The sequence below is a fragment of the Streptomyces amakusaensis genome, assembly GCF_039532665.1.
In the GTDB taxonomy this organism is placed as follows: Bacteria; Actinomycetota; Actinomycetes; order Streptomycetales; family Streptomycetaceae; genus Streptomyces; species Streptomyces amakusaensis.
In genome coordinates this window covers 55,706-112,744 of record NZ_BAAASB010000020.1, presented here as the reverse complement: position 1 = coordinate 112,744, position 57,039 = coordinate 55,706, and the positions used below count along the sequence as shown (strand labels likewise).

The following is a 57,039-nucleotide window of genomic DNA, read 5'->3' as shown; positions in this document are numbered from 1 at the left end:
CGTCCACCGGGGTGCGATCACTCAACAACAGGCGGACGAACGAGCCGACTTCCTCGCAGGGCGACAAGCCGCGCTGGTACGGCCGCAGCCCCCCATGGTGATCGTGGTGATAGACGAAAGCTGTATCCGCCGCCCCGTCGGTGGGGCCGATGTGATGAACGCGCAGCTTGACCGCTTGGTGGAGTTCGCAGCGCTCCCCAACACCGCGCTGCATGTCGCCCCCTATGCGATAGGGGAACGCAGGGCATTTGACCGGCCGGTCAACCTGCTGACGCTGCCCGATTGCTCCGTGGTCTCGTATGTCGAGTCTCAGACCCAGGGACATCTGGAGCGCGAAACAGCATCGGTCCGGCCCCTGTTGAAGGCCTACCATCAACTGTTGGCCGTATCAGCCTCTCAAGCGGAATCCGTGGCTATGATCCGCGAGTTACGAAAGGGCACCCCGTGACGACCACCGAACCCACCCACTGGGTCAAATCTTCCTACAGCAGCAACGGCGGGACTTGCGTGGAGTGGGCCCCCTCGAACGTGCCCGCCACTCAGCTCGTCCCGATCCGGGACAGCAAGAACCCGAGTGGCCCGTCCCTGATGGTCAGCACCTCCGCCTGGGCCGGGCTGATCGCACTCGCCCGGACCGCCGACGTCTAGGAGACCCCATGGCAACGGAATCTCCCTCCCTCCGCTGGGTCAAGTCGAGCTACAGCAACAACGGCGGCACCTGCGTCGAATGGGCTCCCGACCACGTGCCCGCCACCCAGGTCGTCCCAATCCGGGACAGCAAGAACCCGACCGGCCCGACCCTGACGGTTTCCCCCTCAGCCTTCGCCGGCCTGGTCGCCCTCGCCCGGTCCAGCAAGGTCTAGGCACCCGTACAACACCATCTCCGAGCCCCGCCGTTCCCGTCTTCCGGAACGGCGGGGCTCGGTCGTGTGGTCGTCAGTGTCGGGGATAGCTCGTTGGAGTGACCTGCCTCTTGCTCAGCAGCCTGTCCAGCCGCCTGCCCGTAGAACGTGGTGGCATGGGACTCGGTGACCGGCATCAGAAGAAGGACGTTGAAGCGGCTCTCAAGAGGGCGGAAGCGGCGGGCCTCAAGGTGACGCACGACAAGAATCGCCACCGATGGGGCTGGGTGATCTGCTGTCCGTGCAGTAAGAACATCACGGTGTACTGCACGCCCAGCAGCCAGGGAGAAGAGGCGAACAAGATTGACCAATTCACAGGGAAGCACCGGAACTGTGCGTAGCTGGTACTTCAACCTCGTGCTGGACGCCCCGCTCACCGACGGGCAGAAGGACTTCCTGGATGGCCTCGACCGCTTCGCGGAGGGCGGCATCGGGCTGGAAGAGGGGCCGGGGTACTCGGGGTTCCTCTGCGTCGTCCGGGCCAAAACCCTCACCGCCGCCATCGCGGATACCCTGGGCCGTTTCGAGGACTTCCCCGGTGTGCTGGTGCGGAGTGTGGTGCTGGACCACTTCGACCTTGCCGCGAACGGCATGGCGACCGCCGCCGTGGTGCCCACGCCGTCCCCCTCGTCGGCATCGTGATGTCCTCGCGACCAATGCGGTGAAGCATGCCCGCCCTGCGACAAGGTCGGCCACAGCTTCCCGCTGCGACGCCGGAATGGTCTCCCTCAGGCTCCACCTGATCGGATCGAGTGTGCTCATTGCTCGTCAGGGACGGGGATCCCCGCCCTCCGGTGGGGTGCTCACGGTACCCACTCGGTGGCCGGTCGGCTCGGAGGGACGGCCGGAGCGTCGCCTTCGCCCGGCTCCTGACGGAAGGACCCCGCCCATGACCAGCACCGACGAAACCGAGCGTGCGCGGCAGCTCAGGAGCGAGCTGGCCGCTGCCGTGGTGCGCGGCGAACGGGCTGACGGCTGGCGGGCGGCGGTGGAGACGGTCCCCCGGCACCGGTTCGCCCCGGGGTTCTGTCTGCCGGCCGAGAAGCCCTCGCCGCAGGGGTTCACGCGGTGGGAGCCGGTCACCGCCAAGCTTGATCCCGAACGGTGGCTCGCCGCCGTCTACACCAACCAGAGCCTTGTCACCCAGCTCGACGGCGACGAGCCCGACTGGGACCGCCCCGAGCCGCACGGCGGCGGCTCTCCCACGTCCTCGTCCACCCTGCCGTCGCTGGTCCTACGGATGTGGGAGGACGCGGATCTGGCCGAGGGCCAGGACATCCTGGAGATCGGAACGGGCAGCGGATACTCCACCGCGCTGGCCTGCGAACGGTACGGCTCCGACGCGATCACCTCCCTCGAAGTCGACGATCACCGGCTCGAACAGGCGGCCACCGCTCTCTACGGCCTCGGGTACACCCCCGATCTCGCCGTCGCGGACGGCCTGTACGGCTACTGGCCGTCGGCCCCGTTCGACCGGATCGTCGCCGCCTGCTCCGTCCTTACCGTCCCCCGGTCGTGGATCGCCCAGACCCGGCCTGGAGGGAAGATCCTCACCACCCTCGGCGGCTGGCAGTTCGGCTTCGGTCGCACCCTGCTCACCGTCCACGAGGACGGCACCGCCAGCGGCCCGCTTCTCCCAGGAACCGTGTCCTTCATGCTCGCCCGCCCCCACCAGGCCCCCGGCTTCGGGAACCCCGCCCACTGGAACTCGCTCCTGACCGACGTGCCTCCCACCACCGCCCGTCACACCGTCGACTGGCTCACCGCCGCCACTGAGAAAGCTTTCTTCACCCGCTTCCTGGTCCAGTCGGCCCTGCCGAACAGCCAGATCACCACAGTCGACGGCACGACCTTTCTGATCGATGTCACCACCGGCTCCGTCGCCGCCCTCGCTCCCGAGGGCGATCTGCTGCGCGTCCGGCAGGCCGGGCCCCTCCGCCTCTGGGACCGCGTCGAAGAAATCCTCGGCGCGCACACGGCAGCGGGTCACCCCGGCCCGGAAACCTTCCGCCTCACCGTCGACGCGGCGGGACAGCACCTCCAGCACCCCGAGATGCCCGTCATCTCGCTGGAGTGAACATCGACGTTCTCCAGGTCAGCGCGGCTCGGCCGCGCCGCGCCACCCCGTTGTCAGTGGCTCACGGCAGAGTGTTCGTATGGCACTTCACTGGAAACTGACGATCGACGCCGCCGACCCCGCCGCGCAGGCGGACTTCTGGGGCGAGGCGCTCGGCTACACGGTCGAGGACCACAGCGCACTGATCGAACGACTGAGGGAGAACGGGCAGCTGCCCGAGGACTCCACGATCCGGCATCACGATCGCGATGCCTGGCGGGATTTCGCCGCCGTCCGCCATCCGGACGACCCGTTCGAGGAAGGGACGGGCGTGGGGCTCGGCCGTCGGCTGCTCTTTCAGCGGGTGGCGGAGGGCAAGACGGTCAAGAACCGGCTGCACATCGATGTTCATACGGAAGCGGGCCGGCGGGAGGCGGAGGTCGCGCGGCTGGAGGGGCTGGGGGCGACGGTGCTGTATGAGCAGAGGCAGCCGATGGGCAGTTGGACGACGATGGCGGACCCGGAGGGCAACGAGTACTGCGTGGAGTGAGCCGGGCGGGTCCCGGGGGCCCGGGGGGCAGGGCGGCACAGGGAGGAATCAGAGGTTCCCTAGGCATTTCACAGCACAAAGTGTTCGTTAAGTGAACACAACTGACCGGTTTCCGCCCTTGACGGTAGGACGAACTGTCGCTGAACTCTTCGAACGCACAAGCACAGCACACCCGTGCATCAGCTGTTCGACAGAGCGCGCCGCCAAGCGCTCGGATGCTCAGAGCCATCGCTCCAGCGCCCTGGAATGTGCGTTCCGGGGCGTCTCGCACGTTCCGTCCTGTCCCCACACGGAATACCGGAGCCGTCGTATGAAGCTCTCCGCACCAAGGCGCACCGCAGCGGCCGCCGTCATCGCCCTGGCAGGGCTGCTGGGTACGGCCGCACCGGCGGCCACCGCGTCCACGGCCGCGCCCGCCCCGGCTGCCGCCGCCGCCGTGCAGGCGCTGGCCGCGCCGGACATACCGCTCGCCAACGTCAAGGCGCATCTGACGCAGTTCCAGTCGATAGCCACCGCCAACGGCGGCAACCGGGCCCATGGCCGTCCCGGCTACAAGGCGTCCATCGACTTCGTGAAGGCCAAGCTGGACGCCGCCGGGTTCGTGACGACCGTGCAGCAGTTCACCTCCGGCGGTCAGATCGGCTACAACCTGATCGCCGACTGGCCGGGCGGCGACGCCAACCAGGTGCTGTTCGCGGGGGCGCATCTCGACTCCGTCACCTCGGGCGCGGGCATCAACGACAACGCGACCGGGTCGGCGGCGGTGCTGGAGACGGCGTTGGCGGTCTCGCGGGCGCAGCTCCAGCCCACAAAGCATCTGCGGTTCGGGTGGTGGGGGGCGGAGGAGCTGGGGCTGATCGGGTCGCGGCACTACGTCGCGAATCTCCCGGCCGCCGAGCGCGCGAAGATCTCGGGGTATCTCAACTTCGACATGATCGGTTCGCCGAACCCGGGCTACTTCGTCTATGACGACAACCCGACCCTGGAGGGCGTCTTCAAGAGCTACTTCTCGAGCCTGGGGGTCGCCACGGAGATCGAGACCGAGGGCGACGGCCGCTCCGACCACGCGTCCTTCAAGAATGTGGGGATAGCGGTCGGCGGGCTCTTCACCGGAGCCAGCAGGACCAAGACGGCGGCGCAGGCGCAGAAGTGGGGCGGCACGGCCGGCCAGGCCTTCGACCGCTGCTACCACTCCTCGTGCGACAACACGTCGAACGTGAACGACACGGCGCTGGACCGCAACAGCGACGCGATCGCGCACGCCATCTGGACGCTGGGCACCGGTGGCACCACGCCGCCCGGCGACACCTACGAGAACACCGCCGATGTCGCCATCCCGGACAACGGCGCGGCCGTGACCTCGACGGTGACCGTCTCGGGCCGTACCGGAAACGCCCCGGCGGCCCTCTCCGTCGGCGTGGACATCAAGCACACCTGGCGCGGCGACGTGGTGGTGGACCTGGTGGCTCCGGACGGGACCGCGTACCGGCTGAAGAACTCCAGCGCCAACGACTCGGCCGACAACGTCATCGAGACGTACACGGTGGACGCGTCCAGCGAGCCCGCCAACGGTGACTGGAAGCTGCGCGTCCAGGATGTGGCCTCACAGGACAGCGGCCGGATCGACAGCTGGAAGCTCGTGTTCTGAGCCTGAAAGGCAGAAAGACAGAGAGACCGCAGGACCGCCACCCCCCACCCGGCCGCATGCGCGTGCGCTCCCCGCACGCGCATGCGGTCGTTCTCCTGCTCCTGGAGCTGCCGGCCGGCCGCGGCGGGCGATCCGGACACCTGTGTCGGCTTTCCGGCCATGTCCGGTGTTTCCGGCAGCAGGCCCGATACCCGCTCCATGACGATTGCCCTGGTTCCCGCCGTACCTGCCGGGCTCGTTTGCCGTCGGGACGGGCGGGGGCCGTACGGGACCGCTCCGGTGGTCGTCGGGGGCCGTCGTGCCCCGCCGCCGGGTCGCGGGACCGTGGGGAGAGGGGACCAACCATGCAGCCGACCATACGGCCGAGACCCCCGCACACCCGGTGGCGTCGCCGGATCTCGGCAGGTGCCGCGGTCATGCTCGCCGCGACGGGCCTGGTCGCTCTGACCGGACCGTCCGCACAGGCGGTGCAGCCCGGCCGCACCACCGCCTATGTCAGCGATTTCAACGGCAAGGCCGTCTCTGTGATCGACACCGCCACCGGAGCCGTGACCGCCTCGGTCCCGGTCGGCGGCTTCGCCCAGGACGTGGCGATCAACACCGCGGGTACCACCGTGTACGCCGCGACCGCGCTCGCCAACACCGTCGCGGTCGTCGACACCGCCACCAACACCGTCACCGCCACCGTCCCGCTCGCGGGCATCCCCACGGCACTCACCCTGAACCCCGCGGGCACCGCCCTGTACGTCGCCGACACCACCGCGCACACCGTGGAGGTCATCGACACCGCCACCAACACCCTCACCGCGACCATCCCCGTCACGGGCAGCCTCCAGGGCATCACTCTCAACCCGGCCGGGACCACCGCTTATGTCGCTGCCACCGGGCCGAACCGGCTGGTCGTCATCGACACCGCGACCGCGGCGGTGACCACGAGCATCCCCATGTCTGCCGCCGCCTTCGGCTCCGTCGTCAACCCGGCGGGCACCGCCGTCTACGTCGCCACCGCCGGCGCGGGCATCACCAAGGTCAACACCGCCACCAACACCGTCACCGCGACCATCTCCACCGCCGTCAACACCACCAGCGTGGACATCACCCCCGACGGCAGCACCGTCTACGGCGGCAGCCCCCTCAGCAGCGGCGTCCATGTCGTCGACACCGCCACCGACACCCTCACCACGACCGTCGGCGGCTTCAGCATCCCTCAGGACGTCGAGGTCAACTCCGCCGGAACCACCGTCTACGTCCCCGACCCGGTCAGCGGGACCTCCAACGTCCCCGGGTACCTCTACGCCATCGACACCGCCACCAACACCGTCACCACCGTGGCGAGCGGGCTGAGCAGCCCCAGGGAAGTAGCCCTCCACACGATTCCCGCGCCCGAGATCACCGGCCTCTCCCCGACCAGCGGGACCACCGCCGGCGGAACCCCCGTGACCATCACCGGAACGGATCTGAACGGCGCGACCGCCATCACCTTCGGCGGGACCCCCGCCACCGGTGTGACCTGCTCGGCCACCTCCTGCACCGCCACCGCGCCCGCGCACGCGGCGGGCACGGTCGATGTCCGGGTCACCACCCCCGGCGGCACCAGCTCCATCACACCGGCCGGTGAGTTCACCTACATCGCCCCGACCGCCGACATCGACGTCGACCTCTCCGCACAGCCCCACCTGGGCATCCTGGTGCCCTATCTCAGCTACACGCTCACCGCCCGCGACACCGGACCCGACGCGGTCGACTCGGCCACCGTCACCGCGTCCCTGCCGCCCGGTGCGACCGCGACGAACCTCTCCCCCGGCTGCACCGTCTCGTCCTCCACCGTCACCTGCGTCTACGGGGCGATCGCCAACGGCACGGCCGTGGACAAGAAGTTCCGCGTCCCGCTCCATCTGCTCTCGCTCGGCAAGGTCACGGTCACCGGAAACCGGACCGCGTCCGCCCCGGCCGACCCGAACCCGGCCAACGACAGCGCGTCGGTCACCTGCACCGTCGTCTCCGTCATCCTGACCACCTGCCCCTGAGCCACCGCGCCCTGCGGCCGGCCGGCCGGAAACACCGGTCGGCCGGCCGCAGGGCCCCGCTCACGCGGTGATGTCCTTCGTCGTGAACCGCGCCCAGGCCGCTGCCCCGAACACCCCTGCGTACACCGCCTGGAGTCCGAGGTTCCGGTGGATCTCCTCCCAGTGGAACGGCTCTCGCAGCAAATCGGAGAAGGACATCCAGTAGCGCGGGAAGAGATAGGGGTGGATCGCGTCCAGCTGGGGCACCGACCCCAGGATCTGCACCGTGATCAGGAGTCCGACCGTGGTCGCCATGGCGGTGACACCGCTGTCGGTGAGCGTGGAGACGAACAGGCCGAGCGCCGCGAGCCCCGCGAGGGAGGCCGCCACGACCACGGCGACGAGCGCGGCGCGCAGCACCCCCGACCCGAAGGAGATGGTGGTGCCGGAGATGGTGGTGACCTCGCCGAGCGGGAAGAGCACCGCCCCGACGGCGAGGGCGGAGAGGGCCACCACCAGGGTGGCGATCAGACAGAAGACGAGGACGGTGGCGTACTTGACGAGCAGCAGCCGGGTGCGGCCGGCCGGGGCGACCAGCAGATAGCGCAGGGTGCCGGCGCCCGCCTCGCCCGCGATCGCGTCGCCCGCGACGACTCCGACCGTCATGGGGAGGAAGACGGGCAGGGTCACCGCGAGGGAGGCGAAGACCAGGAAGAGCCCATTGTTGGTGATCTGGGCGATGAAGGCGGGCCCACCGCCGCCGGATCCGACCGTTCCACCGTCGCCGGTCTCGATCCGCACGGCCGCGCCGATCAGCACGGGTACGGCGGCCAGCACCGCCAGCAGGGCGAGCGTCCGCCGCCTGCGCAGGGTGACGCCCAGCTCGGAGCGGAGCAGCCCGAGGGACCACACCGGCCGGATCCCCGGTTCCACCGACTTCACCGACTTCACCGACTCAGCCCGCGACATCGAAGCCCTCCCCCGTCAGCGCGACGAACGCGTCCTCCAGCGACGCCTTCTCGACGCCGAATCCCCTCACCCGTACGCCGCCCCGCACCAGGGCCGCGTTGAGATCGGCCGGCTCGGTGTCCGCCCCCGGCGGCTCGGCGGTCACCCGGCCGTCGTCCCCGACGCTCACCCCGGCCACGCCCAGCTCGGTGAGGATCCGGGCCGCGTCCCCGGGGTCGGGGGTGACGACGGTCAGCCGGCCCCGGGTCCCGGCGGCCAGCTCGGCCACCGGGCCCTGGACGAGCAGCCGGCCCCGCGCCATCACCGCCGTGTGGGTGCAGACCTGCTCGATCTCGTCGAGGAGGTGGGAGGAGAGGAAGACGGTGGTGCCGTCCGCCGCCAGCTCGCGCACCAGGGCGCGGATCTCCCGCATGCCCTGGGGGTCGAGGCCGTTGGTGGGCTCGTCCAGTACGAGGAGTCCGCGCGGCTGGAGCAGCGCGGCGGCGAGCCCGAGGCGCTGCTTCATCCCCAGGGAGTACGTCTTGGCCCCCCGGTCCGCCGCCGGGGTCAGCCCCACCCGGTCGAGGGCGGCGGCGACCCTGGCCCGGCGGGTGCGGGGGTCGGCGGTCGGGTCGGCCCGGTCGTACCGGGTGAGGTTGTCCCGGCCGCTGAGATACCCGTACAGCGCGGGCCCCTCGATCAGCGCCCCGACCCGGGGCAGGACCGAGCGCTCGGAGCCCGGGATCGTGCCGCCGAGAACCCGGGCGGTCCCGGCGGTGGGCTCGATGAGGCCCATGAGCATGCGGATGGTGGTGGTCTTCCCGGAGCCGTTGGGGCCGAGGAAGCCGAAGACCGAGCCCTCCGGCACGGTGAGATCGAGCCGGTCGACGGCGAGCCGGCCGCCTCGGTAGCGCTTGGTGAGACCGTGGGTCTCGATCACCGCTGTCATGTCCGCTCCACTCTCCCTCTCTCCCGGCCCGGCCATCCGCGTACTCCGCGCACTCCGCGTACACAGCGACGCCACGAGACCGGAAGAGACCGGCCTCGTGGCGTCGTGGCGTTTCGTGGCTCAGCTGTCCGCGTTGGCGGCCTTCACCAGCGCGTCGGGGGTGACCGCGCCGACGTAGACCGTGCCGTCGTCCGTCATCAGGGCGTTGATCAGGCGGGTCTTGAAGACCGTGCCCTTGCCGAAGTCCCCGCTGACCTGGTCGCCGAGCGAGTCCAGGAAGTTCTGGGCCTCGGCCGGCACCTCGCCGTCGGCGGGCTGCTCCGCCTTGTCGCCGCCCGTGCCGCCGAACTTGGCGATGGAGGTCCAGTCCTTGCCGATGACGTCCATGCCGCCGCTCGGGAGGCCGCCGGGCAGACCGCCGCCGAGCCCTTCGAGGGCCTTGTCCAGCTCCTCCTGGTGGGCGGAGCCGCCCTTTCCGGACTTGCCCTCGGCCTCCCGCGGCTCGTCGGCCTCGGTGACCTTCGCGCCCTTCGGCGGGGTGAAGTCGAAGGTGGAGGCGGCGGGCCGGGAGAAGTCGACCTTGGTGAAGCCGATGTCGACCACGGCCTTGCCGCCCGCGCTCGAATTGATCGAGAACTTCAGCGGCGTACCCGTCTTCGCGTCCACCGCGATCTTGATCGAGGAGATCGTCGAACCGCTCTGCCGGGGCTTGACCGCCAGCTGATAGGCGTCCCGCCCGGCGATCTGCGCGGTGCCGTCGACGGTCACCGAGGTGGAGGGGCCGACCGCCTTCAGGACCTGGTCGGCGAAGTCCTTGGGCGTGCCGGGCAGCTCCTCGGCGGCCTTCTCGCCGGAGGCCCCGCCGCGCGCGCCCGGGGTCCCGCCGTCCTTCGCGTGGTAGACCTCGTTGGAGGCGCTGTCGTACGCCCAGACCTCGCCCGCGTTGTGGATCAGGCTGTACTCGGAGCTGTCCTCCAGGATCGAGACCTTCTGCCGGTCGGGGCCGTCGACCGCGACGCGCAGCGTGTGCGAGCCGGTGGCCAGCTGCGCCAGCCTCTCCTCGGGGGCCGCGCCGGAGCCAGAGCCAGAGCCCGCGCCCTCGGGCAGGAAGTCCTCGGCGAGCCCGGCTATCGACGGCAGACCGAGATCCGTACTGATCTTGACCATGCCGGAGAGCCGCTCGGTGTCCGAGGCCGCGATCTTCTCGATCAGCTCCTGGGCGCTGATCCTCGGCAGGTCGGGGTCCCCCGACGCGGCCAGCGCCGGGACGAGCCCGATGGTCGCCGCCGCCACGCCGGCCACGGCGACCGGGACGAAGTAGCGCGTCGCTCTGCGTCGGACCGGCACGGTGTCCTGGTCCTGATCGATGTTCTGAGCGCTGTCGTTCGGTGCCATGGTGTGGCCTACCTCCGTGGGTCCGAAACCGTTTCCTCGGTTCTGGTGCTCTCCATCTGACCAAATCGGCCGAGCGGGGGCGTCACCCCCCGGGAGCAACTTGCCCTACTGCTATGGGATGAGGGAACCACCGCGGCGCCTCCCCCTTCCCGTAGGGGAGACGCCGAAACGGAGCGGTTGGTCGCACGGACCGGGAATCGGATACCGGGGCCAGGCGGTCGGGGATCAGCCCGCGCGGTGCACCACCGCGTCGCACAGCTCCTCCAGAGCCGACTTCGCGTAGCAGTCGGGGAGCGGGGTGAGCGCCGCCCGCGCCTCCTGGGCGTACCGCACGGTGTCCCGCCGGGCCTGCTCCAGCGAGGGGTGCTCGCGCAGCCGGCGCAGCACCTCCGCGAGCCGGGCGTCGTCCGAGAGGTCCCCGTCGAGCAGGGCGACCAGCTCCAGGTCCTCCGGCAGGCCGAGTGCCTCGGCGCGCGCCCGCAGCAGGAGGACCGGCAGGGTCGGAATGCCCTCCCGCAGGTCGGTGCCGGGGGTCTTGCCGGACTCGTGCGAGTCGCTGGCGATGTCGAGTACGTCGTCGGCGAGCTGGAAGGCGACGCCGAGCCGCTCCCCGTACTGGGTCAGGATGTCCACGACGCGCTCGTCCGCGCCGGACATCATCGCCCCGAAGCGGCCCGAGACGGCGATCAGGGAGCCCGTCTTGCCGCCGATGACATCGAGGTAGTGCTCCACCGGCTCGCGTCCGTCGCGCGGCCCGGCGGTCTCCAGGATCTGGCCGGTGACCAGCCGCTCGAACGCCTCGGCCTGGATGCGCACGGCCTCGGGTCCGAGGTCGGCCAGTATGTGGGAGGCCCGGGCGAAGAGGAAGTCGCCGGTCAGCACGGCCACCGAGTTGCCCCAGCGGGTGTTGGCGCTGTCCACACCGCGCCGCACCTCGGCCTCGTCCATCACATCGTCGTGGTAGAGGGTCGCGAGGTGGGTCAGCTCCACCACGACGGCCGACGGCACCACTCCGGGTGCGTGCGGGTCGCCGAACTGGGCCGCCAGCATCACCAGCAGGGGCCGGAACCGCTTGCCCCCGGCCCGTACGAGGTGCTGTGCGGCCTCCGTGATGAAGGGCACCTCGCTCTTGGTGGCATCGAGCAGGCCCGCCTCCACGGCGGACAGTCCGTTCTGGACATCGGCCTCAAGAGCCTGGTCCCGCACGCTCAGCCCGAACGGCCCGACGACGGTCACGAGGTGGTCTCCTGTCTGCTGATAATCACACGGATTGTCGATGTGTCGGTGGATTCACTCAAGTCAGCGTATCCGGTCGCGTTTCGATCACCATGAGCGCCTTCCCGCCACCGCCGGTATGTTCGTGATCAGCACATACGACCCGAAGTAGCCCTTTTCACCGCGATCAGTGTCCAGTCGGGAAAACCGCCCGGACGACCGCTCCGGCGACGGGGGCGCACCCCCTGCATCGAGGCTCAGCCATGCGCCACAGCCCGCAGAACCGCACAGAAGCATATGAATCCCCCGACATCCGACGGGACGACATCCGCATTCCCGTGCGTCACGGGACCCTCCTGTACGCACGCGTCTGGCGGCCGGTCGCCCCCGATCCCGTCCCCGCGCTGCTGGAGTATTCGCCGGAAAGGCTGACGGACTCAACCGCCCCACGCGACGAACAGCGCCACCCCTGGTACGCGGGCCACGGTTACGCCTCCGTACGAGTGGACGCGCGCGACCACGGCAACAGCGGCGGCGGCCCCCGGAGGGCCACGGACCCGGGCGGCCGGGGCGACCCGCGTGACCCGGACGCGGAACCGGACCCGGACGCCGCCGACGCCGCCGAGGTGATCGACTGGCTGGCCACCCGGCCCTGGTGCACCGGCCGGACCGGGATGTTCGGCATCGGCGCGGGCGCGGACCACGCCCTGCGGACGGCGGCGCTCGCCCCCGAGCCACTGGCGGCGGTGGTACTCGTGGGAGCCGAGGCCGACCCGTACCGCGACGGCGGCCGGTACCCCGGCGGCTCGCCGTCGGCGGAGGGCCTGCACGCCCGCTCGGCCGCGCTGCTCAGCGCCGACTGCCTCCCGCCGGACCCCGCCTTCGCCGGGCCCGGCTGGCGCGAGCTGTGGCTCGCGCGGCTCGCGGCCGTCGAACCCGCCGCGCACACCTGGCTCGCCCATCAGATCCGCGACGACTTCTGGGACCGGCGGGCGGTCCCCCTCACCGCCGTACGGGCGGCGGTGCTGGCCGTCGCCGGGGCGCACGGCCCGCACCGCGAGACGGTGCTGCGGCTTCTCGAAACCCTGCCGCCGGACCGGGTGCGCGGGGTGCTCGGCCCCTGGGCGGCCGGCCGGTACCCGGACCACGGGCGGCCGGGGCCCGCCGTCGGCTTCCTCCACGAGACGCTGCGCTGGTGGGACGAGCACCTCAAGGGCGTCGACAGCGGGGCGGCGGCCGGGCCCGCGCTGCGCGTCCTGGACGCCGGGGCGGGCGACCGCTGGGACGGCAGAGACGGCTGGGACGGCACCCCCTTGCCGTACGCGCTCCGGGGCGCGCCCCGGCCCGTCGACTCGCCCCAGTGCACCGGGGCGGAGGCGGGCGACCCGGCCGACGGCGGGGAGGGGATCCCGGGGGACCAGCGGGCCGACGACGCGTACTCGGCGTGCTTCGACTTCCCGGTGACCGGGGAGCCGGTCACGGTCCTGGGCCGGCCCCGGGTCACGCTGCGGCTGCGGATGGACGTCCCGCACGGGCAGGCCGTCGCCCGGCTCTGCGACGTCGCGCCCGACGGCTCGTCCGTACGGATCGCCCTCGGTGTGCTCAACCTCGCCGCCCGGCACGGCACCGAGCGCGCCCACGCCTGGCCGGCCGGGACGGCGGAGGAGGTGACCCTCGCGCTGAGCCCCGTCGCGCACACCTTCGCGCCCGGACACCGGATCCGGCTCGCCGTCTCCTCCGCGTACTGGCCCCGGGTCTGGCCGCAGTCGGGCACGGCGGACCCGGCGGACCCGGCAAGCCAGGCCGGCTTCGTCCTGGAACCCGAGGGCTCGCTGCTCGAACTCCCGGCCGCCGAGGGACCGGGCGAGGAGGTCCGCTTCGCGGAGCCGGAGCACTCGGAGCCGCTCGGGGTCAGCTCGCCCGCGACCCTGGACCCGCCGCCGCCCGCCCGGCTGCTGGTCCGGGACCTCGCGGCGGGCGAGTGGCGGCTGGAGACGCGCCCCGGCCCCACCGGCGTGCGACGGTATCCGGACGGCCTCGAACTGACCGGGGAGACCGAGGAGATCCGAACGATCCGGGAGCGCGACCCGCACTCGGCCCGCGCGCGGACGGCGCGGACCGTCCGGCTGCACCGGCCCGAACTGTCCTGGGACGTGACCGTCGAGACCCGCTCCGAGACCGCCTGCGACGCGGCCGACTTCCTCCTCCGGGACGAGGCGGTCTGCCGGGACGGGCGGGAGATCGTCTTCCATCGGACCTGGGAGCGGCGGATCCCGAGGCTGGCCGGATGATCGTGCTCTGCCGGACGGGTGCCTCGTCCACGTAACGTGTCCCCACAACGTGGAAAGCGAGGCAGGCACCGATGTCCGAGCAGAGCCCGCTCGATCCGGCCGAGGGTGATCCCTTCGGCCCGCACAACCTCCCGTACGGCGTCTTCACCACGGCCGGTGAACCCGGGCGCCCCCGAGTCGGCGTCCGCCTCGGGAATCATGTGCTCGACGCCGGAGCGGCGGCCCGCGCCCTCGGCTCCCCGTACGCCGCCCTGTTGGACCGGCCGGGCCTCGACGCGCTGCTGGCCGCCGGGCGGACCGCCTGGCGCGATGTACGGCGGGCCCTGACCGCCTGGGTGACGGTCCCCGCCCACCGGGAGACGATCGAGCCGCTGCTGCACCCGCTCGACGCGGTCACCATGCTGCTGCCGTACCAGGTCGCCGACTACGTCGACTTCTACGCGAGCGAGCACCACGCCACCAATGTGGGCCGGATCTTCCGCCCGGACGGCGAGGCGCTGACCCCCAACTGGAAGCATCTCCCGATCGGTTACCACGGGCGCTCCGGCACGGTCGTCGTCTCCGGCACCGAGGTCGTACGGCCGAGCGGACAGCGGAAGACGCCCGCCGACACGGCCCCCGTCTTCGGCCCCTCGGTGAAGCTCGACATCGAGGCGGAGGTCGGCTTCCTCGTCGGCGTCCCCTCCCCGCAGGGCCGCCCGGTCGCCCTCGGCGACTTCCGGGACCATGTCTTCGGGCTCTCGCTCCTCAACGACTGGTCGGCGCGGGACCTCCAGGCCTGGGAGTACGTGCCGCTCGGGCCGTTCCTCGGCAAGTCCTTCGCCACCTCCGTCTCCGCCTGGGTGACCCCGCTGGAGGCGCTGGAGGCCGCCAGGACCGCCCCGCCCGCGCGGGACGTCCCGCTGCTGCCGTATCTCGACGACTCCGCCGAGGAGGAGCCGGGCGGCCTCGACATCCGGATCACGGTGACGGTCAACGGGCACGTGATCGCCGAGCCCCCGTTCGCCACGATGTACTGGACGGCGGCCCAGCAGCTGGCCCATATGACGGTGAACGGCGCGTCCCTGCGCACCGGCGATCTGTACGGCTCCGGCACGGTCAGCGGCCCCGAGGTCCATCAGCGCGGCTCCCTGCTCGAACTGACCTGGAACGGCCGCGACCGGATCGATCTCCCCGACGGCGGCCGGACCTTCCTCGCCGACGGCGACGAGGTGACGATGACCGCGTGGGCCCCGGGCCCGGACGGCGTCCGGGTCGGTCTGGGCGAGGTCAGCGGCAGGATCACGGCCGCCCCCGCCGGCTGAGCACGAAGCACTGAGCCACGGAGCGTGGGGAAGGACCCGGCCCCCCGGGTCCTTCCCCACGCCGCTGCCCCGAGGAGCTAACGGGCGAAGACCGAGGCCTGGCCCGCCAGATCCAGGAAGTACTGCGGGGCGAGCCCCAGCACCAGGGTCACCAGCACACCGGCCGCGATGGCCGTGCTGGTCATCGCCGAGGGGACGGCGACCGTGGGCCCGTCGGCCTTGGGCTCGCTGAAGAACATCAGCACGATGACCCGGATGTAGAAGAACGCGGCGATCGCCGACGAGAGAACACCGACCACCACCAGCGCCCCCGCGCCGCCCTCGGCCGCGGCCTTGAAGACCGCGAACTTCCCCGAGAAGCCGGAGGTCAGCGGAATCCCGGCGAAGGACAGCAGAAACACCGCGAACACCGCCGCCACCAGCGGAGAACGCCTGCCGAGCCCGGCCCACTTGGAGAGATGGGTCGCCTCGCCGCCCGCGTCCCGCACCAGGGTGACCACCGCGAAGGCCCCGATGGTCACGAACGAGTACGCGCCCAGATAGAAGAGGACCGACGAGACGCCGTCCGGGGTGAACGCGATGACACCCGCGAGGATGAACCCGGCGTGCGCGATGGACGAGTACGCCAGGAGACGCTTGATGTCCGTCTGGGTGATGGCCACGATCGCACCGGCCAGCATGGTGACGATCGCGATCGCCCACATCACCGGCCGCCAGTCCCAGCGCAGCCCCGGCAGCACCACATAGAGCAGCCGCAGCAGCGCGCCGAACGCGGCCACCTTGGTCGCCGCCGCCATGAAGCCGGTCACCGGGGTCGGCGCGCCCTGATAGACGTCCGGGGTCCACATGTGGAACGGCACCGCGCCGACCTTGAAGAGCAGACCCATCAGGATCAGCGCGCCGCCGATGAGCAGCAGCGCGTCATTGCCCATGGTGTCGGCGAGCGCCGGGTCGATGGTGCGGACGCTGCCGTCGACGACCTCCGCGATCCGGGCGTAGGAGACCGAGCCCGCGTATCCGTACAGCAGCGCGATGCCGAAGAGCATGAACGCCGAGGAGAACGCGCCCAGCAGGAAGTACTTCACCGCGGCCTCCTGCGACAGCAGCCGCTTGCGGCGGGCGAGGGCGCAGAGGAGATAGAGCGGGAGCGAGAAGACTTCCAGCGCGACGAAGAGCGTCAGCAGATCGTTGGCGGCGGGGAAGACCAGCATGCCGGCGATCGCGAAGAGCGCCAGCGGATAGACCTCGGTGGTGGTGAACCCGGCCCTGACCGCGGCCTTCTCGCTGTCGCTGCCGGGCACGGAGGCGGCCTGGGCGACGAAGGAGTCGATACGGTTCCCATGGGTCTCGGGATCGAGCCTGCGCTCGGCGAAGGTGAGCACGGCCACCACCGAGGCCAGCAGGATCGTGCCCTGGAGGAAGAGCGTCGGCCCGTCGATCGCGATCGCGCCCATGGCCGCGACATTGGCCTTCGCGGTGCCGTAACCGGCCTGCGCGAGGGCGATGATGGCGGCGAAGGAGGCGGCGAGCGCGACCACGGTCAGGGTGACCTGGGCCTGGTAGCGCGCCTTCCGCGGCAGGAACGCCTCCAGCAGGAGGCCCACGATCGCGGCTCCGACGACGATCAGGATCGGCGCCAGCTGGCCGTACTCGATGTCCGGGGCCTGGATCTTGTCCAGGGGCTCGGCGGCGGTCGTCCACAGACTGTGGACAGCGGTGGGGCTCACTTGGCGGCCTCCACTTCGGGCCGGGGGTCCTTCTGCTGTACGTCGGACATCGTGTGCTCCACTGCCGGGTTGACGATCTCCGTCAGCGGCTTCGGGAAGACGCCGAGGAAGATCAGGAGCGCGATCAGCGGCAGGACCACCGCCAGTTCACGGGGCTTGAGGTCGGGCATGGTCTTGACCTCGGCCTTCACCGGACCGGTCATGGTCCGCTGATAGAGGACGAGGGTGTAGAGGGCGGCCAGCACGATGCCCGAGGTCGCGATGATCCCCGCGACCGGATAGCGCGCGAAGGTGCCGACCAGGACCAGGAACTCACTGACGAAGGGCGCGAGCCCCGGCAGGGAGAGGGTGGCCAGACCGCCGATCAGGAAGGTGCCCGCGAGCACCGGGGCGACCTTCTGCACTCCGCCGTAGTCCGCGATGAGCCGGGAGCCGCGGCGGGTGATCAGGAACCCGGCCACCAGCATCAGCGCGGCGGTCGAGAGCCCGTGGTTGACCATGTACAGCGTCGCGCCGGACTGGCCCTGCGAGGTCATCGCGAAGATGCCGAGCACGATGAAACCGAAGTGCGAGATCGAGGCATAGGCGATCAGCCGCTTGATGTCGCGCTGGCCGACCGCGAGCAGCGCCCCGTAGACGATGCTGATCAGCGCCAGGACCAGGATCACGGGGGTGGCCCACTTCGAGGCCTCCGGGAAGAGCTGGAGGCAGAACCGCAGCATCGCGAAGGTGCCGACCTTGTCGACCACGGCGGTGATCAGCACCGCGACCGGGGTGGTGGCCTCCCCCATCGCGTTGGGCAGCCAGGTGTGCAGCGGCCAGAGCGGGGCCTTGATCGCGAAGGCGAAGAAGAAGCCGAGGAAGAGCAGCCGCTCGGTGTTGGTCGCCATCTCCAGCTGACCGCTCGCCCGCGCCTCGGCGATCTCGGTGAGCGAGAAGCTCCCCGCGACCACATAGAGCCCGATGACGGCGGCCAGCATGACCAGCCCGCCGACCAGGTTGTAGAGGAGGAACTTGACCGCCGCGTACGACCGCTGGGCCGCCGCCTTCTGGTCGCTGCCCGCGTGGGCGCGGTCGCCGAAGCCGCCGATGAGGAAGTACATCGGGATCAGCATGGCTTCGAAGAGGATGTAGAAGAGGAAGACGTCGGTGGCCTCGAAGGAGAGGATCACCATCGCCTCGACCATCAGGATCAGGGCGAAGAAGCCCTGCGTCGGCCGCCATCTGCTGTTGCCGGTCTCCTGGGGGTCGGCGTCGTTCCAGCCGGCCAGGACGACGAAGGGGATCAGCAGCGCGGTCAGCGCGATCAGCGCCACCCCGATGCCGTCCACGCCCAGTTCGTAGCGGACGCCGAACTCCGCGATCCAGGCGTGGGACTCGGTGAGCTGGTAGCGGTCGCCGCCCGGGTCGAACCGGAAGAAGACCACGGCGGCCAGCGCCAGGGTGATCAGCGAGAAGGCCAGCGCCAGCACTTTGGCCGCCGAGCGTCGCCCGGCGGGCACGGCGGCGACGACGATCGCGCCGACCGCCGGGACCACCGCCGTCGCCGTAAGGAGCGGGAAGGACATCGCGATTACACCGCCCTCATCAGCAGGGTCGCGGCGATCAGCACCGCCGTACCTCCGAACATCGAGACGGCGTACGAGCGGGCGTAGCCGTTCTGCATTTTGCGCATCCGGCCCGAGAGCCCGCCGACCGAGGCGGCCGTGCCGTTGACCACGCCGTCGACCAGGGTGTGGTCGACATAGACCAGGGAGCGGGTGAGGTGCTCGCCGCCGCGGACCAGGACCACATGGTTGATGTCGTCCTGGTAGAGATCGCGGCGGGCGGCCCGGGTGAGCAGCGAACCGCGCGGCGCGAGGACCGGGACCGGCCGCCTGCCGTACATCAGCCAGGCGACGCCGACTCCGATCAGCAGCACCACGACGGTGGCCGTGGTGACGGTGGCCGCGCTGATGGGAGCGTGGCCGTGGTCGTAACCGGTGACGGGCTCCAGCCAGTTGAGGAAGCGGTCGCCGATGCCGAAGAAGCCGCCCGCGAAGACCGAGCCGAAGGCCAGCACGATCATGGGGATCGTCATGGACCTGGGCGACTCGTGCGGATGGGGCTCACGGCCCTCGGCGTCGGGCTGCCAGCGCTTCTCGCCGAAGAAGGTCATCAGCATCACTCGGGTCATGTAGAACGCGGTGATGGCCGCGCCCAGCAGGGTGATCCCGCCGAGGATCCAGCCCTCCGCGCCGCCCTTGGCGAACGCGGACTCGATGATCTTGTCCTTGGAGAAGAAGCCGGAGAGGCCGGGGAAGCCGATGATGGCGAGATAGCCGAGGCCGAAGGTGACGAAGGTGATCGGCATGTGCTTGCGCAGACCGCCGTACTTCCGCATGTCGACCTCGTCGTTCATGCCGTGCATGACCGAGCCCGCCCCGAGGAAGAGCCCGGCCTTGAAGAAGCCGTGCGTCACCAGGTGCATGATCGCGAAGACATAGCCGATGGGGCCGAGCCCGGCCGCCAGGATCATGTAGCCGATCTGCGACATGGTCGAGCCGGCCAGCGCCTTCTTGATGTCGTCCTTCGCGCAACCGACGACGGCACCGAAGAGGAGGGTGACCGCGCCGACCACCACGACCACCAGCTGTGCCTCCGGGGCGGCGTTGAAGATCGCGCCGGAGCGGACGATGAGATAGACGCCGGCGGTCACCATCGTGGCCGCGTGGATCAGGGCCGAGACCGGGGTCGGGCCCTCCATCGCGTCCCCGAGCCAGGACTGGAGCGGCACCTGCGCGGACTTGCCGCAGGCCGCGAGGAGAAGCATCAGGCCGATCGCGGTCAGCGTGCCCTCGCCGGTCTCGCCGACGGAGCCGAGGACCGGTCCGAAGGCGAAGGTCCCGAAGGTGGTGAACATCAGCATGATGGCGATCGAGAGCCCGATGTCACCGACGCGGTTGACCAGGAAGGCCTTCTTCGCCGCCGTCGCGGCGCTGGGCTTGTGCTGCCAGAAGCCGATGAGGAGGTACGAGGCGAGGCCGACGCCCTCCCAGCCGAAGTACAGCAGCAGATAGTTGTCGGCGAGGACCAGCAGCAGCATCGCCGAGAGGAACAGGTTCAGATAGCCGAAGAAGCGCCGGCGGCGCTCGTCGTGCTCCATGTACCCGATGGAGTAGATGTGGATCAGGGTGCCCACACCGGTGATCAGCAGGACGAAGGTCATCGACAGCTGGTCCAGCTGGAAGGCGATGTCCGCCTGGAAGCCCTCGACGGGGATCCAGCTGAACAGCCTCTGGTGCAGGGTGCGCTCGTCGGCGCTCTCGCCCAGCATCCCGGCGAAGAGCACCACGCCGATGAGGAAGGACGCGCCGGCGAGCACGGTGCCCAGCCAGTGTCCGGTGCGGTCGAGCCGTCGCCCGCCGCACAGCAGCACCACCGCTCCGAGCAGGGGCGCCGCAATGAGCAGCGCAATCAGGTTCTCCACGATTCAGCCCCTCACAGCTTCATCAGGCTGGCGTCGTCGACCGAGGCCGAGTGGCGGGAACGGAACAGGGACACGATGATCGCGAGCCCGACCACGACTTCGGCGGCGGCGACCACCATCACGAAGAAGGCGATGATCTGGCCGTCGAGGTTTCCGTGCATCCGGGAGAAGGCGACGAGCGTCAGATTGCAGGCGTTGAGCATCAGCTCGATGCACATGAACACGACGATCGCGTTCCGCCGGATCAGTACTCCGGCCGCGCCGATGGTGAAGAGCAGCGCCGCCAGATACAGGTAGTTGACCGGATTCACCGGGTGGCCTCCTCTTCGTCCCGGTCCCGGTCCGCACGGTCGCCGGTGGAGCCGGTGGTGGAGCCGGTGACGGGGCCGGTGGTGGAGCTGGTGGAGCCGTGGCGTCCGAGCCGGTCCTCCGAGCGCTGCTCCAGCGCCTTGAGATCGCTCAGCGCCTTGGCCGACACATCGCGGATCTGGCCGCGCTCCCGCAGGGTGCTGATCACGGTCAGCTCGGAGGGGGTGCCGTCCGGCAGCAGACCGGGGATGTCCACCGCGTTGTGCCGGGCGTAGACGCCGGGGGCGGGCAGCGGCGGGAGCTGCTTGCCCTCACGGACCCGCCGCTCGGCCATCTCCCGCTGGGTCAGGGACCGCTCGGTGCGCTCCTTGTGGGTGAGGACCATCGCGCCGACGGCCGCCGTGATCAGCAGCGCGCCGGTGATCTCGAAGGCGAAGACGTACTTGGTGAAGAGGAGGGCGGCGAGCCCTTCGACATTGCCGCCGTGGGCGGTGTTCGCGGCCCCAAGACCGTTGAAGGTCGACAGCGACGCATGCCCGATGCCGGTGATCAGCAGCACGCCGAAGCCGAGTCCGCAGAGCGCCGCGAGCCAGCGCTGCCCCTTGAGCGTCTCCTTCAGGGAGTCGGCGGCGGTGACGCCGACGAGCATGACCACGAAGAGGAACAGCATCATGATCGCGCCGGTGTAGACGACGATCTGGACGACGCCGAGGAAGTACGCGCCGTTGGCGAGGTAGAAGACCGCCAGGATGATCATGGTTCCGGCGAGGCAGAGGGCGCTGTGCACGGCCCGCCTCATCAGAATCGTACAGAGCGCGCCGATCACGGCGACGGTGCCGAGCACCCAGAACTGGACGGCCTCACCGGTCGAAGTGGTGGTCGCCGCCAGGGTGTTCAGCCCGCTCAGGCCGGTCATGCGTCCACCTCCTCGTCCTTCTCCTCCTTGGAGCGGGGGGTCTGCTGGACGGTGCCGGGCGCGGCCTCGGTGACCAGCCCCCGGTAGTAGTCGGACTCGTCCATGCCGGGGTAGATGGCGTGCGGCGAGTCGACCATGGTCTCTTCCAGACCGGCGAGCAGCTGCTCCTTGGTGTAGATGAGGTTCTCGCGGGAGCTGTCGGCCAGCTCGAACTCATTGGTCATCGTCAGCGCCCGGGTGGGGCAGGCCTCGATGCAGAGTCCGCAGAGGATGCAGCGCGCGTAATTGATCTGGTAGACGCGGCCGTACCGCTCGCCCGGGGAGTACCGCTCTTCCTCGGTGTTGTCCGCGCCCTCGACATAAATGGCGTCGGCCGGGCAGGCCCAGGCGCACAGCTCGCACCCCACGCACTTCTCCAGCCCGTCCGGATGACGGTTGAGCTGGTGGCGGCCGTGAAAGCGCGGCGCTGTGACCTTCTCCTGCTCGGGGTACTGCTCGGTCAGCCGCTTCTTGAACATGGCCTTGAAGGTCACGCCGAAGCCTGCGACCGGGTTCTGGAACGTGCTTTCCGAATCCTCAGACACCGTCAGCCTCCTTTCCGTCACGAGGGCCATCACTCACAGTGTCGGACCCACCACTGACAATCAGCTCGCGCTCACGGCGCGGACGCCTGCGCGGCACGGGTGGCAGGGTCTGTCCGGGCAGCGGTGGCACCGGGAATCCGCCCGCCATCGGGTCGAAGGCGGGGGGCGGCGGTTTCGCCGCCTCGGCCGCCTGTTCCTTCTTGCCGCGGAACATGTCCGCGACGAAGGTCAAGAGCAGTACGGCGATGACCGCGCCGCCGACATAGAGCAGGATCGACTGGAAGTCGTAGTTCTCGTTCCGCAGCGCCCGCACGGTCGCGACCAGCATCAGCCAGACCAGCGAGACCGGGATGAGCACCTTCCAGCCGAGCTTCATCAGCTGGTCGTAGCGGACCCGGGGCAGGGTGCCGCGCAGCCAGATGAAGAAGAACAGCAGCAGCTGGACCTTGATGACGAACCAGAGCATCGGCCACCAGCCCTGGTTGGCGCCCTCCCAGAAGGTGGAGATGGGGTACGGGGCCCGCCAGCCGCCCAGGAAGAGGGTGACCGAGACGGCGGAGACGGTGACCATGTTGACGTACTCGGCCAGCATGAACAGCGCGAACTTGATCGAGCTGTACTCGGTGTTGAAGCCGCCGACCAGGTCGCCCTCGGACTCCGGCATGTCGAACGGGGCCCGGTTGGTCTCTCCGACCATCGTGATGATGTAGATGATGAAGGAGACCGGCAGCAGGACGATGTACCAGCGGTCCGCCTGCGCCTCCACGATCGCCGAGGTCGACATCGAGCCCGCGTAGAGGAAGACGGAGGCGAAGGCCGCGCCCATGGCGATCTCGTACGAGATCATCTGCGCCGCCGAGCGCAATCCGCCGAGCAGCGGGTACGTCGAGCCCGAGGACCAGCCCGCGAGCACCAGGCCGTAGATGCCGACCGAGGCGACCGCGAGGACGTAGAGCATCGCGATCGGCAGATCGGTGAGCTGCATCGTGGTGCGCTGGCCGAAGATCGAGACCTGGTTGTCCGAAGGGCCGAAGGGGATGACGGCGATCGCCATGAAGGCGGGGATCGCGGCGATGATCGGGGCGAGGATGTAGACGACCTTGTCCGCCCGCTTGACGATCACATCCTCCTTCAGCATCAGCTTGACGCCGTCCGCGAGGGACTGGAGGAGGCCCCAGGGGCCGTGCCGGTTCGGGCCGATGCGCAGCTGCATCCAGGCGACGACCTTGCGCTCCCAGACGATGGAGAAGAGCACCGTCACCATCAGGAAGGCGAAGCAGAACACGGCCTTGAGGGCGACGAGCCACCAGGGGTCGCGCCCGAAGAGCGAGAGGTCCTCGGCGGCGAGGAGCTGCATCTCGGCGAGGGGGGCCGCGGCGATCATGCGCCCACCTCCGGCGACTCGATCGCGTCCGGGGCGGCGGGGGTCGCGCCGATGCGGACCAGCCGGCCGGGGCGGGCCCCGGTGTCGTCGCCGACGCCGCCGCCGGTGGAGTTGAGCGGCAGCCAGACGACCCGGTCGGGCATCTCGGTGACCTTCAGGGGGAGTCGTACGGTCCCGGCGGGGCCGGTGACGGAGAGTTCGTCGCCGTCCTTGACGCCGGTCTCGGCGGCCGTGGCGGGCGACAGCCGGGCGACGGCCTCGTGACGGGTGCCCGCCAGAGCCGCGTCACCGCGCTGGAGCAGCCCCTGGTCGAGCAGGAGCCGGTGTCCGGCGAGGACCGCCTCGCCCTCGCCCGCGGACGGCAGCGGTTCGGCGGACTCCATCGGTCCGCCGGCCCGGGGGCCGCGCCAGACGCCGAGCCGGTCCAGCTCACGCCGTACGGAGGTGAGATCGGGCAGTCCGAAGGGGATGTCCATCTCGTCCGCGATCATGTGCAGGACGCGGGCGTCGGCCGGGGCGAGCGTACGGGTCATCTGCTCGGGCTTGAGCGCGGCCTCGAACATCCGCGCGCGGCCCTCCCAGTTGAGGAAGGTGCCGGGTTTCTCGGCGACGGCCGCCACCGGGAAGACGACGTCGGCGCGGTCGGTGACCTCGCTGGGCCGCAGCTCCAGGGAGACCAGGAAGCCGACCTCGTCCAGCGCCTCGCGGGCGCGGGCCGGGTCGGGCAGATCCGCGATCTCGACGCCCGCGACGAGCAGTGCGGCGAGTTCGCCGGTGGCCGCCGCGTCGATGATCCGGTCGGTGTCGCGGCCGTAGCGGTGCGGGAGTTCCCGTACGCGCCAGGCCTCGGCGGTCTCCTCGCGGGCGCGGGGGTCGGTGGCGGGCCGGCCGCCGGGCAGCAGCGAGGGGATCGCGCCGGCCTCGACCGCGCCGCGCTCCCCGGCCCGGCGCGGGATCCACACCAGCCGGGCGCCGGTGGCGGTCGCGGTGCGGACGGCGGCGGTGAGCCCGCCGGGGACGCCCGCGAGCCGTTCGCCGACGACGATGACCGCGCCCTCGGTGCGCAGCGCGGTCGCGGCGTCCGCTCCGTCGCCGTCGAGTCCGTCGTCGGCGGCGAGCGCGTCCAGCCACTCGGTCTCGGTGCCGGGCGCGGTGGGGAGCAGGGTGCCGCCCGCCTTGGCCAGGCCCCGGGTGGCGTGGGTGGCGAGCGCGAAGGTGCGCTGGCCGTGCTTGCGGTGGGCCTTGCGGAGCCGGAGGAAGACCCCGGGGGCCTCCTCCTCGGCCTCGAAGCCGGCCAGGAGCACGGCGGGGGCCCGCTCCAGCACCGCGTTGGTGACGCCGTCCCCGGACAGGTCCCGGCCCCGGCCCGCGACCTCGGCGGCCAGGAAGTCGGCCTCCTCGGAGGAGTGGACGCGGGCGCGGAAGTCGACGTCGTTGGTGTCGAGGGCGACCCGGGCGAACTTGGCGTACGCGTAGGAGTCCTCGACGGTGAGCCGGCCGCCCGCGAGGACCCCGGCCCGGCCGCGCGCCGCGCCGAGTCCGGCCGCGGCGGCGGCGAGCGCCTCGGGCCAGCCGGCGGGCTGGAGCACCCCGTCCGCGTCACGGATCAGCGGGGTGGTCAGCCGGTCGCGCTGCTGGGCGTAGCGGAATCCGAACCGCCCCTTGTCGCAGATCCACTCCTCGTTGACCTCGGGGTCGTCGGCGGCGAGCCGCCGCATGACCTTGCCGCGCCGGTGGTCGGTGCGGGTGGCGCAGCCGCCGGAGCAGTGCTCGCAGACGCTGGGCGTGGAGACCAGGTCGAAGGGGCGGGAGCGGAAGCGGTACGCGGCCGAGGTCAGCGCGCCGACCGGGCAGATCTGGATGGTGTTTCCGGAGAAGTACGACTCGAAGGGGTCGCCCTCGCCGGTGCCGACCTGCTGGAGCGCGCCCCGCTCGACCAGTTCGATCATCGGGTCGCCCGCGACCTGGTTGGAGAAGCGGGTGCAGCGGGCGCAGAGCACGCACCGCTCGCGGTCGAGCAGCACCTGGGTGGAGATCGGCACCGGCTTCTCGTAGGTGCGCTTCTTCCCTTCGAAGCGGGAGTCGGCGTCGCCGTGGGACATCGCCTGGTTCTGGAGCGGGCACTCGCCGCCCTTGTCGCAGACGGGACAGTCGAGCGGATGGTTGATCAGCAGCAGCTCCATCACGCCCTTCTGCGCCTTCTCGGCGACGGGCGAGCTGAGCTGCGACTTGACGACCATGCCGTCGGTGCAGGTGATGGTGCAGGAGGCCATCGGCTTGCGCTGGCCCTCGACCTCCACGATGCACTGCCGGCACGCGCCGACGGGATCGAGGAGGGGGTGGTCGCAGAACCGGGGGATCTCGATGCCGAGGAGTTCGGCGGCGCGGATGACGAGGGTCCCCTTGGGGACGCTGATCTCGGCGCCGTCGATGGTCAGTGTGACGAGGTCCTCGGGCGGCAGCGCCGCCTCCCCGCCCCCGGAGGGAGCGCTCGTGGTCACAGTCATGCGTTCACCTCCGTACGGTGATCGGCCCAAGCGGTCGACTTGGCCGGGTCGAAGGGGCAGCCGGAGCCGGTGATGTGCTGTTCGTACTCCTCGCGGAAGTACTGGAGCGAGGAGAAGATGGGGGATGCCGCGCCGTCGCCGAGGGCGCAGAACGACTTGCCGTTGATGTTGTCGGCGATGTCGTTCAGCTTGTCGAGGTCGGACATGACGCCGTTGCCGGCCTCGATGTCGCGGAGCAGCTGGACCAGCCAGTACGTGCCCTCGCGGCAGGGGGTGCACTTGCCGCAGGACTCATGGGCGTAGAACTCGGTCCAGCGGGTGACGGCCCGCACCACGCAGGTGGTCTCGTCGAAGCACTGGAGCGCCTTGGTGCCGAGCATGGAGCCGGCGGCGGCGACGCCCTCGTAGTCGAGGGGCACATCGAGGTGTTCCTCGGTGAGCAGCGGGGTGGAGGAGCCGCCGGGGGTCCAGAACTTGAGGCGGTGGCCGGGTCGCATGCCGCCGCTCATGTCGAGGAGCTGGCGCAGGGTGATCCCGAGGGGGGCCTCGTACTGGCCGGGGCCGGCGACATGGCCGCTGAGCGAGTAGAGCGTGAAGCCCGCGGACTTCTCGCTGCCCATGGATGTGAACCAGTCTTTCCCGCGGTTGAGGATCGCGGGAACCGAGGCGATGGACTCGACGTTGTTCACGACAGTGGGGCACGCGTACAGACCGGCGACCGCGGGGAAGGGGGGTCGCAGCCGGGGCTGGCCGCGCCGTCCTTCCAGTGAGTCCAGCAGTGCGGTCTCCTCGCCGCAGATGTACGCGCCCGCGCCCGCGTGCACCGTGATGTCGAGGTCGATTCCGCTGCCGAGGACGTCCTTGCCGAGGTATCCCGCCTCGTACGCCTCCCGCACGGCTTCGTGGAGCCTGCGCAGTACGGGGACGACCTCACCGCGGAGATAGATGAAGGCGTGGTTCGAGCGGATCGCGTAGCAGGCGATGATCATCCCCTCGATGAGGGAATGCGGGTTGGCGAAGAGGAGCGGGATGTCCTTGCAGGTCCCGGGCTCCGACTCGTCGGCGTTGACAACAAGATAGTGCGGCTTGCCGTCTCCCTGCGGGATGAACTGCCATTTCATCCCGGTGGGGAAGCCCGCGCCGCCCCGGCCGCGGAGGCCCGAGTCCTTGACGTAGGCGATGAGGTCGTCCGGGGACATGGCGAGCGCCTTGCGCAGGCCCTGGTAGCCCTCGTGGCGCTGATAGGTCTTCAGCGTCCAGGACTCCTCCTCGTCCCAGAAGGCGGAGAGGACCGGTGTGAGGAGTTTCTCGGGGCTGTTCTCCCCGCCGGACCCGGGCCGGGCGGTGCCTCCGTATTCGGTGGACACGGCCATCACTCCCCCTCCTCGGTGACCGGTCCGGACGGGTGCCGGGGGCCGGAGTCCGATGTCGACTGCGTGGTGTCCGCGGTCCCGGCGGGGTTCGCCGGGCGGCGGTCCTCGGGGGTCCCGGCGCGGGGGGAGACCACCCGGGCGGGGACGGACTCGCCCTTGGCCAGGCGCAGTCCGATCAGCGAGGCGTGGCCCGCGCCGCCGGTGGCCGCGACCGCGCCGGGGCGCTCGTCGGGGAAGCCGGCGAGGATGCGCGCGGTCTCCTTGTAGGTGCACAGGGGCGCGCCCCTGGTGGGCTCCACCGGCCGGCCGGCGCGCAGGTCGTCGACGAGCCGGCGGGCGCTCTCGGGTGTCTGGTTGTCGAAGAACTCCCAGTTCACCATCACCACCGGGGCGAAGTCGCAGGCCGCGTTGCACTCGATGTGCTCCAGCGTGACCTTGCCGTCCTCGGTGGTCTCGTTGTTGCCGACGCCGAGGTGTTCCTTGAGGTCCTCGAAGATGGCGTCGCCGCCCATCACCGCGCAGAGGGTGTTGGTGCAGACGCCGACCTGGTAGTCCCCGGAGGGTTTGCGGCGGTACATGGTGTAGAAGGTGGCGACCGCGGTGACCTCGGCGGTGGTGAGTTCGAGGATCTCCGCGCAGAAGCGCATGCCGGTGCGGGAGACATGGCCCTCGTGCGACTGCACCAGGTGGAGCAGCGGGAGCAGCGCGGAGCGCGAGTCGGGGTAGCGGGAGATGATCTCCTTGGCGTCCGCCTCCAGCGCGGCGCGCACATCGGCCGGGTAGTCGGGGGCGGGCAGCTGGGGCATCCCCAGCTGTACCTCCTGGTTGGGCGACTGGGCCGTCATCGGTCGACGCCTCCCATCACGGGGTCGATGGACGCGACGGCGACGATGACGTCGGCGACCTGGCCGCCTTCGCACATGGCCGCCATGGCCTGAAGGTTGGTGAAGGACGGGTCCCGGAAATGGACCCGGTAGGGGCGGGTGGAGCCGTCGGAGACGATGTGCGCGCCGAGTTCGCCCTTGGGGGACTCGACGGCCGCGTAGACCTGTCCGGCGGGGACCCGGAAGCCCTCGGTGACGAGTTTGAAGTGGTGGATCAGGGCCTCCATGGAGGTGCCCATGATCTTCTTGATGTGGTCGAGGGAGTTGCCGAGTCCGTCCGGGCCGAGCGCGAGCTGGGCGGGCCAGGCGATCTTCTTGTCGCCGACCATGACCGGGCCGGGCTCCAGGCGCTCGATGCACTGCTCGATGATCCGCAGCGACTGCCGCATCTCTTCCAGCCGGATCAGGAAGCGGCCGTAGGAGTCGCAGGTGTCGGCGGTCGGGACGTCGAAGTCGTAGGTCTCGTAGCCGCAGTACGGGTCGGTCTTGCGCAGGTCGTGGGCGAGTCCGGCGGAGCGCAGGACGGGGCCGGTGGCTCCCAGCGCCATGCAGCCGGCCAGGTCGAGATAGCCGATGTCCTGCATACGGGCCTTGAAGATGGGGTTGCCGGTGGCGAGCTTGTCGTACTCCGGCAGGTTCTGCTTCATCGTCCTGAGGAACTCGCGGAGCCGGTCCACCGCGCCGGGGGGCAGGTCCTGGGCGAGGCCGCCGGGGCGGATGTACGCGTGGTTCATCCGCAGGCCGGTGATGAGTTCGTAGAGGTCGAGGACGAGTTCCCGGTCGCGGAAGCCGTAGATCATGATCGTGGTCGCGCCGAGTTCCATCCCGCCGGTGGCGATGCACACCAGATGGGAGGAGAGCCGGTTGAGCTCCATCAGCAGGACGCGGATGACGGTCGCGCGGTCGGGGATCTGGTCCTCGATGCCGAGGAGTTTCTCGACGCCCAGACAGTAGGCCGCCTCGTTGAAGAAGGGCGTGAGGTAGTCCATGCGCGTGACGAAGGTGGTGCCCTGGGTCCAGGTGCGGTATTCGAGGTTCTTCTCGATGCCGGTGTGGAGGTAGCCGATGCCGCAGCGGGCCTCGGTGACCGTCTCGCCGTCGATCTCCAGGATCAGCCGGAGCACCCCGTGGGTGGAGGGGTGCTGGGGGCCCATGTTGACGACGATGCGCTCGTCGTCGGTCTTGGCCGCCGCCTGGACGACCTCGTCCCAGTCGCCGCCGGTGACCGTGTAGACGGGTCCTTCGGTGGTTTCGCGGGGGGCGCCCGGGGTGGCGGCGGGGCTCGCCGGGGGGTGGGCGTGGGATGTGGTCATCAGCTGTACGACCTCCGCTGGTCCGGAGCCGGGATCTGGGCGCCCTTGTACTCGACGGCGATGCCGCCGAGCGGATAGTCCTTGCGCTGCGGGAAGCCCTGCCAGTCGTCCGGCATCATGATCCGGGTGAGGGCGGGGTGGCCGTCGAAGATCAGGCCGAAGAAGTCGTAGGCCTCGCGCTCGTGCCAGTCGTTGGTCGGGTAGACGGTGACCAGCGAGGGGATGTGCGGGTCGCGGTCCGGGGCGGACACCTCGACGCGGATCAGCCGGCCGTGGGTGAGCGAGCGCAGATGGTAGACGGCGTGCAGCTCGCGGCCCTTGTCCTCGGGGTAGTGGACGGCGCTGACCCCGGTGCAGAGTTCGAAGCGCAGGGCGGGGTCGTCGCGCAGGGTGCGGGCGACCTGGAGCAGATGCTCGCGCTCGATGTGGAAGGTCAGTTCCGCCCGGTCGACGACCGTCTTCTCGATGGCGTGCTCGGGGACGAGTCCCTGCTCCTCCAGAGCGCCTTCGAGTTCGTCGGCGACCTCGTCGAAGTAGCCGCCGTAGGGCCGGGACGCCGCGCCGGGGAGCCGCACCGAGCGGACCAGTCCGCCGTAACCGGAGGTGTCGCCGCCGTTGTTGGCGCCGAACATGCCGCGCTGGACGCGGATCTCCTCACCGTGGTCGCCGCGCTGTCCGGGGAGGTTCTGCTCGCTCAGTTCCCTCTCGGGGTTGGGCCGGTCGTCCGGCGGGGAGCCGGGCCGACGGTCCTGTGGCCGGTCGCTCATCGCAGCAGCCCCTTCATCTCGATCAGCGGGAGCGCCTTGAGCGCCGCTTCCTCCGCCTCACGGGCCGCCTCCTCCGCGTTGACGCCGAGCTTGGAGGACTGGATCTTCTGGTGGAGCTTGAGGATCGCGTCCAGCAGCATCTCGGGGCGCGGCGGGCAGCCGGGCAGATAGATGTCCACGGGGACGATGTGGTCGACGCCCTGGACGATCGCGTAGTTGTTGAACATGCCGCCCGAGGAGGCGCAAACCCCCATGGAGATCACCCACTTGGGGCTGGGCATCTGGTCGTAGACCTGCCGCAGCACCGGGGCCATCTTCTGGCTCACCCGGCCGGCCACGATCATCAGGTCGGCCTGGCGCGGCGAGCCGCGGAACACTTCCATGCCGAAGCGGGCCAGGTCGTAGCGGCCCGCGCCGGTCGTCATCATCTCGATGGCGCAGCACGCCAGCCCGAACGTGGCCGGGAAGACGGACGACTTGCGCACCCAGCCCGCGGCCTGCTCGACCGTGGTCAGCAGGAAACCGCTCGGCAGCTTCTCTTCGAGTCCCATTGGCCCTCAGCCCCTCAGTCCCATTCCAGCCCGCCGCGACGCCACACATAGGCGTAGGCGACGAAGACGGTGAGCACGAAGAGCAGCATCTCCACGAGCCCGAAAAGCCCGAGGGCGTCGAAGCTGACCGCCCAGGGGTAAAGGAAGACGATCTCGATGTCGAAGACGATGAAGAGCATCGCCGTCAGGTAGTACTTGATGGGAAAGCGGCCGCCTCCGGCCGGCGTGGGAGTGGGCTCGATGCCGCACTCGTAGGCCTCCAGCTTTGCCCGGTTGTACCGTTTGGGGCCGATCAGCGTGGCCATGACCACGGAGAAGATCGCAAACCCTGCCCCGAGGGCGCCGAGTACAAGGATGGGCGCGTAGGCATTCACCCTCCTCGCTCCTTCCAGTCGTCCTTGACCGAGTGGACCGCACCGGGCGTCTGCCGTACCGCCTCGAAGATCGTGTTCATGTGAGGCAGTTCACAAGCCCGACTGCCCCGCATCCTATGCCTGCCGGTCTGTGATCTGCGACACGGGGTCGGTAACCGTTCTTGTGATCTCCACCACCCGTCAGAGGATCATGAAGGCGGATGAGAGGTGATCTTCGTACGTGAAGCGCACACATGGCTACCAGAAGTGACATTCTTCGACGTTTTCGCTGGTCGAAGGGGCTGTGCACTATCAAGAACATGGCCCATGAAGCAAATTCGCGATGGACGGGAGCGGATGATAGTAAGCCTTGCCTCACCTCATCTGAGCCTCCCTCAGGAGCCCGCCGGGGAGGCCCGGGGGAAGCCGGGGAGGCTCCGGGGGCGGACGGGCGGGACTCCGCCATCGCTCCGGGGCGACGGCGCGAAGAGGGGCGCGCGTGCATCCGTTCACGATCTTGCGACGGCCCGTCACTCTCGCGGCACGGTCCGGCACCCAGCGCGGCCGGGGCACGGCCGGGCACGGCGGACCACGACCGGCCGGCGGGCCATCAGCCGGTAGCACCCCGAGCACCGCCCGTGACCGTCGAGGATCAGCCAGATGTGACCTGTGTCACCACCCCGTATCGCCATCGAAGACGGGCTTGGCCAACGACCCGAGACGGTGGTAGGCGTTGGGCAATTCGGACCTTTTCCCAAAAGACCGTGATCACGACCATGATCACTACTGCCCGAAATGCCCGTTAGGGCGTCAATAAAGCCCCACAATAAGCGGATTGATAAATTCCGATCGTAACTGTGGCGCAACACACGTTTCTTGTCGGGAACCGGGTGTGGCTGATAGCGGTTGTCCCATGTCCCACACCGCTCACATACCCAGCCACCGGAAGCCCCGGACTCGCAGCGCCTCCGGCATGGCAATCCGGGCCGGAGTCGCCGGGAGCGTTCTCAGCACGATCGCGGTGGCCGGAGCCGCCGGGCCGGCGAACGCCGAGCCGGTGACCGAGACCATCGAGATGCCCGCGTTCACCCCCGCCGGTCTCTCGGACGCGGTCGCCGCGTCCGCCCAGACCCAGCAGCAGGCCGCCTTCGACCTGGAGTTCCAGGCCCAGGAGGATGCCGCCGCGAAGAAGGCCGCCAAGGCCGCCAAGACGGCCAAGGCCGAAGCGGTGCGCAAGGCCGAGGCGGAGAAGGCGGAGAAGAAGGCCGCCGAGGAGCGGGCGCAGAAGCAGGAGCGCGAGGCCGCCGCCGAGCGCGAGCGCGCCTCCCGCACCGCCGAGCGCACCACGCTCGCCACGACCGCGACCTCCGCCTCCACGGCCGACGCGCCCAGCACCGCCTCCTCCGGCGGCACTTCGAGCGCGAACACCCCCGCGCCCTCCTCCAACGCGTCCGGCTCGGTCGGCACCGTCATCGCCTTCCTCAAGGCGCAGGTCGGCGACGCCTATGTGATGGGCGCCACCGGCCCCAACTCGTGGGACTGCTCCAGCCTGGTCCAGGCGGCCTTCCGCCAGGTCAACATCGACCTCCCCCGCGTCTCGCAGGACCAGTCGACGGCGGGCACCCAGGTCGGCACCTCCAACCTCCAGGTCGGGGACATCCTCTACTGGGGCGCGGCGGGCAGCGCGTACCACACGGGCGTCTACATCGGTAACGGCCAGTACCTCGACGCGGCCAACCCCGCGAAGGGCGTCGTCATCCAGGATCTGTCGGGCTACCCGGCGACGGGTGCGGTGCGCGTTCTCTGAACGTGACCGTTCCGTCCGGTGAGTCGGCCGAGGGGCCGGCGGGAGCACTCCTCCCGCCGGCCCCTCGGCCGTTTCCCCGAAGGCCCGAAGAGACGTCCTAGCCGTCGGGATTGACCTCCAGCCGGGTCAGATCCATGTCGTCCAGGAGGGCTTCGTGGGTGCGGCCACTCATGTGGGCGTCCTTCTCGATCTCCACGGCGGCCCAGCCGGTGAGGCTCATGACGAGGACTCTGAGGCCGTCCGTGCCGTAGTTCTCCAGGACTTCGTCGGCGGTGCGGAGGGCCTCTTCGGGGATGCGCTCCTCGGGATAGGCCCCGACCACTCTGCGCAGCAGGCTCACGGAGATGTGCGAGATGTCCGGGGCGATGGCTCGCAGCCGTCGGTCCTCAGCTTCGTCCACGGGTTTCCCCCTCTGTCGAGTGCGCGGGAGCCGCTCCGTCACCCCCGTGTCCGCTTCCCTTCGCACCCAACCAGTTTCCACCCATGCCGCCGCGCACACGGGCGGTTCGTGTGAATCCGGCCGGTTCCGCTCAGAGCATGAACTCGTAGAGACGGAAGAGCCGGGGGCCCTGCCGCTCGGGGTCGCGGGCGCGTGCGGCGCGCTCCCGGCGGCGGAGCTGGGCCCAGCAGCCGGCGACCAGGGCGCGGGCCTCGACGCCGGGCCAGGGCTCGGGCAGAAGTTCGGGCGGCAGGAGCGGATCGGGCTCCATCGCCTGGGTGAACTCGGTGGCGAGTTCCACCGCGAGGGCCACCGTCTCCGCGCCGGACAGCTCCGGGTGGGAGCGGATCCACTCCAGCCGGGGGCGGGCGACCGCTTCGAGACGGCGGTGGCGGTCGGCGATCTCCTCCAGCGGCCACAGCTCGCGGGCGAGGGCCGCCGGGTCGCTCTCGCCGCCCCGGCGGAGGTCGGTGGTGGTGAGAAAGGTGAGATGGCCGAGGAGTCCCAGCGAGTCGGCGTATTCCTCGACATAGGGCTCCCAGGCGTGGGGGCTGACATAGAGCCCGCCCTGGAGGGGCGCGCCGCCGAGCCGGACGAGCGCGGTGCGCAGCGCGTCGCGGGCCGCCCGGGAGGTCTCGGGCACGGCGAAGGCGACCAGGTGCCAATGGCCGTCCCAGGGCTCCAGTCCGGCGTCCTGCCGGATCGCGTGGGCGACGAACTTCACATCGGGTTCGAGCCGGCGCTCGGTCTCGCCGATCGCGCGCAGGGTCGCCCGGCGCCCCCGGCCCTCGTGGCTGAAGCGCCCCTCGGCGACGAGCCGTTTGACGCACAGCCGCACCTGCTGGTCGGTCATGCCCAGCAGGGGGGCGGCCTCGTACAGCTCTCCGGCGTCGACCGTGTGGTCCTCGCGGATCAGCGCCTCGACGAGGTCCCTGGTGGAGACATGGACGGGCGGCAGGACTTCGTGGGGACCGGTAGTCATGGTCTGGGGTGCCTCGCACAGGCCGGGAACAGGGGGACGAGCTGCGATCCCCTCCAGTCTGGACCTCCGGACGGCCCGGTTCCAGCGCCGGCCGCCCCGGACGGGCCCCGGACGGGGTCAGCCCGGCGTACCGTCCGCACCGGCGGCCACCGCCGACAGCAGCCGGCCGCGCAGCCGTTCGTACCCGGGGGCGAGCAGCCGCAGTCCGGCCGCCAGCGCCGCGTCGTCGCCGGTGACCAGCGGATGCTGGAGCCCGCCGAGCAGCCGGGCCTGCCGGGCGGCCTCGGCCGCCGCCTCCGGCAGCCGCAGCAGGCCCAGACAGTGGGCCGCGTCCGCGAGACGGCGTGCCCCCACCCGTACGGCGAAGCCCGCCAGATGCTCGCGCACGGCCGGGTCCAGCCCGGTGCCGACCAGCTCGGCCAGCGCCTCCACCGCCGCCGCGCCGCCCAGGGAGCCCGGGGGCGAGGGCCGCCCGCCGCCGCGCCCCGAGAGCCACTCGGCGGCCCGGGGCAGCGAACGGCGCAGCGCCCGCTCCACCGTGACCTCGCGCCGGCGCGTGAAACCGGACCGCATCACGAACGGGACGTCGGTGTACTCCACCGTCTCCGCCCGCCAGGCCTCCGTGAACGCCGCCAGCGGCGAGGTGGCGTACGGATGCCCCTCCGGGTCGTGGAGGAGCACCACGCCGTCCACCAGGTCCAGCACCACCACATAGTGGTCGCCCTCGCCCCGCGCGGGCGTCCCCGGCCGGTACGGCAACAGCCCCAGATCCACCGGCCCCACCAGCACCGGCCCCACGGCGCAGGCCGCCCGCAGCCTGGCCGCCGCCTCCGCCGCCGAGCCGTCCGCCGTCCGTACGCACCCGAGGCCGAGCAGCTCGACGGCGGCGTCGAGCCCCTGCTCCGGGTCCCAGCCGTACGGATCGAAGAACGGCAGCCCTCCCCCGGGCAGCTGCGCCCCGAAGGCCGATCCGGTCAGCGTCTCGACGACGGCGACCGGCGGCGCGGCCGGGCCGAGCGCCATCGCGAGGGAGTTGGCGTAGCAGTAGGGACCTGAGCCGGTGTACGTCGACACGCGGAAGCCTTCCGTCGGGACCGGTCGCGCCCCTCGGACGGGGGCGTCACGGACACTTCAGGGCCTCACACGGGGAGAAGGTCAAGAAGCCCGCCCCGGGGAGTCCGGGGCGGGCCGAGGGCGTCGGGGAGCGGGGGTCAGGCCTTGGGCGCGACCTTGGAGAGGCCGTTGATGATGCGGTCCATGGCGTCGCCGCCGGTGGGGTCGGTGAGGTTGGCCAGCATCTTGAGGGTGAAGCGCATCAGCATCGGGTGGGTCAGACCGCGCTGGGTGGCGATCTTCATGACCTTGGGGTTGCCGATGAGCTTCACGAAGGCGCGGCCCAGGGTGTAGTAGCCGCCGTAGGTGTCCTTGAGGACCTTGGGGTAGCGGTGCAGGGCCAGTTCGCGCTGGGCGGGGGTGGAGCGGGCGTGGGCCTGGACGATGACGTCGGCGGCGATCTGGGCCGACTCCATGGCGTAGGCGATGCCCTCGCCGTTGAAGGGGTTGACCAGTCCGCCGGCGTCGCCGACGAGCAGCAGGCCCCGGCTGTAGTGCGGCTGGCGGTTGAAGGCCATCGGCAGCGCGGCGCCCCGGATCGGGCCCGTCATGTTCTCCTCCTGGTAGCCCCACTCCTCGGGCATGGAGGCGCACCAGGCCTTGAGGACCTCGCGCCAGTCCAGCTCCTTGAAGGAGGAGGAGGTGTTGAGCACGCCGAGGCCGACGTTGGAGGTGCCGTCGCCCATGCCGAAGATCCAGCCGTAGCCGGGCAGCAGCCGGTCCTGCGCGCCCCGGCGGTCCCAGAGCTCCAGCCAGGACTCCAGGTAGTCGTCGTCGTGGCGCGGGGAGGTGAAGTAGGTGCGCACCGCGACGCCCATCGGGCGGTCGTCGCGCCGGTGCAGCCCCATCGCCAGGGAGATGCGGGAGGAGTTGCCGTCGGCCGCGACGACGAGCGGCGCGTGAAAGGTGACCGGGAGCTTCTCCTCGCCGAGCTTGGCCTCGACGCCGGTGATCTTGCCGGTGCGGTCGTCGATGATGGGCGCGCCGACGTTGCACCGCTCGTAGAGCCGTGCGCCCGCCTTCTGGGCCTGCCGGGCGAGCTGCTCGTCGAAGTCGTCGCGCTTGCGGACGAGTCCGTAGTCCGGGTAGGAGGCGAGTTCCGGCCAGTCGAGCTGGAGCCGGACACCGCCGCCGATGATGCGCAGGCCCTTGTTCCGCAGCCAGCCGGCCTCTTCGGAGACGTCGATGCCCATCGCGACCAGCTGCTTGGTGGCGCGCGGGGTCAGTCCGTCGCCGCAGACCTTCTCGCGCGGGAACGCCGTCTTCTCCAGCAGCAGTACGTCCAGGCCCGCCTTGGCGAGGTAGTACGCGGCCGTGGAGCCGGCCGGGCCTGCCCCGACGACGATCACATCGGCGCTGTGTTCGGAGAGGGGCTCGGTCACGGCGGGTTCTCCCGAAGACTCGATTAATACGTGCCGAACGGCACAGGGCATGTGCAGTCTAGGGGGCGTACCGATCAACGATCGAAGGGCTCCCCCTCATGAGCAGGCTTCTCCCCGACGTAAAGCTGCGCGTGCCCACCGACGAGGACGCCCATGCCTGGCACCGGGTCTTCGACGACCCCGAGGTGATGGAGTTCCTCGGCGGGCGCGGGGCCGAGTTGTCCGTCTATGAGGAGTTGACCGCGCGGCAGCGCAGGCACGACGCGGAGCTGGGCTTCTGTCTGTGGACGCTGCTGGACGAGGAGGGCGAGGTGATCGGTTTCACCGGCGCGCAGCCGTGGCCGCACACGGCCTTCGGCCCGGTCGGGGAGATAGAGATCGGCTGGCGGCTGGGCCGGGCGGCCTGGGGGAAGGGGTACGCGACGGCCGCCGCCCGGGTCGCGCTGGAGCGGGTGCGGGCCGCCGGCGTGGAGCGGGTGACGGCGATGGTGGACACCCGGAACGAGCGCTCGCAGGCGGTGGTCCGGCGGCTCGGGATGGCGTACGACCGGACGTATGCCGCGCCGGAGGGCCCGCGCGAGGCGCACTGCTACCGGCTCGCGCTCTGACGACGCCCTGACCGCGTCCCGCCGGGCCCCGACGGGACGCGGGAGGGGTCACTCCTGGGGCCTGGTGGCGCGGTGGAGCGCCACGATCCCGCCGCTGAGGTTGCGCCAGGCCACCTTGGACCAGCCGGCCCGCTGGACGAGCGCGGCCAGCTCGGGCTGGCCGGGCCAGGTGCTGATGGACTCGGCGAGATAGACGTACGCGTCGGGGTTGGAGGAGACCGCCCGCGCCACCGGCGGCAGCGCGCGCATCAGGTACTCCTCGTACACCGTCCGGAAGGGGGCCCAGGTCGGCCGGGAGAACTCGCAGATCACCATCCGGCCGCCGGGCTTGGTCACCCGGAGCATCTCGCGCAGCGCCTGCTCGGTCTCGCGCACATTGCGCAGTCCGAAGGAGATGGTGACCGCGTCGAAGACGCCGTCGCGGAACGGCAGCCGGGTGGCGTCGCCGGCCGTCAGCGGGAGCCAGGAGTTGCGCTCCTTGCCCTCGCGGAGCATGCCGAGGGAGAAGTCGCAGGGCACGACATAGGCTCCGGCGTCGGCGAAGGGCAGCGAGGAGGTGCCCGTGCCGGCCGCGAGGTCGAGCACCGTCTCCCCGGGGCGGGCGTCGACGGCGGCGGTGACCTGCTTGCGCCATCTGCGGTCCTGGCCGAGCGAGAGGACGTCGTTGGTGAGGTCGTAGTTCGCCGCCACGTCGTCGAACATCGAGGCGACTTCGTGCGGCTGCTTGTCCAGGGATGCTCGGATCACACGGCCCATTCAAGCAGGGCCGGCGGGCCGTCCTACGAGCGGCGGTGCAGCAGCCGTCCGCCGAGCACGGTCGCGACGCAGCTCGCCCCTCCGAGCCGTGCGAGCGCCCGCGCGGGGGGCTCGTCGCGGGGGATGCCGAAGACGGCGAAGTCGGCCGGGCCGCCGACCGTCAGTCCGCCGTCCAGCAGGGCGTGCGGGGGGTACGCGGAGAGCGGGTCGAGCGCGGGGGTTCCGGCACCGGCCTCCGGGAGGGCTCCCGGTTCGCGCACCCGCAGACCGGACCGCGTCACCGCCGTACGCACCGGGGGCCGGGTGAAGGGCCCCACGACGGCCGTGCAGCCGTGCGCCAGCAGCCGCTGGAGGCCGCGCCGGGCGCTGCCGCCCCAGCCCGTCCCGTCGAGCCCCAGCGCCGTGAGGGCGGCCCCGGTCACCGGCTCGGTGCCGAGGGCGTCCGCCTCGCGGGGGTCGGGGTGGTAGGCCGCCTCCAGCAGCTCCGCCGCGCCGGGCGCGCGCAGTCCGGGCAGCAGCAGTCCGGGCCAGCGCCGCACCCGGGCCGAGGGGCGCTCGGCGGTCAGCTCCGCGTACGGCCCGATCGCCACGATCAGCCCGGTGTCGACGGCGACCGCCGCCGGGCCCCGGCCGGGGTCCGGGAGCGCACCGAGATCCGCGCCGCCCGTGAGGACCGCGTCGGCGGCGTGGATGGTGAGCACGGGAGCGGCCGGCGTCTCAGTTGGCGTTGAGGAGCTTCAGCTCCGGGTGGGCGGTGCCGCCCTCGATCGCCGTGGACGAGATGTGGGAGACCACCCGGTCGTCCGCCGGGTCGTCCGCCGGGTCGGTGTGGACGACGACATGCTCGTACGTCGTGGTCCGCTGGGCCGGGACACGGCCCGACTTGCGGATCAGGTCGATGATCTCCTGGCGGTTGGAGCGGTGCTTCGCGCCCGCCGAGGAGACGACGTTCTCCTCCAGCATGATCGAGCCGAGGTCGTCCGCGCCGTAGTGCAGCGACAGCTGGCCGACCTCCTTGCCGGTGGTCAGCCAGGAGCCCTGGATGTGGGCGACGTTGTCGAAGAAGAGCCGGGCGATCGCGATCATCCGCAGATACTCGAAGAGCGTCGCGTGGGTGCGGCCCTTGAGCTTGTTGTTCTCCGGCTGGTACGTGTACGGGATGAAGGCCCGGAAGCCTCCCGTCCGGTCCTGTACGTCGCGGATCATCCGCAGGTGCTCGATCCGCTCGGCGTTGGTCTCGCCGGTGCCCATCAGCATGGTGGAGGTCGACTCGACGCCCAGGCCGTGGGCGATCTCCATGATCTCCAGCCAGCGCTCGCCGGACTCCTTGAGCGGGGCGATCGCGGTACGGGGGCGCTCGGGCAGCAGCTCCGCGCCCGCGCCCGCGAAGGAGTCGAGGCCGGCCGCGTGGATCCGGGTGATGGCCTCCTCGGCGGAGACGCCGGAGATCCGGGCCATGTGCTCGACCTCGGAGGCTCCGAGGGAGTGGATCACGAGCTGCGGGAACGCCGCCTTGATGGCGGAGAAGTGCTCCTCGTAGTACTCGACGCCGTAGTCCGGGTGGTGGCCGCCCTGGAACATGATCTGGGTGCCGCCCAGCTCCACGGTCTCGGCGCAGCGCCGCAGGATGTCGTCGAGATCGCGGCTCCACCCCTTCCCCGTGTCCTTCGGCGCGGCGTAGAACGCGCAGAACTTGCAGGCGGTGACGCACACATTGGTGTAGTTGATGTTGCGCTCGATGATGTACGTCGCGATGTGCTCGGTACCCGCGTACCGGCGGCGGCGCACGGCGTCGGCCGCGCTGCCCAGCGCGTGGAGCGGCGCTGAGCGATAGAGGTCGAGGGCCTCTTCCGGGGTGATCCGGCCCCCTTCGGCGGCGCGGTCCAGCACGGACTGAAGGTCGGCCTTCTCGGTCACCGGGTGTCACCTTTCGGCGGTTTTGCAGGGCATGGCTCAAAGCGTCTGCGGGCCCGGCCAGCCTACGCCAGGGGCGACGGGACCCGGGGGGCCGGGCGGTCGGGGGCCCGGAGGAGTTCCACGGTGACATCGGCGGGGTAGCCGGTGGTGGGGCCGGTGCGGCGGGCGAACTCCCGGACGCCGGCCAGCTGCTCGGGGCCGAAGCGGAAGTCGAGGGTCCGGAAGTATCGCTCCAGCAGCTCCGCGTCGAAGGACTCCCAGCGCGCGGCCTGCTCGGCCACCTTGGCGACCTCTTCGAGGGAGACGTCGCGCGAGCCGAGGAACGCCTCGTGCACCTCGTGGACGATGGCCTCCTCACGGGCCAGATAGTCCTTGCGGGCCGCCCACACCGCGAAGACGAACGGCAGCCCGGTCCACTCCTTCCACAGCAGCCCCAGATCATGGACCTCCAGACCCAGCCGGGGGGCGTCGTGGAGCGAGGCACGCAGCGCCGCGTCGCCGATGAGGACGGCCGCATCGGCCTCCTGCATCATCACCCCGAGATCGGGCGGGCAGCTGAAGTAATCGGGGGCGACCCCATACCGCTCGGAGAGCAGCAACTGTGCCAGCCGTACGGAAGTGCGCGAAGTGGAACCGAGCGCCACGCGTGCGCCGTCGAGTTTCTCCAGAGGAAGCTGGGAGACGATCACGCAGGACATCACCGGACCGTCGCAGCCGACCGCCAGATCGGGAAAGGCGACGAGCTGGTCGGCATTGCGCAGAAATTCCACCAGAGTGATCGGCCCGATATCGAGGTCGCCCCGCACCAGCCGCTCGCTCAGCTTCTCGGGGGTGTCCTTGGACAGCTCCAGATCGAGAAGGGTTCCGGTGCGGGCGAGCCCCCAGTACAAGGGGAGACAGTTGAGGAACTGGATATGGCCGACGCGCGGCCGGCTGCTGCGGCGGCGGTCGGTTGCTGTGCTTTCTCCAAGACTGTCCACAAAGCGAGGCTAGACCTCTTCCCGGGCCATGGAGCCGTGGGGGGCGCACGCGGGTCGCACCGCCCCACACCGCCGTCGGCGCGCGCCCCCCGCCGAAGACCGCCCGGCGCTCCCCGCACCCGGCCCCGAAGACGATCGCACCCCCTGCGAGCTGCGGTTGGACCGATTCACTCCCCCCGCGGCGGACCGGCGGCCGACCGGCGCGTCAGCGCGCCCCCGGGCGCTTCAAGCGTCCGAGTGAAGTGATCTTTGCCTCTACCGCTGCCAACACAGTGCGTGCTAGGCTCGACGCAAGTTGCAGTTTGGTTTCCCTTGCAGTACAGAGCCTGCGGAGCATGTGACCCGCAGGCTTTTGTAGTTTTCAGACTTGTTTGCAGGTTCTGGAGCAGGGCAACCCTTTGGCCCAAGGAGGGCTTATGGCTACCGGAACCGTCAAGTGGTTCAACGCTGAAAAGGGCTTCGGCTTCATCGCCCAGGACGGCGGCGGCCCGGATGTCTTCGTCCACTACTCCGCGATCAACGCGTCTGGTTTCCGCTCGCTTGAGGAGAACCAGGTCGTGAACTTCGACGTCACTCAGGGTCCGAAGGGCCCGCAGGCGGAGAACGTCACCCCGGCCTAGTCAGCCAGGGTCGGCGATCGCGCACGACTAGCAGTACCCAAGGAGCCCCGGCCTTTCCAGGACCGGGGCTCCTGCCTTTCTCCATGACCCCCCGGGGTATTACCCCTGGACGGCCGGGCGGTCAGTCCGGGCGGCTCGGGAGCGGCGGCAGCGCCGCCTCGTACAGCCAGCGGGCGAAGAGGCCGGCCGGTGATCGCTCGCAGAGCCGTTCCGCCATCGCGACGAAGCCCTCCGTGGTCACCACCCCGTGCCGGTGGACGCCCGTCCACTCCCTCAGCAGGGCCACGAACGCCGGGTGGCCGATCTCCGTGCGCAGCGCGTGCAGGGTGAGCGCGCCCCGCTCGTACACCCGGTCGTCGAAGAGCCGGCGCTGCCCCGGATCGGCGATCAGGATGTCCTGCGGCATCAGCGCGAGCCGGGCGTGGGACCTGCTCGCCATCACCGCCGTCGAAGGGCCGCCGGAGGCCTCGGACCAGAGCCACTCGGCGTACTTGGCGAAGCCCTCGTTGAGCCAGATGTGCCGCCAGTCGGCGACGGTCAGACTGTTGCCGAACCACTGGTGGGCCAGCTCGTGCGCGATCAGCCGCTCGCTGCCGCGCCGCCCGTCCACATGGTTGGCCCCGAAGACCGACAGGCCCTGGGCCTCCACCGGAACATCCAGTTCCTCGTCCACCACCACGACGCCGTACTCCTCGAAGGGGTAGGGGCCGAAGAGTTCCTGGAAGAGGCTCATCATCCGGGGCTGCCGGGCGAAGTCGTGCTCGAACCGGCCGCCGGTCAGCGCCCTCGGCACGGCGGCGGGCTGCGGCACGGAAGGCTCCGCGCCCGGCTCCGGCTGCGGCTCCGGGGCCGTGCCCGGGACCTCGACCAGCTCGTACGGGCCGATCTGCACGGTCGCCAGATACGTGGCCATCGGCGCGGGCTGCTCGTACACCCAGGTCGTGGTGGAAGCGCCGACCGAGCGGGAGATCAGCACCCCGTTGGCGACCACGGCGTACGGGGAGGGCGCGGTCACCGCGATCCGGTAGGCGGCCTTGTCGTCGGGGCGGTCGTTGCAGGGGAACCAGGAGCGCGCGCCGTGCGGCTGGGAGGCGACCAGCGCGCCCTCCTCCAGCTGCTCCCAGCCCAGCTCGCCCCAGTCGGGGGTGCGGACGGGGTGCGGGACCCCGCTGTAGCGGACCTCCACGGTGAAGGGTTCGCCGGGCATCGGCGGCCGGGCCGGCCGGATGCGGAGCCGGTCCCCACGATGGGTGTACCGGGCCGGCCTGCGGCCGTCGACCAGTACCTTGCTCAACCGGAACTGCCCGAGGTCAAGCACGATCTCGGTGAGCGGCCCCGCGCCGGGACCCTGGGAAGGACCGGCGACCGCGCTGACCGTGGCCCGCCCGGAGAGCCGGCCGGTGTGCGGGAGATAGTCCAGCTCCAGGTCGTACGCGGTGACGCGGTAGCGGTCGTCGCCGTGCAGCGGGAAGTACGAATCCGTCACTTGGGCCCTTCGTTCACTTCGTGGGGCGCGGTCCTCTGGGTCGTGGCTTCCTGGCGGCCTTCGCCCGCTTCCGGGCGCGCGGCGGCTTCCAGGCGGCGATCGGATTACCCAGCCAGCGGGTGCCGGCGGGCACCCGCTCCCCGCGCATCACCAGCGACGCGGGGCCGACCACGGCCCGGTCGCCGATCACCGCCCCGGGCAGCGCGATGCCGTGCGGGCCGAGCGTGGCACCCGACCCGATCCGGACATTGTCCATGCGCATGATCCGGTCATGGAAGAGGTGTGTCTGCACCACACAGCCCCGGCCGATGCTCGCGCCCTCCCCCACGGTGGCCAGATCGGCCTCCGGGAGCCAGTACGTCTCGCACCACACGCCCCGGCCGATCCGGGCCCCGAGCCCGCGCAGCCACAGACTCATCAGCGGGGTGCCGCCGACCGAGCCCACCAGCCAGGGGACCGCGAGCACCTCGACGAAGGTGTCCGCCAGCTCATTGCGCCAGACGAACGCCGACCACAGCGGATGCTCGACCGCCCGGAATCTGCCCACCAGCACCCATTTCGCCGCCAGCGCGAGCAGCGCGGCCACCGCGCCCGCCGCCAGCAGCAGCACCCCGCCGAGCAGGACGGCCAGGGGGTGGCCGAGGTGCTCGGCGAGCGTGCCGAAGGCGATGACCGCGAGGAGCGCGAGCATCGCCGAGCAGATCACCGGAACGATTCTGCACAGCTCCACGGCGGCCCTGGCCCACTTCAGCCGGGCCGGCGGGGCGAAGGTACGGCTCTGATCGCCCTCCTCGGCGGCCCTGGGCAGCCGCATCGGCGGCATCCCCAGCCAGGAACTGCCCGCCTTCGCCCCCTTGGGCGTGGACGACAGCACCCCCACCAGCCCCCGCTTGGGCACCCGGCGACCGGCGGCCGTCATGCCCGAATTGCCGAGGAAGGCGCGTTTGCCGACCCGGGCCGCCGCGATCCGGAGCCGTCCGCCGCCCAGCTCGTACGAGGCCACCATCGTGTCGTCGGCGAGGAACGCGCCGTCGCCGACCGTGGTCATGGCGGGCACCGCGAGCACGGTGGACGCCTCCACGCCCCGGCCCACCTTCATGCCGAGCGCCCGCAGCCACACGGGGGTGGCGAGGGACGCGTACAGCGGGAAGAGCTGCACCCGCGCCATGTCCATCAGTCGCTCGGTCGTCCAGGCCTGCCAGGCGATCCGGCTGTGGACGGGATGGCTGCCCTCGCGCAGCCCGGCGCTCAGCGCCCGTACCCCCGCGAGGATCAGCAGGGCGTACGCGGCGAGCGCGGCCAGGGTCGCCAGGGGGACGGCGGCGAGCGGGGCGGCGGACGCCCGGAGGATCAGCAGCGCCGGGAGGGCGGCGAGCGCGGGGAGCAGACCGAGGAGGAGCGAGGTCAGCGCGTAGACGGCGGTCCAGCGCGGGCGGCGGACCGGGCGCGGGCCGGCCGGGGGGCGGGCCTTGCCGTCGCGGGTCGCGGGCGCGCCGGACCAGCGCTCGCCCGCGGGCACCGCCCCGGTGACGCCTGAGCCGGGCGCGATCTCGGAGCGCTTGCCGATCCGCGCGCCGGGGAAGAGGGTGCTGCGCGCGCCGACGGTGGCGTCCGCGCCGACGCGCACCGGGCCGATGTGGAGCAGATCGCCGTCCAGCCAGTGGCCGGAGAGATCCACCTCGGGCTCGACGGCCGCGCCCCGGCCGAGCCGGAGCAGCCCGGTGACGGGCGGGAGGGAGTGCAGGTCGGCGTCGTCGCCGACGCGTACGCCCAGCGCACGGGCGTAGTACGTCAGCCAGGAGCCCGCGAGGCCGGTCGCGCCGCTCAGCTCGGCGAGCCGCTCGGCGGCCCACAGCCGCAGATGGACGGAGCCGCCGCGCGGATGGGTGCCGGGGCGCACCCCTCTCAGCAGCAGCCGCGCGCCGCCCGCCGCGATGGCGATCTTCCCGGGCGGGCTGATGACGAGCAGCCACCCCAGCCCGATCCACCACCAGGAGACGGCGGGCCCGGCGAGTGCCAGCACATTGTTGACGGCGGCGGCGACCACGCTCCACCGCAGCCCGGCGACGGTGAGCAGCGGGAGCAGCAGCGCCAGCTGGGCCAGCTGCGTCCGGCGGGGTACGGGGCTCACCCGGCGGGCCGGGCGGGCGGCGGCGGGACCGGGTCCCGGGCCGGAGTCCAGGGTGCGGGCGAGCGCGCCGAGGGTGGGGTGCTGGTAGATGTCGCCGACGGATCCGGTGGCGTACCGCTCGCGGATCCGGGAGACGAGCTGGGCGGCGGCGAGGCTGCCGCCGCCGCCGGCGAAGAAGTCGGCGTCGGGGCCGGTGACCTCGGCCCCGAGGAGTTCGGCCCACTGGCCGGCCAGCCAGGCCTCGGTCTCCGTGAGGCGCTCGGTGAGGCGCTCCGTGAGGCTCTCGGGCCCCCCGGGCCCCCCGGTCTCCGGGGGCAGCGGCCAGGGGAGGGCGTCCCGGTCGACCTTTCCCGAGGTGCGGGTCGGCAGCTCGCCGACGGCGGCGAGCCTCGGTACCAGCGCGGCGGGCAGCTCGCCGCGCAGCAGCTCCCGCGCCCTCTCCAGGTCGAAGACCGGTTCGGAGTGCTCGGGACTCTCGGGGACGACATAGCCGATGAGGAGCTGGTGGCCCGCCGGGGTGGTGCGGACGGCGGCGGCGGCGCCCGCGACACCGGGGAGGGACTGGAGCGCGGCGTCGACCTCGCCGAGTTCGACGCGTCGGCCGCCCAGTTTGATCTGCTCGTCCGCACGGCCCAGGAAGACCAGTCCGGCCGGGTCGGCGCGGACCAGATCGCCGCTGCGGTAGGCGCGGGGCCAGCCGAGGGCGGGCAGCGGGGCGTACTTCTCGGCGTCCTTGTCCGGGTCGAGATAGCGGGCGAGGCCCACTCCCCCGATGACCAGCTCGCCGCTCTCGCCCAGCGGGGCGATCTCGCCCCGGGCGTTCACGACCGCCAGCTCCCAGCCGTCGAGCGGCAGCCCGATCCGTACCGGGCCCTCGCCGGTGAGCCGGGCGGCGCAGGCGACGACGGTGGCCTCGGTGGGGCCGTAGGTGTTCCAGACCTCGCGGCCGGGGACGGCGGTGCGCTCGGCCAGCTCCGGCGGGCAGGCCTCCCCGCCGAAGATCAGCAGCCGTACGCCGGTCAGCGCGTCGGCGGGCCAGAGCGCGGCCAGGGTGGGGACGGTGGACACGGCGGTGACGCGCTGCTCGACCAGCCAGGGGCCGAGGTCGAGCCCGGTCCGCACCAGTGAGCGCGGGGCGGGCACCAGGGCGGCCCCGTGCCGCCAGGCGAGCCACATCTCCTCGCAGGAGGCGTCGAAGGCGACCGAGAGCCCGGCGAGCACCCGGTCCCCGGGGCCGAGCGGCTCCCGGCGGAGGAAGAGACGGGCCTCGGCGTCCACGAAGGCCGCCGCCGCGCGATGGGTGACGGCGACGCCCTTGGGTTTTCCGGTGGAGCCGGAGGTGAAGATCACCCAGGCGTCGTCCTCGGGACCGGGGCGGGGGGTGGCCTCCGGCCCGGGCAGGGGGTCGGTACGGACACTGTCGTCCGGCAGAGGCCGGGGACGGCCGTCCTGCGGACCGGACTCCGGGACGGGAAGACGCCCGCCGTCCGGCAGCGGCCCGGTACAGGCACCACTCTCCGACCAGGACCCCGTACGGACACCGTCCTCCGGCAGAAGCCGGGGACGGCCGTCCTGCGGACCGGACTCCGAGACCGGAGGACGCCCGCCGTCCGGCAGCGGCCCCGTGCGGACACCGCCGTCCGGGCCGGGGGGCCGGTGGCGGAGGGTCAGGGTGCGGGCCTCGGTCAGGACCGCGCGGACGGCAGCCTCGGTGAAGACCAGCTCGGCCCGCTCGTCGGGGTCTTCCGCGTCGACCGGGACGTAGGCCGCGCCCGCCGCGAGGACGCCGAGGATCGAGACGTACAGATCGGCCGTCCCGGACGGCACCCGCACCCCGACCCGGTCGCCCGGTCCGATGCCCGCGCCGGTCAGCCGGGCCCGGACGGTCTCGACCTCGTCGGCGAGCGCGCGGTAGGTGAGCGGGGTGACGCCGTCGTCGACGGCGAGGGCGTCCGGCTCGCGGCGGGTGGTCTCGTCGAGGATGTCGACGAGGGTCCGGGCCGGGGCGGCACGGCCGGCGGTGAAGAGGGCGGGGGCGGCGGGCGGTCCGGCTTCGAGCAGGGCCCGGCCGTCCGGGGCGGGGGAGAAGGTCATCCGGCGCGCCCTCCGCCGGGCCCGGGTCGTGCGGCTCTTCGAGGCGGGCTCGTGCGCATCTCTCACTCTCCATCTGTCGTTGGGGTACCCCCGGGCCGCCGGGCCCAGGGGGAGAGTGCGCTGCGATCCCGTCCCGCGCACGGCAAACGGGGAGTTTATCCAGTGATGATCCGACTCGCCTGTTCTGTGAATTCAGGCACCCGGCCGACGGCGCGCACCGCCGATGCCCCTGCCGGCCGTCATCGGCGCAGCTCACGGCGGGGAGCCGGGCCCGCCGGAAGGGCCCCGGCGCATCCCGCGCCGGGGCCCTTCCTTGTGGGGAACCCCACCCCGGGTCGCCGCCGGGGCCGGGTCAGCGGGCGGTCCAGCGCTCGCCCCGGAGCAGCTCGCCCAGCCCCACCCACGCGAAGTTCATCAGGGTCGCCGCCGCGTCCCGCGCGGAGACCGTGCCGTCCTCGTGCCGCCAGCCGGCGAGCGACTCCGCCGCCCCCACCAGCGCCTGGGCCAGCCCGGTCATGTCCCGCGCGGCCAGCTCCGGGGTCCGCCCGGCGGTGCCGGCCTCGCGGGCCGCCGCGCCGATCAGGGAGGCCACCCGGGCGACCATCTCGTCCCGCATGGCGGCCACCTCCAGCGCGAAGGGCTCCCCGTGGGTGCGCGCCTGGCGGTGCAGCACCGCCCAGCCGTCCGGGTTCTCGGCCGTGTGGGTGAAGAAGGCGGTGAGCCCGGCCCAGAGCTGCCGGTCGGCGGGGAGCCGGGGGTCGACCGAGTCCCGCACCGAGGCACGCAGGGCCCGCGCCTCCCGCCGTACACAGGCGGTGAACAGCTCTTCCTTGGAGTTCAGATAGAGGTAGACCAATGGCTTGGAAACGCCCGCGAGCCCGGCGATCTCCTCCATCGAGGCGACCCGGTAGCCGCGCCGCCCGAAGGTGTGCACGGCGGCGTCCATCATCTGCCGCTCCCGGACGGCCCGTGGCAGCCGTGTGCCCCGTACGCCTCCGCCTCTCCCAGCGCTCATGCTCCGAAACTCCCCCTCGCCCCGTACCACACCCCTGCCGCGCGGTAAGCCTACGGCCAGCGCAAACCGGCCGGAACGAGCCGGACCCCGCGCTCCCCGGGTACGGAACACGGGGTGCGCGGGGTCCGGCTCGACCGGCCGGAACGTCAGACCGGGGCCGGCACCGGGTGCGCGTCCTCGACGGGCTCGTCGATCGGCGAGGCGGTGGCCGAGTTGTACGCGTCGTGGTCCAGGATCTTCTCCCGGGCGGCGACGATGACCGGAACCAGCGCCTGGCCCGCCACATTGGTGGCCGTGCGAATCATGTCCAGGATCGGGTCGATCGCCATCAGCAGACCCACGCCCTCCAGCGGGAGGCCCAGCGTGGAGAGGGTCAGGGTCAGCATGACCGTGGCACCGGTGAGACCGGCGGTGGCGGCCGAGCCGACGACCGAGACGAAGGCGATCAGCAGATAGTCCTGGATGCCCAGCTGCACGTCGAAGATCTGCGCGATGAAGATCGCCGCCAGCGCCGGGTAGATCGCGGCGCAGCCGTCCATCTTGGTCGTCGCGCCGAACGGGACCGCGAAGGAGGTGTACGCCTTCGGCACGCCGAGCCGCTCGGTGACCTTCTGGGTCAGCGGCATGGTGCCGACCGAGGAGCGGGAGACGAAGGCCAGCTGGATCGCGGGCCAGGCGCCCCGGAAGAAGTGGACCGGGTTGACCTTGGCGACGGTCGCGAGCAGCAGCGGGTAGACGCCGAAGAGGACCAGGGCGCAGCCGATGTAGACGTCGGCGGTGAAGGTCGCGTACTTGCCGATCAGCTCCCAGCCGTAGTCGGCGATGGCGAAGCCGATGAGGCCGACGGTGCCGAGCGGGGCGAGCCGGATGACCCACCACAGGGCCTTCTGGAGCAGTTCGAGGACGGCCTCGCTGAGCGTGAGGATCGGCTTGGCCCTGTCGCCGAGGGCGAGGGCCGCGATACCGCCGACGGCGGCGATGAAGACGATCTGGAGGACGTTCAGCTCGGTGAAGGGCGTGATGATGTCGGTGGGGACGATTCCGGTGAGGAAGTCGATCCAGCTGCCCTCGCGCTTGGGGAGCTGCCCGTCCTTGGGGGTGAGGCCGGTGCCCTCGCCCGGGTTGGTGACCAGGCCGATGGTGATGCCGATGGCGACCGCGATCAGCGACGTGATCATGAACCAGAGCAGGGTCTGGCCGGCCAGCCGGGCGGCGTTGTTGACCTTGCGGAGGTTGGTGATCGACACCAGGATCGCGAAGAAGACGAGCGGGGCGACGGCCAGCTTCAGCAGCCGGATGAAGATGTCTCCGATGTGCCCGAGGGTCTCCTTGAGCCAGCTGACGCCGAACTCGCGGGCGATCCAGCCGAAGACGACGCCGAGCACCAGACCGGCGACGATCTGGACCCAGAAGGGGACCTTGGGTATTCGGGAACCGGAGCCCGAGGGCTTTCCGGTCGTGGTGGACGCGGTGTTCGCGGACACGGACACACTCCAGAGCGGCGAGAGGGGAGAAGAGCGGGGAAGGGCGGCACCCGTGCGCGAGGGGCTGTTCCGCCTGCGGTACCGGGGTCAGACCGGACGGCGACAGGCCGGACGGCGACAGACCGCGGGCATACAGCGGCGTCTGTCGGCGCGCGCGCGTGTCACGAGCGGGAGGCTCGTGGCATGGGGAAAGCGCGGCGCTGACGTCATGCCCGATACGTTAACACTTGAACTTTGAGATCCTCAAAGCTTTACTTTGGGATCTTCGCCACTCCAAAGAGGGATAGCGCCCGGAGTGCGCCCACTGGCCGGTAATCCCTGGCCGAAATGTGAGCTACGACACGGAAAGCGCCACCCGTCTCCTGCCCAGGGTGCTCCGGGGGAAACGCGGCACGCCCCCGGCCGGTGGGCCGGGGGCGTGCGGTGAGCGACAGAGCGAGGAGGTCAGTCCTCCTGGGTGCGGTTGGCCTCGTAGCGCGCCTTGGTCCGCTCGACCTTGGTGACGATCTGCTCGGACATCGCGTCCCGCTGGCTGCGCAGCAGGACGAAGCTGATCGGCGCGGAGAGCACCACGGCCAGCAGCACGACCCAGACGAAGTTGGAGTCGCCGAGACCCTTGGGCAGGATCCCGAAGTGGACCAGCGCGGCCACCAGCGCGAAGCAGCCGGCGAAGACGGCGAGGCGCAAGGCCGTGTACTTGATCGCGGCGCTCGACTTGGCTGACACTGCGGGGCCCACTCTCTTCGTACTCCGTATGACGGAACTGACAGAACCTGCCAAACCAGTGAAGCACGCCCCCTAAACCGCCGGGCAGGCGGCTCGGGAAGACGGCTCCCCCGGTGGCCGGACGGGCGGTCAGACCCGCATGGCCTGCGGGGTCTCCCGGCGGTCGGCGTCCGGGCCGGGGTACTCGCGGATGATCTCGTAGCGGGTGTTCCGCTCCACCGGACGGAATCCGGCGTCACGGATCAGGTCGAGAAGATCGTCGCGGGTCAGCTTGTTCGGCGTGCCGTAGTTGTCCGCGTCGTGCGTGATCTTGTACTCGACCACCGAGCCGTCCATGTCGTCGGCGCCGTGCTGGAGCGCGAGCTGCGCGGTCTGCACCCCGTGCATCACCCAGAAGACCTTGACGTGCGGAACATTGTCGAAGAGCAGCCGGGAGACCGCGAAGGTCTTGAGCGCCTCGGCCCCGGTCGCCATCGTGGTGCGCGCCTGGAGCTTGTTGCGGACCTTGCCGTCCTTCATGTCCACGAAGTCGTGCTGGTAGCGCAGCGGGATGAAGACCTGGAAACCGCCGGTCTCGTCCTGGAGCTCACGCAGCCGCAGTACGTGGTCGACGCGGTGGCGGGGCTCCTCGATGTGCCCGTAGAGCATGGTGGACGGGGTCTTGAGGCCCTTGCTGTGCGCCAGCCGGTGGATCCTCGACCAGTCCTCCCAGTGGGTCCGGTGGTCGACGATGTGCTGACGCACCTCCCAGTCGAAGATCTCCGCGCCGCCGCCGGTGAGCGATTCGAGGCCGGCCTCGATCAGCTCGTCCAGGATGTCGGAGGCCGACATCCCGGAGATGGTCTCGAAGTGGTGGATCTCGGTGGCGGTGAACGCCTTCAGCGAGACATTCGGAAGGGCTTCCTTCAGCGCGCTCAGGGAGCGCGGGTAGTACCGCCACGGAAGATTGGGGTGGAGCCCGTTGACGATGTGCAGCTCGGTGAGGTTCTCGTTCTCCATCGCCTTGGCGAGGCGGACGGCCTCCTCGATGCGCATGGTGTACGCGTCCTTCTCGCCCGGCTTCCGCTGGAACGAGCAGTAGGCGCACGACGCGGTGCACACATTGGTCATGTTGAGGTGGCGGTTGACGTTGAAGTGGACGACGTCGCCGTTCTTCCGCGTGCGCACCTCGTGGGCGAGACCGCCGAGCCAGGCCAGGTCGTCCGAGGCGTACAGGGCGATGCCGTCCTCGCGGGACAGCCGCTCCCCCGCCCGGACCTTCTCCTCCAGCTCGCGCTTGAGCCCAGCGTCCATGCGCCCGCCTCCCATGTCTGACGTCAATCGGGCTCCGACAACGTTACTCCCCCGCTCTTGACAGCGAGGGCCGCCCCCGCCCCGCCCGTCAGTCCTCCTCGGGAAGGTCCCCGACGCGGTTCTCCCACTTGGTCGAGAGCACGATCGTCGTACGCGTGCGGGAGACCCCCCGGGTGCCGCTGAGCCGGCGGATCGTCTTCTCCAGGCCGTCCACGTCGCCGACGCGGACCTTGAGCATGTAGGAGTCGTCGCCCGCGATGAACCAGCAGTCCTCGATCTCGGCGAGGTCCCTCAGCCGGCGCGCCACGTCCTCGTGGTCGGCGGCGTCGGAGAGCGAGATGCCGATGAGCGCGGTGACCCCGAGGCCGAGCGAGGCCGCGTCGACGGTGGCGCGGTAGCCGGTGATGACTCCCGCCGCCTCCAGGCGGTTGATCCGGTCGGTGACGCTGGGGCCGGAGAGGCCGACGAGCCGTCCCAGCTCGGCGTAAGAGGCCCTGCCGTTCTCCCGGAGAGCCTGGATGAGCTGTCTGTCCACCGCGTCCATGTGCCTGGAGCCTTCCTTAGTATCCGAAAGTGCCGAAAGTGTTCGAAATCCAAAGGCGTGCGGGGCCCGGCCCCGCAGTTCCTGATGAAGAGCCGGCAGTGATCGCTCCGGTTCCGCGCCGGGGCCGGAAGGACCGGAAATCCCGCGCGGTCGGCCGGATCAGCCCTGGCGAGCGCCCCCGAGCTGTCCCTTCCACCGCCGGTACAGCGTGTGCGGCACGCCCACCGCGTCCAGCGCCCGCCCGGCGACGAAGTCCACCAGGCCCTGGAGGTCGCTCGCGCCCGCGTAGAACGCGGGTGACGCGGGCAGCACCACCGCGCCCGCGTCGTCGAGGGCGAGCAGATGGCGGAGCGTCTGTCCGTTGAGCGGGGTCTCCCGCACGGCGACGACCAGGGGCCGCCGCTCCTTGAGGGTCACACTCGCGGTGCGCTGGAGCAGATCCTTGGAGAGACCGAGGGCGACTCCGGCGACGGACGCCGTGGAGGCGGGGACGATCAGCATCCCCTTGGCGGGGTACGAGCCCGAGGACGGCCCGGCGGCGAGGTCCCCCGCCGCCCAGTGGCGCACGCCGTCCAGCTCCACCGTGAAGGCGTCCGGCTTCCCGTCCGCCCCCCGGCTCAGCCACTCGCGCAGATCGTCCCGCCAGTGGGCGTCCCGGAAGGAGATCCCGGTCTCGTCGAGCAGGGTCAGCCGGGAGGCCCGCGAGACCACCAGATCGACGCTCTCCCCCGCGTCGATCAGCCCGCGCAGCACGGCGGCGGCATACGGTGTCCCGGAGGCCCCGGACACTCCGACGATCCACGGACGGCGGGGGGTGTTCTGTGCTGGCTCCACACAGGGAGCCTATCCGCAGGGCCGTGCGACCCGTGTGCCAGGCACCGAGGCCGGGACGGACCCCCTACACCGTCAGCCCGCGCACCAGCAGATCCAGCAGGGCGAACCCGAACAGGCTGATTCCGATGAAGCCGTTGACGGTGAAGAAGGCCCGGTTCAGCCGGGAAAGATCGTGCGGCTTCACCACGGTGTGCTCGTAGCAGAAGGCCACCGCCACGACCACCAGACCGGCCCAGAGGAAGGCCCCGGCATCGGTGGCCAGGGCGAACCACACCAGCAGCGCGGTGGTCACCACATGCGCGCCCCGCGCCCCGTACAGCGCGGCCGGCACACCGAAGCGCGCCGGGACCGACAGCACGCCCTCGGCGCGGTCCGCCTGGACGTCCTGGGTGGCGAAGATCAGGTCGAAGCCGCCGATCCAGACGCCGACGGCGAGGCCGAGGATCACCGCGTCCCAGGACCACTCGCCGGTGACCGCGAGCCAGGCCCCGATCGGCCCTATGGCCTGCGCGACGCCGAGGATGGCGTGCGGATAGTGGGTGAACCTCTTGCCGTACGGATAGACCACCATCGGGACCGCCGCGACCGGCGCGAGCATCAGACAGAGCGGGTTGAGCAGCGCGGCGGCGCCCAGGAAGACCGCCAGGGCGATCAGCGCGCCGGTCCAGGCGGACCGTACGCTCACCGCGCCGGTGACCAGCTCCCGGCCCGCCGTGCGCGGGTTCCGGGCGTCGATCTCACGGTCGATGATCCGGTTGCAGGCCATCGCGAAGGTGCGCATGCCGACCATGGCGACGGTGACGAGCAGCAGCGTGCCCCACTGGATGCTGCCGCCGTCGAGGAACATCGCGGTGAGGGCCGCGATGTAGGCGAAGGGCAGCGCGAAGACCGAGTGCTCGATCATCACCAGCCGCAGAAAGCTCCTCGTCCGGCCCGGCCCGGGGACGGCCGCGGCGGACGCGGTCACCGCCGGTACCCGCGAACGGCCGGGCGAAGGAGTGCGGGGCGGCTCACAGCCCGTACTCCTTCCAGCGGCGGTCGACCAGCGCCGCCGTGTCCGGGTCCGACTCGACCATGTGCGGCCAGCCGCCGTCCCGGGTGTAGCCCTCCTCGGGCCACTTCGCGGTGGCGTCGATGCCCGCCTTGCCGCCCCAGAACTGCTGGTACGAGGCGTGGTCGAGATGGTCGACCGGCCCCTCGGCGACGGTGAGGTCGCGCGCGTAGTCGGTGTTGCCCAGCGCCCGCCAGGCCACCTCGTGGAGGTCGTGGACGTCGCAGTCCTTGTCGACCACGATGATCAGCTTGGTCAGCGACATCATGTGCGCGCCCCAGATCGCGGACATCACCTTCTGCGCGTGCTTGGGGTACTTCTTGTCGATCGAGACGATGGCGCAGTTGTGGAAGCCGCCCGCCTCGGGCAGGTGGTAGTCCACGATGTCCGGTACGACGATCTTGAGCAGCGGCAGGAAGAAGCGTTCCGTCGCCCGGCCCAGCGGACCGTCCTCGGTCGGCGGGCGGCCCACCACGATCGACTGGAGCAGCGGCTTGCGCCGCATGGTCACGCAGTCGATGGTGAGCGCCGGGAAGGGCTCCTGCGGGGTGTAGAAGCCGGTGTGGTCGCCGAAGGGGCCCTCCGGCAGCATCTCGCCCGGCTCCAGCCAGCCCTCCAGGACGACCTCCGCGTGCGCGGGGACCTGGAGCGGGACGGTCTTGCAGTCGACCATCTCGATCCGCTTGCCCTGGATGAAGCCGGCGAAGAGGTACTCGTCGATGTCTCCGGGGAGCGGCGCGGTGGAGGCGTACGTCACCGCGGGCGGCGCGCCGAAGGCGATCGCGACGGGCAGCCGCTCGCCCCGGCGGGCGGCGACCTGGTAGTGGTTGCGGCTGTCCTTGTGGATCTGCCAGTGCATGCCGATGGTGCGGCGGTCGTGCCGCTGGAGCCGGTAGAGGCCGAGATTGCGGACGCCCGACTCGGGGTCCTTGGTGTGGGTGAGCCCCAGATTGAAGAAGGAGCCGCCGTCCTCGGGCCAGGTGAAGAGCGCGGGGAGCTGGTCGAGGTCGACCTCCTCGCCCCGGAGTACGACCTCCTGCACGGGGGCGTCCTTCACCTTCTTCGGCGGTACGTGGACCATCGAGCCGAGCTTGCCGAAGGCCTCGCGGACCCCGACGAAGCCGTGCGGCAGCTCGGGCTTGAGCAGCCCGCCGATCTTGTCGCTGATGTCCGTGTACGACTTCAGGCCGAGCGCCTTGAGCAGCCGGCGGTCGGTGCCGAAGACATTCATCGCCAGCGGCATGGCGGAGCCGCGCACATTCTCGAAGAGCAGCGCCGGTCCGCCCGACTTGTTCACCCGGTCGACGATCTCCCCGATCTCCAGATGGGGGTCGACCTCGGCCTTGATCCGCTTGAGGTCTCCCTCGCGTTCCAGGGCCCTGAGCAGGGAGCGAAGATCGTCGTAAGCCATGCGCCCCAGTATCCGGTACCGGTTACCCTGGCCGCGTCACCGGGGCCGGTTCCGCGCCCCACCGCCTCTCCCTGGGGGACCGTAAGACCATGCTCAGGTATCTGCCCTTTCTGCTGGTCCTGGCGCTGTGGATCTACGCCTTCATCGACTGCCTGAACACTCCCGAGAAGGAGGTCAGGAATCTGCCGAAGGTCGCGTGGGTCCTTATCGTCCTTCTCTTCGGACAGGTGCTGCTGGGCCCGGTCGCCTGGTTCATCGCGGGCCGTCCCCGCAGGACCGCCGGATACGCCGGCGGCGGCGCGGGCGGGCGCGGCGGGGGCTGGGTCGCCCCGGACGACAATCCGGAGTTCCTCAAGTCCCTGAAGGACGAGCAGCCGCCGAAGGACGAGCGCGAGAAGAAGAAGGACGACGACGAGGCCTGAGAGCGCGCGAGAGCCCCGCACCGGAAGGTGCGGGGCTCTGTCGTGCGTACGGGAGGGGCTTTACGCGTACGAGTGCAGCCCGTCCACGAAGATGTTGACGCCGTAGTAGTTGAAGAGCCAGCAGGCGAACGCGATGAGCGCCAGCACGGCCGCCTTGCGGCCCTTCCACCCGGCGGTCGCGCGGGCGTGGAGGTAGCAGGCGTAGGCGACCCAGGTGATGAAGGACCAGACCTCCTTGGGGTCCCAGCCCCAGTAGCGGCCCCAGGCGTCGCCCGCCCAGATCGCGCCCGCGATGATCGTGAACGTCCACAGCGGGAAGATCGCCGCGTTGACGCGGTACGCGAACTTGTCCAGCGAGGCGGCCGAGGGCAGCCGCTCCATCACCGAGGTGAGGAACGCGCCGGGCTTCACGCCCCGGGCGAGCTTGCTCTCGTAGGAGTCGCGGAAGAGATAGAGCAGGGTGCCGACCGCGCCGAGGTAGAAGACCGCGCCGCAGAAGATCGCGGTGGAGACGTGGATCCACAGCCAGTAGGAGTCCAGCGC

The 57,039-nt window shown here is 71.0% G+C and carries 51 protein-coding genes and 1 pseudogene (2 of these 52 only partly in view); 15 read left to right on the top strand and 37 right to left on the bottom strand.

Going from position 1 to position 57,039, the window contains the following annotated elements; genetic code table 11:
* From ABD371_RS29165 to ABD371_RS29125, 9 genes and pseudogenes are all read left to right on the top strand, one after another.
* Positions 1 to 448 (top strand): annotated as a pseudogene (locus tag ABD371_RS29165) (helix-turn-helix domain-containing protein); it begins 382 nt to the left of the window's first position.
* On the top strand, positions 445 to 648 hold the full coding sequence (locus ABD371_RS29160; protein ID WP_344483382.1) for a DUF397 domain-containing protein: 204 nt from the start codon (positions 445 to 447) through the stop codon (positions 646 to 648). The pseudogene ABD371_RS29165 and the gene ABD371_RS29160 overlap by 4 nt, the downstream one beginning before the upstream one ends.
* A gap of 8 nt (positions 649 to 656) precedes the next feature.
* Entirely contained in the window at positions 657 to 863 is a 207-nt protein-coding gene (locus ABD371_RS29155) for a DUF397 domain-containing protein (RefSeq protein WP_344483379.1), read from the top strand.
* A 155-nt stretch (positions 864 to 1,018) separates the two neighbouring features.
* Positions 1,019 to 1,243, top strand: coding sequence for a hypothetical protein (locus tag ABD371_RS29150; protein WP_344483434.1), 225 nt, complete (start codon positions 1,019 to 1,021; stop codon positions 1,241 to 1,243).
* Positions 1,236 to 1,544 (top strand): hypothetical protein, encoded by a 309-nt coding sequence (locus tag ABD371_RS29145; protein ID WP_344483376.1) that lies wholly within the window; start codon positions 1,236 to 1,238, stop codon positions 1,542 to 1,544. Before ABD371_RS29150 ends, ABD371_RS29145 begins: the two co-directional genes overlap by 8 nt.
* 247 nt (positions 1,545 to 1,791) lie before the next feature.
* Complete coding sequence (tgmC, locus tag ABD371_RS29140; RefSeq protein ID WP_344483373.1) at positions 1,792 to 2,979, top strand: ATP-grasp peptide maturase system methyltransferase; 1,188 nt, start codon at positions 1,792 to 1,794, stop codon at positions 2,977 to 2,979.
* Between the two features lie 79 nt (positions 2,980 to 3,058).
* Positions 3,059 to 3,508: a VOC family protein gene (locus tag ABD371_RS29135; protein ID WP_344483370.1), complete on the top strand. Its 450-nt coding sequence runs from the start codon at positions 3,059 to 3,061 to the stop codon at positions 3,506 to 3,508.
* Positions 3,509 to 3,818: 310 nt separating this feature from the next.
* Positions 3,819 to 5,156, top strand: a complete 1,338-nt coding sequence (locus ABD371_RS29130; protein WP_344483367.1) for a M28 family metallopeptidase — start codon at positions 3,819 to 3,821, stop codon at positions 5,154 to 5,156.
* Positions 5,157 to 5,572: 416 nt separating this feature from the next.
* A complete protein-coding gene (locus ABD371_RS29125) occupies positions 5,573 to 7,183 on the top strand; it encodes an IPT/TIG domain-containing protein (protein ID WP_344483364.1) in 1,611 nt (536 codons plus the stop codon).
* Positions 7,184 to 7,243: 60 nt separating this feature from the next.
* Here ABD371_RS29125 and ABD371_RS29120 read toward each other — a convergent pair whose 3' ends face one another.
* From ABD371_RS29120 to ABD371_RS29105, 4 genes are all read right to left on the bottom strand, one after another.
* Positions 7,244 to 8,131 (bottom strand): ABC transporter permease, encoded by an 888-nt coding sequence (locus tag ABD371_RS29120; RefSeq protein ID WP_344483361.1) that lies wholly within the window; start codon positions 8,129 to 8,131, stop codon positions 7,244 to 7,246.
* Positions 8,118 to 9,059, bottom strand: a complete 942-nt coding sequence (locus ABD371_RS29115; RefSeq protein WP_344483358.1) for an ABC transporter ATP-binding protein — start codon at positions 9,057 to 9,059, stop codon at positions 8,118 to 8,120. The genes ABD371_RS29120 and ABD371_RS29115 overlap by 14 nt, the downstream gene beginning before the upstream one ends.
* 120 nt (positions 9,060 to 9,179) lie before the next feature.
* Positions 9,180 to 10,454, bottom strand: coding sequence for a LolA family protein (locus ABD371_RS29110; RefSeq protein ID WP_344483355.1), 1,275 nt, complete (start codon positions 10,452 to 10,454; stop codon positions 9,180 to 9,182).
* A gap of 225 nt (positions 10,455 to 10,679) precedes the next feature.
* A complete protein-coding gene (locus ABD371_RS29105; RefSeq protein ID WP_344483352.1) occupies positions 10,680 to 11,690 on the bottom strand; it encodes a polyprenyl synthetase family protein in 1,011 nt (336 codons plus the stop codon).
* A gap of 242 nt (positions 11,691 to 11,932) precedes the next feature.
* Between ABD371_RS29105 and ABD371_RS29100 the strand changes: the two genes are divergently transcribed.
* Positions 11,933 to 13,960: a CocE/NonD family hydrolase gene (locus tag ABD371_RS29100; protein WP_344483349.1), complete on the top strand. Its 2,028-nt coding sequence runs from the start codon at positions 11,933 to 11,935 to the stop codon at positions 13,958 to 13,960.
* Positions 13,961 to 14,031: 71 nt separating this feature from the next.
* On the top strand, positions 14,032 to 15,264 hold the full coding sequence (gene fahA, locus ABD371_RS29095) for a fumarylacetoacetase (RefSeq protein WP_344483346.1): 1,233 nt from the start codon (positions 14,032 to 14,034) through the stop codon (positions 15,262 to 15,264).
* A 77-nt stretch (positions 15,265 to 15,341) separates the two neighbouring features.
* Here the strand turns inward: fahA and nuoN are convergent, their stop codons facing one another.
* Genes nuoN through ABD371_RS29025 form a run of 14 tightly spaced genes read right to left on the bottom strand, consistent with a single transcriptional unit; the run spans position 15,342 to position 31,422 of the window.
* A complete protein-coding gene (nuoN, locus tag ABD371_RS29090) occupies positions 15,342 to 16,991 on the bottom strand; it encodes an NADH-quinone oxidoreductase subunit NuoN (RefSeq protein ID WP_344483343.1) in 1,650 nt (549 codons plus the stop codon).
* Entirely contained in the window at positions 16,988 to 18,559 is a 1,572-nt protein-coding gene (locus ABD371_RS29085; RefSeq protein WP_344483340.1) for an NADH-quinone oxidoreductase subunit M, read from the bottom strand. Before ABD371_RS29085 ends, nuoN begins: the two co-directional genes overlap by 4 nt.
* 5 nt (positions 18,560 to 18,564) lie before the next feature.
* Positions 18,565 to 20,460 (bottom strand): NADH-quinone oxidoreductase subunit L, encoded by a 1,896-nt coding sequence (gene nuoL, locus ABD371_RS29080; protein ID WP_344483337.1) that lies wholly within the window; start codon positions 20,458 to 20,460, stop codon positions 18,565 to 18,567.
* An 11-nt stretch (positions 20,461 to 20,471) separates the two neighbouring features.
* Complete coding sequence (gene nuoK / locus ABD371_RS29075; RefSeq protein ID WP_190125818.1) at positions 20,472 to 20,771, bottom strand: NADH-quinone oxidoreductase subunit NuoK; 300 nt, start codon at positions 20,769 to 20,771, stop codon at positions 20,472 to 20,474.
* Entirely contained in the window at positions 20,768 to 21,685 is a 918-nt protein-coding gene (locus ABD371_RS29070) for an NADH-quinone oxidoreductase subunit J (protein ID WP_344483332.1), read from the bottom strand. Before ABD371_RS29070 ends, nuoK begins: the two co-directional genes overlap by 4 nt.
* Positions 21,682 to 22,299 carry an NADH-quinone oxidoreductase subunit NuoI gene (gene nuoI / locus ABD371_RS29065; protein WP_344483327.1) on the bottom strand — a complete coding sequence of 206 codons (618 nt, stop codon included), beginning with the start codon at positions 22,297 to 22,299 and terminating at the stop codon, positions 21,682 to 21,684. The genes ABD371_RS29070 and nuoI overlap by 4 nt, the downstream gene beginning before the upstream one ends.
* Positions 22,262 to 23,653 carry an NADH-quinone oxidoreductase subunit NuoH gene (nuoH, locus tag ABD371_RS29060; RefSeq protein ID WP_344483324.1) on the bottom strand — a complete coding sequence of 464 codons (1,392 nt, stop codon included), beginning with the start codon at positions 23,651 to 23,653 and terminating at the stop codon, positions 22,262 to 22,264. Before nuoH ends, nuoI begins: the two co-directional genes overlap by 38 nt.
* The gene (locus ABD371_RS29055; protein WP_344483321.1) at positions 23,650 to 26,160 is read right to left on the bottom strand and encodes an NADH-quinone oxidoreductase subunit G; all 2,511 of its coding nucleotides are present in this window, start codon (positions 26,158 to 26,160) and stop codon (positions 23,650 to 23,652) included. The genes nuoH and ABD371_RS29055 overlap by 4 nt, the downstream gene beginning before the upstream one ends.
* The gene (gene nuoF / locus ABD371_RS29050) at positions 26,157 to 27,533 is read right to left on the bottom strand and encodes an NADH-quinone oxidoreductase subunit NuoF (RefSeq protein ID WP_344483318.1); all 1,377 of its coding nucleotides are present in this window, start codon (positions 27,531 to 27,533) and stop codon (positions 26,157 to 26,159) included. The genes ABD371_RS29055 and nuoF overlap by 4 nt, the downstream gene beginning before the upstream one ends.
* Positions 27,533 to 28,378 (bottom strand): NADH-quinone oxidoreductase subunit NuoE, encoded by an 846-nt coding sequence (gene nuoE / locus ABD371_RS29045; RefSeq protein ID WP_344483314.1) that lies wholly within the window; start codon positions 28,376 to 28,378, stop codon positions 27,533 to 27,535. Before nuoE ends, nuoF begins: the two co-directional genes overlap by 1 nt.
* Positions 28,375 to 29,730 (bottom strand): NADH-quinone oxidoreductase subunit D, encoded by a 1,356-nt coding sequence (locus ABD371_RS29040; protein ID WP_344483311.1) that lies wholly within the window; start codon positions 29,728 to 29,730, stop codon positions 28,375 to 28,377. The genes nuoE and ABD371_RS29040 overlap by 4 nt, the downstream gene beginning before the upstream one ends.
* Positions 29,730 to 30,497, bottom strand: a complete 768-nt coding sequence (locus ABD371_RS29035) for an NADH-quinone oxidoreductase subunit C (RefSeq protein ID WP_344483308.1) — start codon at positions 30,495 to 30,497, stop codon at positions 29,730 to 29,732. Before ABD371_RS29035 ends, ABD371_RS29040 begins: the two co-directional genes overlap by 1 nt.
* The gene (locus tag ABD371_RS29030; RefSeq protein WP_344483305.1) at positions 30,494 to 31,048 is read right to left on the bottom strand and encodes a NuoB/complex I 20 kDa subunit family protein; all 555 of its coding nucleotides are present in this window, start codon (positions 31,046 to 31,048) and stop codon (positions 30,494 to 30,496) included. The genes ABD371_RS29035 and ABD371_RS29030 overlap by 4 nt, the downstream gene beginning before the upstream one ends.
* Before the next feature lie 14 nt (positions 31,049 to 31,062).
* Entirely contained in the window at positions 31,063 to 31,422 is a 360-nt protein-coding gene (locus ABD371_RS29025; protein WP_003956195.1) for an NADH-quinone oxidoreductase subunit A, read from the bottom strand.
* Between the two features lie 892 nt (positions 31,423 to 32,314).
* Between ABD371_RS29025 and ABD371_RS29020 the strand changes: the two genes are divergently transcribed.
* The gene (locus ABD371_RS29020) at positions 32,315 to 33,208 is read left to right on the top strand and encodes a C40 family peptidase (protein WP_344483301.1); all 894 of its coding nucleotides are present in this window, start codon (positions 32,315 to 32,317) and stop codon (positions 33,206 to 33,208) included.
* Between the two features lie 97 nt (positions 33,209 to 33,305).
* Here the strand turns inward: ABD371_RS29020 and ABD371_RS29015 are convergent, their stop codons facing one another.
* The 4 genes from ABD371_RS29015 to ABD371_RS29000 form a co-directional block, all read right to left on the bottom strand.
* Positions 33,306 to 33,608: a hypothetical protein gene (locus ABD371_RS29015; RefSeq protein WP_190125829.1), complete on the bottom strand. Its 303-nt coding sequence runs from the start codon at positions 33,606 to 33,608 to the stop codon at positions 33,306 to 33,308.
* A gap of 130 nt (positions 33,609 to 33,738) precedes the next feature.
* Positions 33,739 to 34,629: a PaaX family transcriptional regulator C-terminal domain-containing protein gene (locus ABD371_RS29010; protein WP_344483296.1), complete on the bottom strand. Its 891-nt coding sequence runs from the start codon at positions 34,627 to 34,629 to the stop codon at positions 33,739 to 33,741.
* Between the two features lie 117 nt (positions 34,630 to 34,746).
* A complete protein-coding gene (locus ABD371_RS29005) occupies positions 34,747 to 35,703 on the bottom strand; it encodes a hypothetical protein (RefSeq protein ID WP_344483293.1) in 957 nt (318 codons plus the stop codon).
* Positions 35,704 to 35,840: 137 nt separating this feature from the next.
* The gene (locus tag ABD371_RS29000; protein ID WP_344483290.1) at positions 35,841 to 37,124 is read right to left on the bottom strand and encodes a geranylgeranyl reductase family protein; all 1,284 of its coding nucleotides are present in this window, start codon (positions 37,122 to 37,124) and stop codon (positions 35,841 to 35,843) included.
* A 98-nt stretch (positions 37,125 to 37,222) separates the two neighbouring features.
* Here ABD371_RS29000 and ABD371_RS28995 point away from each other — a divergent pair, with 98 nt between their 5' ends.
* Entirely contained in the window at positions 37,223 to 37,732 is a 510-nt protein-coding gene (locus ABD371_RS28995; protein WP_344483287.1) for a GNAT family N-acetyltransferase, read from the top strand.
* A gap of 48 nt (positions 37,733 to 37,780) precedes the next feature.
* Here the strand turns inward: ABD371_RS28995 and ABD371_RS28990 are convergent, their stop codons facing one another.
* The 4 genes from ABD371_RS28990 to ABD371_RS28975 all read right to left on the bottom strand — a co-directional run bounded on the left by ABD371_RS28990 (position 37,781) and on the right by ABD371_RS28975 (position 41,385).
* A complete protein-coding gene (locus tag ABD371_RS28990) occupies positions 37,781 to 38,479 on the bottom strand; it encodes a demethylmenaquinone methyltransferase (protein ID WP_344483284.1) in 699 nt (232 codons plus the stop codon).
* A gap of 32 nt (positions 38,480 to 38,511) precedes the next feature.
* Positions 38,512 to 39,189 (bottom strand): hypothetical protein, encoded by a 678-nt coding sequence (locus ABD371_RS28985; RefSeq protein ID WP_344483281.1) that lies wholly within the window; start codon positions 39,187 to 39,189, stop codon positions 38,512 to 38,514.
* Positions 39,190 to 39,205: 16 nt separating this feature from the next.
* A complete protein-coding gene (gene mqnC / locus ABD371_RS28980; protein ID WP_344483278.1) occupies positions 39,206 to 40,405 on the bottom strand; it encodes a cyclic dehypoxanthinyl futalosine synthase in 1,200 nt (399 codons plus the stop codon).
* Positions 40,406 to 40,467: 62 nt separating this feature from the next.
* Entirely contained in the window at positions 40,468 to 41,385 is a 918-nt protein-coding gene (locus ABD371_RS28975; RefSeq protein ID WP_344483275.1) for a menaquinone biosynthetic enzyme MqnA/MqnD family protein, read from the bottom strand.
* 416 nt (positions 41,386 to 41,801) lie between these two features.
* Between ABD371_RS28975 and ABD371_RS28970 the strand changes: the two genes are divergently transcribed.
* Positions 41,802 to 42,005: a cold-shock protein gene (locus ABD371_RS28970; RefSeq protein ID WP_003967102.1), complete on the top strand. Its 204-nt coding sequence runs from the start codon at positions 41,802 to 41,804 to the stop codon at positions 42,003 to 42,005.
* A gap of 121 nt (positions 42,006 to 42,126) precedes the next feature.
* Here the strand turns inward: ABD371_RS28970 and ABD371_RS28965 are convergent, their stop codons facing one another.
* From ABD371_RS28965 to ABD371_RS28920, 10 genes are all read right to left on the bottom strand, one after another.
* Positions 42,127 to 43,491, bottom strand: a complete 1,365-nt coding sequence (locus ABD371_RS28965) for a M1 family metallopeptidase (protein WP_344483272.1) — start codon at positions 43,489 to 43,491, stop codon at positions 42,127 to 42,129.
* Between the two features lie 13 nt (positions 43,492 to 43,504).
* On the bottom strand, positions 43,505 to 47,716 hold the full coding sequence (locus ABD371_RS28960; RefSeq protein ID WP_344483269.1) for a Pls/PosA family non-ribosomal peptide synthetase: 4,212 nt from the start codon (positions 47,714 to 47,716) through the stop codon (positions 43,505 to 43,507).
* 352 nt (positions 47,717 to 48,068) lie between these two features.
* Complete coding sequence (locus ABD371_RS28955) at positions 48,069 to 48,731, bottom strand: TetR/AcrR family transcriptional regulator (protein WP_344483267.1); 663 nt, start codon at positions 48,729 to 48,731, stop codon at positions 48,069 to 48,071.
* Between the two features lie 146 nt (positions 48,732 to 48,877).
* Entirely contained in the window at positions 48,878 to 50,215 is a 1,338-nt protein-coding gene (locus tag ABD371_RS28950) for a dicarboxylate/amino acid:cation symporter (protein ID WP_344483264.1), read from the bottom strand.
* 444 nt (positions 50,216 to 50,659) lie between these two features.
* Positions 50,660 to 50,941, bottom strand: coding sequence for a DUF4229 domain-containing protein (locus ABD371_RS28945; protein WP_190125841.1), 282 nt, complete (start codon positions 50,939 to 50,941; stop codon positions 50,660 to 50,662).
* 129 nt (positions 50,942 to 51,070) lie between these two features.
* The gene (gene mqnE / locus ABD371_RS28940) at positions 51,071 to 52,234 is read right to left on the bottom strand and encodes an aminofutalosine synthase MqnE (RefSeq protein WP_190125842.1); all 1,164 of its coding nucleotides are present in this window, start codon (positions 52,232 to 52,234) and stop codon (positions 51,071 to 51,073) included.
* Positions 52,235 to 52,322: 88 nt separating this feature from the next.
* Complete coding sequence (locus ABD371_RS28935; RefSeq protein WP_190125843.1) at positions 52,323 to 52,778, bottom strand: Lrp/AsnC family transcriptional regulator; 456 nt, start codon at positions 52,776 to 52,778, stop codon at positions 52,323 to 52,325.
* Between the two features lie 159 nt (positions 52,779 to 52,937).
* Positions 52,938 to 53,612, bottom strand: a complete 675-nt coding sequence (locus ABD371_RS28930; protein ID WP_344483256.1) for a UbiX family flavin prenyltransferase — start codon at positions 53,610 to 53,612, stop codon at positions 52,938 to 52,940.
* Between the two features lie 64 nt (positions 53,613 to 53,676).
* Positions 53,677 to 54,579 (bottom strand): menaquinone biosynthesis prenyltransferase MqnP, encoded by a 903-nt coding sequence (mqnP, locus tag ABD371_RS28925; RefSeq protein ID WP_344483253.1) that lies wholly within the window; start codon positions 54,577 to 54,579, stop codon positions 53,677 to 53,679.
* A 43-nt stretch (positions 54,580 to 54,622) separates the two neighbouring features.
* Entirely contained in the window at positions 54,623 to 56,074 is a 1,452-nt protein-coding gene (locus ABD371_RS28920) for a menaquinone biosynthesis decarboxylase (protein ID WP_344483251.1), read from the bottom strand.
* Between the two features lie 89 nt (positions 56,075 to 56,163).
* Between ABD371_RS28920 and ABD371_RS28915 the strand changes: the two genes are divergently transcribed.
* The gene (locus ABD371_RS28915; protein ID WP_344483249.1) at positions 56,164 to 56,496 is read left to right on the top strand and encodes a PLD nuclease N-terminal domain-containing protein; all 333 of its coding nucleotides are present in this window, start codon (positions 56,164 to 56,166) and stop codon (positions 56,494 to 56,496) included.
* A 60-nt stretch (positions 56,497 to 56,556) separates the two neighbouring features.
* Here ABD371_RS28915 and ccsB read toward each other — a convergent pair whose 3' ends face one another.
* A protein-coding gene (gene ccsB / locus ABD371_RS28910) for a c-type cytochrome biogenesis protein CcsB (protein WP_344483247.1) crosses the window boundary here: on the bottom strand, positions 56,557 to 57,039 show its end. The gene runs 585 nt beyond the window's last position; 483 of the gene's 1,068 nt are visible here — the last part of the coding sequence; its start codon lies beyond the right edge, outside the window — the gene reads right to left on this strand; its stop codon occupies positions 56,557 to 56,559.

Excerpts from the sequence above, each read along its gene's own strand:
- nuoI (WP_344483327.1), bottom strand. The coding sequence starts at position 22,299 with ATGGCCCTCGTGACGGAAAGGAGGCTGACGGTGTCTGAGGATTCGGAA.
- ABD371_RS29125 (WP_344483364.1), top strand. The coding sequence starts at position 5,573 with ATGCTCGCCGCGACGGGCCTGGTCGCTCTGACCGGACCGTCCGCACAG.
- ABD371_RS29035 (WP_344483308.1), bottom strand. The coding sequence starts at position 30,497 with ATGAGCGACCGGCCACAGGACCGTCGGCCCGGCTCCCCGCCGGACGAC.
- fahA (WP_344483346.1), top strand. The coding sequence starts at position 14,032 with ATGTCCGAGCAGAGCCCGCTCGATCCGGCCGAGGGTGATCCCTTCGGC.
- ABD371_RS29100 (WP_344483349.1), top strand. The coding sequence starts at position 11,933 with ATGCGCCACAGCCCGCAGAACCGCACAGAAGCATATGAATCCCCCGAC.
- ABD371_RS29085 (WP_344483340.1), bottom strand. The coding sequence starts at position 18,559 with ATGTCCTTCCCGCTCCTTACGGCGACGGCGGTGGTCCCGGCGGTCGGC.
- ABD371_RS28995 (WP_344483287.1), top strand. The coding sequence starts at position 37,223 with ATGAGCAGGCTTCTCCCCGACGTAAAGCTGCGCGTGCCCACCGACGAG.
- ABD371_RS28935 (WP_190125843.1), bottom strand. The coding sequence starts at position 52,778 with ATGGACGCGGTGGACAGACAGCTCATCCAGGCTCTCCGGGAGAACGGC.
- nuoF (WP_344483318.1), bottom strand. The coding sequence starts at position 27,533 with ATGGCCGTGTCCACCGAATACGGAGGCACCGCCCGGCCCGGGTCCGGC.
- ABD371_RS29130 (WP_344483367.1), top strand. The coding sequence starts at position 3,819 with ATGAAGCTCTCCGCACCAAGGCGCACCGCAGCGGCCGCCGTCATCGCC.
- ABD371_RS29030 (WP_344483305.1), bottom strand. The coding sequence starts at position 31,048 with ATGGGACTCGAAGAGAAGCTGCCGAGCGGTTTCCTGCTGACCACGGTC.
- ABD371_RS29020 (WP_344483301.1), top strand. The coding sequence starts at position 32,315 with ATGTCCCACACCGCTCACATACCCAGCCACCGGAAGCCCCGGACTCGC.
- ABD371_RS28970 (WP_003967102.1), top strand. The coding sequence starts at position 41,802 with ATGGCTACCGGAACCGTCAAGTGGTTCAACGCTGAAAAGGGCTTCGGC.
- ABD371_RS28960 (WP_344483269.1), bottom strand. The coding sequence starts at position 47,716 with ATGACCTTCTCCCCCGCCCCGGACGGCCGGGCCCTGCTCGAAGCCGGA.
- ABD371_RS28915 (WP_344483249.1), top strand. The coding sequence starts at position 56,164 with ATGCTCAGGTATCTGCCCTTTCTGCTGGTCCTGGCGCTGTGGATCTAC.
- nuoE (WP_344483314.1), bottom strand. The coding sequence starts at position 28,378 with ATGACGGCCCAGTCGCCCAACCAGGAGGTACAGCTGGGGATGCCCCAG.
- tgmC (WP_344483373.1), top strand. The coding sequence starts at position 1,792 with ATGACCAGCACCGACGAAACCGAGCGTGCGCGGCAGCTCAGGAGCGAG.
- ABD371_RS29040 (WP_344483311.1), bottom strand. The coding sequence starts at position 29,730 with ATGACCACATCCCACGCCCACCCCCCGGCGAGCCCCGCCGCCACCCCG.
- ABD371_RS29155 (WP_344483379.1), top strand. The coding sequence starts at position 657 with ATGGCAACGGAATCTCCCTCCCTCCGCTGGGTCAAGTCGAGCTACAGC.
- ABD371_RS29115 (WP_344483358.1), bottom strand. The coding sequence starts at position 9,059 with ATGACAGCGGTGATCGAGACCCACGGTCTCACCAAGCGCTACCGAGGC.
- ABD371_RS29055 (WP_344483321.1), bottom strand. The coding sequence starts at position 26,160 with ATGACTGTGACCACGAGCGCTCCCTCCGGGGGCGGGGAGGCGGCGCTG.
- ABD371_RS29070 (WP_344483332.1), bottom strand. The coding sequence starts at position 21,685 with ATGACCGGCCTGAGCGGGCTGAACACCCTGGCGGCGACCACCACTTCG.
- mqnE (WP_190125842.1), bottom strand. The coding sequence starts at position 52,234 with ATGGACGCTGGGCTCAAGCGCGAGCTGGAGGAGAAGGTCCGGGCGGGG.
- ABD371_RS29010 (WP_344483296.1), bottom strand. The coding sequence starts at position 34,629 with ATGACTACCGGTCCCCACGAAGTCCTGCCGCCCGTCCATGTCTCCACC.
- nuoH (WP_344483324.1), bottom strand. The coding sequence starts at position 23,653 with ATGATCGCCGCGGCCCCCCTCGCCGAGATGCAGCTCCTCGCCGCCGAG.
- ABD371_RS29135 (WP_344483370.1), top strand. The coding sequence starts at position 3,059 with ATGGCACTTCACTGGAAACTGACGATCGACGCCGCCGACCCCGCCGCG.
- ABD371_RS29120 (WP_344483361.1), bottom strand. The coding sequence starts at position 8,131 with ATGTCGCGGGCTGAGTCGGTGAAGTCGGTGAAGTCGGTGGAACCGGGG.
- ABD371_RS29110 (WP_344483355.1), bottom strand. The coding sequence starts at position 10,454 with ATGGCACCGAACGACAGCGCTCAGAACATCGATCAGGACCAGGACACC.
- ABD371_RS28955 (WP_344483267.1), bottom strand. The coding sequence starts at position 48,731 with ATGAGCGCTGGGAGAGGCGGAGGCGTACGGGGCACACGGCTGCCACGG.
- ABD371_RS28920 (WP_344483251.1), bottom strand. The coding sequence starts at position 56,074 with ATGGCTTACGACGATCTTCGCTCCCTGCTCAGGGCCCTGGAACGCGAG.
- ABD371_RS29150 (WP_344483434.1), top strand. The coding sequence starts at position 1,019 with ATGGGACTCGGTGACCGGCATCAGAAGAAGGACGTTGAAGCGGCTCTC.